The following is a 57,671-nucleotide window of genomic DNA, read 5'->3' on the forward strand; positions in this document are numbered from 1 at the left end:
GAGATAATAAATCAAATTTTGACTTGCTTCTCAATAGAAGTTTAATGCCATCTGTCATATGATGGGCTATTACTCTCTCAAGAGGGGAATCGCACGGGCCGTGCTTTGATTTTTTTGGTCTGTCGGGGATTGGAAATCCTGGACAACGATTATAAGAGATTTGCCGCGCAAAGGCGCGAAGACGCAAAGTTTTTGAACGGCATTCTTAGCGGCTTAGGCGGCTTTGCGGGAACATAAAACAGAGTGGATTTCGTTAACATAACGGCATTACTATAAATATCCATATCTCCTACAGGGCGTTGCAAACGCAAGGCCATGTTAAGCGCTCGTTGCAAACGAGCGCAAGTTGCAAGAATAAAAACTAAATGAAAATATAAAACACCCATAAATACCGATAACAGAAAAATATCGAACACCGAATATCCAATATTGAATGATGAAGTAAAATCGACGTTCAAAGTTCATTATTCGATATTCACTAACACCCATAAATACCCATAACAGTCGCAAGGCGCGTGGAGCGGGGCGCAAAGCGTTGGGAAAGGTTAATGGCTGTAAATGTCAATCAATTATACACAAACTCGCCAAACTCGGAGGTGATGGTTACCTGTTTTTGTTCGGCGGCTTCCACACGGCCGATAACGCGGGCTTCGATGTTGAAGCTTTTGGATATGTTGATGAGCTGCGGGGCTAATTGCTGTGGTACGTATAGTTCCATGCGGTGGCCCATGTTGAATACTTTGTACATTTCGTGCCAGTCGGTACCGCTTTCTTCCTGTATCATTTTAAACAGGGGCGGGATAGGGAACAGGTTGTTTTTGATGACGTGCAGGTTATCGATAAAATGCAATACCTTGGTTTGCGCGCCGCCGCTGCAATGCACCATGCCGTGTATCTGGCTGCGGTACTGGTCGAGTATGGTTTTGATAACGGGGGCGTAAGTGCGTGTTGGTGAAAGTACCAGTTTGCCCGCTGTGATGGTTTTGCCGTTGCCGATGTCGACCAGGTCGGTGAGTTTTTTGGAGCCGGAGAAAACCAAATCGGCAGGTACGGCCGGGTCGAAACTTTCGGGGTATTGCCGGGCGATGGTTTTATTGAAAACGTCGTGGCGGGCGGAGGTGAGCCCGTTTGAGCCCATGCCGCCGTTGTATTCGGTTTCGTAGGTGGCTTGTCCGTATGATGCGAGGCCAACGATAACGTCGCCGGCTTTGATGTTGTGGTTGGAGATGACATGAGCGCGTTTCATGCGGCAGGTAACGGTGCTATCCACAATAATGGTACGCACCAGGTCGCCCACGTCGGCAGTTTCGCCACCGGTAGAGTAGATGCCCATGCCGTGCGCGCGGAGCTCGGCCAGTATCTCTTCGGTACCGTTGATGATGGCGGCTATGACTTCGCCGGGGATAAGGTTTTTGTTACGGCCAATGGTTGATGAAAGCAGGATACCATCTGTGGCGCCTACGCAAAGCAGGTCGTCGATGTTCATAATAATGGCGTCTTGCGCTATGCCGCGCCAAACGGACAGGTCGCCGGTTTGTTTCCAGTAGGTATAAGCCAGCGATGATTTGGTTCCGGCGCCATCGGCATGCATAATATTGCAGTATTCAAAATCATTACCCAAAATATCGGGAACGATTTTGCAGAATGCCTGGGGGTAAATGCCTTTGTCGATGTTTTTTATAGCGTTGTGCACATCGTCCTTTGAGGCCGAAACACCGCGCTGATCGTATCTGTGCGAGGAAACCATGGTGCAAAGGTAATGGAAAATTGTTCATTTGTTTATTGGTTCATTTGTCATTGGTTCATTAGTTCATTGGTCATTGGTCATTGGTTCATTGGTTCATTGGTCATTGGTTCATTGGTCATTGGTTCATTGGTCATTAGTTCATTGGTTCATTAGTCATTGGTTCATTTGTCATTGGTTCATTTGTCATTGGTCATTAGTTTGTTGGTTCGACGGTTTGTTGGTGGGTGTTGGGGTTAAATGAAATTAGGTGGGGCAAAATATGGGGTAATTACTACCTTTGGCGTACCCTCCCCTAATAAAGGCCGTATCATCATGATATTGGTTATAAAATATCAACATACCGAATGAAAATTGCTTACTGGTTTCGCGCGCAACTAAAACGATCATTTGACCGGATCAAAAATGAGGACCTGAAAAAGAATGCCTTGCAGGCTATTCCGTTTTGGATAGCTTCGGTGATAACCGGCGTGGTGGCGGTGGCGTATACCAAGCTTTTTTTATGGGCCGAAAGCCTGACGGCTGTTGTTTTTAATTACCATGCCTGGCTGCTGTTTGTACTTACGCCGGGCTGTTTTTGGTTGGCCTGGTGGCTGGTTAGGCGTTATGCGCCTTATGCTCGCGGCAGCGGTATTCCGCAGGTGGCCGCGGCTATACAGGTATCATCGCCAACAACAAGTTATATCGTAGACAAATTGTTGAGCTTTCGCATCATCGTAGTGAAAATGGCATCGAGTTTGGTGATGGGTATAGGCGGGGCTACAATAGGCCGCGAAGGTCCTACTATTCAAATAGCAGCGTCAATTTATAAATTAGTGTACCAGGTGTTGCCCGCTTGGTGGCCAAAAATTGCCAAGCGCAATATGATTGTAACGGGGGCGGCCGCGGGTTTGGCGGCGGCGTTCAACACGCCCTTGGGCGGTATCGTGTTCGCGATAGAGGAGTTGACCAAAACGCACTTCAGTTATTTTAAAACGGCGATTTTTTCGTCGGTTATTATAGCGGGTTTATCGGCGCAAGCTTTATTAGGGCCTTATTTGTATTTAGGCTATCCTAAAATTGATAACCTGTCGGGCTATATATTTTTATTGGTGGCGATGGTAGCATTAATATGCGGCATTTTAGGCAGCGGCACATCGAAACTCATTCTGTTTATTTTCTCGTTAAAAAAGCGGATGAAGTTTAAATACAACCAGGCCGTATATGTAATAGGCTGCGGTTTGGCAATGGCCTTTATCGCTTATTTTATTAATGTGGGTGTTTTGGGTTCGGGCAAGGAGTTGATGGTGAAGGTTTTGTTTACGCACGATAAATACTCGGCGTGGTACACGCCGTTGCTGCGTATGGGTGGCTCTGTTATTTCGTTTACTACCGGTGCGGCAGGTGGCGTGTTTGCACCGGCACTGAGCTCGGGGGCGAGTATTGGGTCGTTGATATCGGGCTGGTTTAAACTACCCGACAGCGATGCCAATATGCTTATCCTTGCCGGGATGGTAGGCTTTTTAACCGGGGTAACACGGTCGCCGTTTACATCGGTAATACTGGTGCTGGAAATGACGGACAGGAACAATGTGATATTCCATTTGATTTTGGCGGGCATGGTGGCCAGCCTCGCGGCTGTTTTGATGGACAAGCACTCGTTTTACGACAGGCTGAAACACCAATATATTGAAGAGCTGATAGCTGATGAAAAAAACCAGAAAGTTGTAGAAGCGCTGGAGGAAAGAACGGATGAGAGACTCGAAGCCGCCGAAGAGGAGGAATAAAAAAGCCTCCCCGAAAAACAGGGAGGCTTAGCAATTATCTCCAGTAACCTTTTATCCAAATCTCGCCTTCGCCGCGACGGTCCCAATGGCCGGGAACGTAAACAGCGTGCCTGCGGGGTGGCAGGGCCCAGTAACCGCCGTGCCAAACGTAGTGGTCGCCGTGGGGGACCCATTCCTCTTCGACCCAAACGTGGCGGGGTGATGGCGCAACAGGGCGCTCGAACACAACAGCCGGGCGGGCCGGGCGTACACGCACAATAATTTGTGCATTTGCCGAGGCTAAGGCGCCTAATGTAAGTAGTGTTAAGAGCATCAAAAGCTTTGTTGTCTTTTTCATGGTATAAAATTTTTGGTATTTGTGTTTAAGACAAGCAACTAAAAAAAATGTTTAGGGGAAGTTGAAAAAATTATTGTGCCGTTTACAAGCTGTGAGGTTAGAATGGTGTGATGAAAGTTGGGGTAGGCCCCAACAAAAAAACACCGGTTATTGCCGGTGCTTTATGTTGTTGGTTTTTGTGGTTATCTCCAGGTAGCAGCAATCCAAACAGAGCCGCGACGGCTTTTATTCCAATGGCCGGCAACGAAGGTTGCGCCTTCGCGTGGCGGGGCTTCCCAGCGTCCGCCGTTCCAGGCGTAGCCATGATGGCCGTTGTTTTTCCAATCCTCATCAACCCAAACATGGCGGGGCGATGGTGCGGGCGGGCGGCTGCGTTCTTCAACCCTTGCGTGGGATGGATGGATGCGTACTACAATTTGAGCGTGCGATAATGCAGTAGCTCCTAATGTGAGCGCCGCAACCAAAACAAAAACCTTTGCTGTCTTTTTCATTGTTTACAATTTATAATGTATGAGTAAGACAGGCCGGGGTGGTAATTGTTTTGATTATAAATTTAACCGGCAGAGTAAGTGCTAATTGGATAGCTTGAAAACCTGAATGGCTGGCGCGCCATGCGGAACATAGCCATTTGAGGTGAGCATGAGGGTGTCGTCTTTTATGGTGATGGTATTTAAGGTGCACCAGCTATCCCTGTTAAAACTATTTGATGTAGTAAAGCTTACTGCAGGTTTTTTTGTTCCATCGATGGCGCTGACTATGGTTTGCACATGGAAGACACCCGATGCGGAGACGGCGTTTGCCGAAAGTTGTTTATAGGTACTATCTGAATTGAACTGGAGGTATATGTTTGCGTTTGATTGTGGCGAGATTACGCCATAGCCACCTTCGGCCAACACGTACTGCCACTTACCGATGATGGTAGAGGGAGGCTCGGGGATTATGTCGTCGCTTTTTTTGCAGGCGTAAAGTGCCACGCAAGCAAGCAACAGGGCCGATAAATAGTTTAACCGTTTTATCATCATATGTTATAGGGTACCAATGAGATATGTGGCTAAAATACAAAAAACAACTTTTTAAAAAAAATGCAAAACGGAAATAAGTGTCTAACAAATGTTGATTGGTGCTAATAACAAATAAAGGCACAAAAAAGGCAGACGAAATTGAATTTGCCTGCCCTTGAAAGCGTTCTTTGAAATACAGGTTATTTTATAAACAATAACTCCCTGAATTTTGGTAGCGGCCACATGGAGTCGTCAATGAGTTGCTCCAATTTATCAACATGATAACGTATAGGGTCGAAATAGCTTTTTACCTTTTCATCGTAAGCAATGGAACGGTCGCGTATATCGTCGATGGCGTTGGCTTTTTTGCGTTCGTCAATCATTTCTTCCACATTGGTTTTGATAAAGTTGATGTGGTGGGCTATACGCTCAATGATATCCATTTGAGCCGCATAGGTTTCTTTGCCCAAACCAATATCCTTTAAACCTTTTACGTTTTCAATCAGCTTGGTTTGATAGTTAATGGATGTTGGGATGATGACATTGGTTACCAGGTCGCCAATCAAACGGGCCTCTATCTGTAGTTTTTTATAGAAGCTATCCAGCAAGATCTCGTGGCGGGCGTGGCTTTCGCGTTTGGTATATACGCCGGTATCTTCGAATAGTTTCTCCACCTTTTCGGTGATGAGTACGTCGAGCGCTTTGGGCGTGGTTTTTATGTTCGATAAGCCCCGTGCCTTTGCTTCTTTTTCCCATTCGTCGCTATACCCATTGCCTTCAAAACGGATAGATTTTGACTCCTTTATATACCTTTTAATAACAGTTAATAAAGCGATGTCTTTTTTCTCGCCTTTTTTAATCAGCTTGTCCACCTCTACCTTGAACTTTTTGAGCTGATCGGCAACGATAAGGTTGAGTATTGTCATCGGGCTTGATGAGTTGGCCGAAGAGCCTACGGCACGCAACTCAAATTTATTGCCCGTAAAGGCAAAGGGAGAGGTACGGTTGCGGTCGGTATTGTCGCGCTGTATCGCGGGTATCTTTGGTATGCCCTGCCATAGCAATGATTCTTCCTTAATTCGTTTGCTGATACGGGATGTTTCTATCTCATCCAACAAATCGCTCAATTGACTGCCGAGGAATATCGAGATAATCGCAGGCGGGGCTTCGTTGGCGCCCAGACGGTGATCGTTGCTTACCGAGGCGATGGAGGCGCGCAGCAAGTCGGCATACTCATGTACCGCTTTAATGGTGTTCACAAAAAAGGTAAGGAACATCAAGTTGTTCTTGGGCGTTTTACCAGGCGATAACAGGTTTTTGCCTGTATTGGTAATCATGCTCCAGTTATTGTGCTTACCCGAGCCATTGATGCCGGCGTAAGGTTTTTCATGCAGCAATACCTTAAAGTTATGGCGTTTGGCAACTTTGTCCATTACGTCCATCAATAACTGGTTATGGTCGATAGCTAAATTGATCTCTTCATATATAGGTGCGCATTCGAACTGTGATGGCGCAACTTCGTTATGACGTGTTTTTAACGGGATGCCTAATTTAAGTGCCTCTGTTTCCATGTCGAGCATAAAGGCGTATACGCGTTCGGGTATCGAACCAAAATAATGGTCCTCAAGTTGTTGCCCCTTTGCCGACATGTGGCCAAACAAGGTGCGGCCGGTAAGGTACAAGTCGGGCCGGGCATTAAACAAGGCGATATCAACCAGAAAATACTCTTGCTCGATACCCAGCGAGGCATTTACTTTTTCAACGCTCTTGTCAAAATAATTGCACACGTCAACAGCGGCTTTGTCCAACGCGCTCAAGGCCTTTAATAAAGGAGCTTTATAATCGAGGGCTTCGCCGGTGTATGATACGAATACGGTGGGTATGCATAAGGTTTTGCCGCTATTGCTTTCTATAATAAAGGCAGGGGATGATGGATCCCAGGCGGTATAGCCACGCGCTTCGAAGGTATTACGGATACCACCGCTTGGAAAGCTTGACGCATCGGGCTCTTGTTGTGCCAAGGCATCGCCGCTAAAACGTTCGATGGCCGTACCATCGGCGGCAGGTTCGAAGAAGGCATCATGTTTTTCGGCAGTTGTGCCGGTTAAGGGCTGAAACCAGTGGGTATAATGTGTGGCGCCTTTGCCCATTGCCCATGCTTTCATGGCCGATGCTACCTGTTCGGCCATATCGCGGGGGATGGGTTCGCCGATTTCGATGGCACTGACAATGCTTTGGAAGGCGTCTTTCGATAAATAGTCCATCATTTTCTTTTTATCGAAAACATTTGAACCAAAAAAGTCGGAGATTTTTGTTCCCGGCACTTTTACTTCGGGTATTGAACGTGTTAACACAGCTTGCAAAGCCTGAAATCGGATATTCGACATGGTACGTTTTTAAAGATTAATATAATTGACACATCAAAAATATAAAACTACCGTTAACACGCACCTTTTTTAGTTAAAAATCACATATTTTAATTAATGCGGTGCAATGAGAGTGATTTTGATAAAAAATTAAATTTTTTTTATGATTTCGTTTGTTTTTTTAAAATATTACTCGTAATTTCATCAAATAATTCAAATAATCATCTGTAATTGATAAAAAGACATAAAAAAATGATAAAAAGCGGTAAAAATCTCTATCAATTCTATCAATTTTGTTATTTTACTTAAAAAAGTCATTGAAAAAAAGAATAAAAATCTACAAACAACCCGTAACTCACTTATCAAACAAACTAAATAAACAAACACTATGAACGTAACGAGTATCAAAAGTAAATTGCTCACGCAATTTTCGCCGAAAGGCGACGAAGGCCGAATGCCTTCTTCTACCTGGTTAGGTATTTCCCCGGAGAAATGGCGATTAGGTATCACTATTTTTTCAGGTAAAATACTTGGATTAATGCTGGTTCTTGCAGCCATGATCACCTTGCCCGGATTGTTGGGCAGCGCACATGCCGCAGCACCAACACCAACCGCTATCGAAACATCGATGATGAACTCTATCAACACTACATGGACGTTGGTAGCCGCTTTCCTTGTATTTGGTATGCAGGCCGGTTTCGTAATGCTGGAAGCTGGTTTTGCCCGTACCCGCGAAACCGTTAACGTATTAATGGAATGCGTTTTTGATACCTGCCTTTGCGGTATCTTGTTTTGGGCTATAGGTTATGCCTTTATGTTCGGTCATGGTAACGGCTTTATCGGCTGGGGCGGATTGGCGAAAGATGGCAAGACCGTTATCGATTGGTTTTTTTTGAAAAACACTCCCGAAACTTACGAAGCTACAGGTATCCCTGTATTGGCACACTGGGTATTCCAGTTCGCTTTTGCCGATACTACTTCAACAGTAACATCGGGCGCTATGATCGGTCGTACCGGTTTCCGCGGCGATATTTTATACAGTATTGGTGTAACAGGCTTTATCTATCCTATTATTGGCCACTGGGCCTGGGGTCCTGATGGTTGGTTAGCAACCATGGGTGCAACAGGTGGTGTATTGCCAACTTTAGGTCAACCTTTCCACGATTTTGCAGGCTCAACTGTAGTACATACCATTGGAGGTGTGGTTTCATTGGCCGGTGCAATTGTATTAGGCCCACGGATAGGGCGTGTATTTATGCGCGACAGCAAAGACGGTGGCATGCCTGCACCTCACAACTTACCGGTAGCTACAGTAGGTGCATTCTTACTATGGTTTGGCTGGTATGGTTTTAACCCTGGCAGCTCGCTTTCGGCAATGGATGCTGATGGTATCGGCCGTATTGCTTTCAACACTACCATTGCTGCCTGTACAGGTGGTTTAGGTGCCATGTTGATGGGATTATGGTTTGGTCCAACCAAAGGTAAATTTGATTTAGGCTTTACGCTGAATGGTTTACTGGGCGGTTTGGTTGCTATTACCTGTCCTTGCTATTGGGTATCGCCGCTTGGCGCAGTATTGTTAGGCTTTGTTGCCGGTATCGTAGTGTACCTGGGTACATTGTTGTTAGAGTACCTGCGTATTGATGATCCAATCGGTGCGGTACCTGTACACGGTTTTGCCGGTATCTGGGGTACTATATCTTTAGGTTTCTTTGCTTGCCCCGGTATCAAATTAGGTGCTTATCCTTGCGGTTCTGCCTTATCGGGTTTATTTTACGGTGGTGGTACCGCTGTACTGAAAGCTCAATTGATAGGTAGTGGCGCTATCACTTTGTCAACTTTCGTTGTAGCCCTGATTATGATGTGGGTAATCAACAAATTACCACATCCATGGAAACTGCGTGTTGAAGAACATGGCGAAACAGGTCCGGGCGGTATCGACGTATTTGAACACGGTACTGAAGCTTACCCAGACAAAATCGTTGTTGACGCTATGTCATAAATCAATTGAATAGCTCAATAAACTAAATAATGAATTTATTTAGGGGCAATATGAAAATATTGCCCCTTTATCAGGCCTCAACATTTAAGTCTTTAAATACTATCGGTTAGCTATAACATTCAAAAATTTAGAACATATGGAGCTTTAAAAAAGATAAAAACTCACTCACTCACTCAACTCAATTTAATAATAAACTCAATCAATCTTAACTAAACAACATGAAAAAAAAGTTATTACTTATTTTAGCAATTGCAGCATCGGGCTTAGCCGTAAAGGCCCAGGACTCGATAAAAGTTACTTCCGATGCGCCATTAGTAGTTACCGGCTCGGTAGACGCTTATTACAAAGCTGATTTTACCGGCAATAAAGTTGGTAATATCCCAACAAGTTTTGGTAGTGATCAAAACTCTATCTCGATAGGGATGATAGACCTTGGTTTGAAAAAGAAAGTAGGCAAGGCCGCGTTCGCCGGTGAGTTGTCTTTCGGTCCACGCTCAGACCAATCTATCCCAACTGCGGGTTACCACATCCAAAATTTGTATGTTAGCTATGACCTGACTTCGGCACTGAATGTTACCGGCGGTTACATGTCGACCTTTATCGGTTATGAAGTAATTTCTCCGACAGGAAACTTTAACTACTCAACTTCGTACCTGTTCACTAACGGTCCGTTTGAAAATGCAGGCGTTAAGTTTACTTACACTTTTTCGGACAAGGCGAGCTTAATGGCAGGTATTTTTAACGATGCATGGAATGTTTACACTTCGTCGAGTGCCGTTTCTACTTTTGGCGCTCAATTGATGTTGGTTCCGGTTAAAAACTGGACTGCCTATTTAAACTTAGCTGCGGGCGAGTACTCGGGTACCGAATTTGATTTGACCACTACTTATCAAATTACGCCTGCCTTTAAATTGGGCTTGAACGCTGCCGATTTTACTGCTCCAACTTACAAGTCACTTGGTGTTAGCGGTGGTTTTGATGGTGTTGCTTTATACCCTCAATTGGCTGTATCTAAAGATGTTACTTTGGGCATACGCGGCGAGTATTTCACTTCGAAAACAGGTACAAAAGGTACTGCTGAAACTTTCTCGGGTGTTATCCCTGGCGAAAGTGTAACAGGTCTTACTTTTACAGCAAACATCAAATCTGGTCCGTTAACATTGATTCCTGAAATCAGGTTTGACAATGGTTCGAAAAGCCAGTTTGTTGACAGCAACTTTAAACCATCAACTTCGGCAGGCCAATTTTTGGTTGCTGCAGTGTACGCATTCTAATTGTTGATTTTTTTTTAAATTCGAAGCCGTCCCGAGATTATCGGGACGGCTTTATTGTCTTTATATGAAGAGGAAATTGTTATTGCTGATTTTATGCGTTTGTTTGGGTAAGACAGCCATAGCCCAAAAGGATTCGCTGGCTTTTGACGACCGGGGTAAATACATTTATTATAAAGTGGTTAATGTGGCCAATAACAACGCCGATGCTTTGTTTGGCAAAGCCTTAGTTTTTTTTAAATCGGCCTTTGATAAGAATACATTGAAGTTGGCATCACAGGACAGTAAAGCCGCATCGCTAACAGGTGAAGGTTATTTTTTGGTTTCAAAAAAACTGTCGATGGCAAAACACGATGATGGTAAGATTACCTGCAAGGTTACCATCGAGATAAAAGATTCGAAATACCGGTATTGGCTTACCGATTTTGTTTTCACACCCTACCAACGCGACCGCTATAACAATATGGTGCCGCAATTGGGACTTGATGTTGATATGGAGAAGGCCAACAAACAGTACGATAAAGCTGACGTTGAACATTATTTGGACGAGTGCGGTGCATTTTCGAAGCGGGTAGGAAAGAAACTTGAACAGTTTATGGTAGAAGCACCGAAAGCTAAAAAGGATACTGTTGCCAAAAAGGTGATATCGATAAATAAATGGTAGCGTAATATTTACAAAACGCCATAACATATTGTAAATATTAAACGTTATATTCGGTATAGATTTTCGCAGGTATGTTTATCCCCAAATCCGACATCTATAAAACCGAATGGCTGGACCTGATATTTCAGGGCCGCAACAAAAGCTATGGGGCTTATGAATTGCGGAAACAATACGCTTCTACTTTGTTAAAATCAATGGGTATTACAGCTATGGCTTTTTTGGCTGTATTTTTGGTGGCCGCGATCACATCGTCTAAACAGGTAGCAATAGCGGCAGCGCCAAACCAGGGGCGATCTGTATTTGTAGATATTTCAAAACAGATAAAAGTTGCCCATACTTCTGTCGGAGGGCACGCGAACCCGGTTTTGCAACGCGGTCGTGTTGCCAACCAAGATAAATATGAGCAAAACGGAAAGCACGTTTATCCTTATACACAATCCATCCCTCTGATACATCATAGCGATAGGGAAGCCCCGAACATTGCAAGCGTAGCACCTGTACAGCCTGTAAAAAATGCGGCGCCAAATATCGTTGATGCGCCTGATGAAATGCCGCAACCTACAGGAGGGAAGGTAGCCTGGGCCGAGTATTTAAAACAAAACCTGAGGTATCCTGACGGGGCAGCGAGTAAAAACTTATCAGGTAAAGTGTGGCTTAGTTTTGTTGTTGAGCCCGATGGTAAATTGTCGGACATACAGGTAATACAAAGCGCCGGTAACGGTTTTGATGAAGAAGCGGTGCGCGTAGTAAACAACTCACCGATATGGCAACCCGGCTTGCAAAACGGTCAACCCGTACGGGTAAGGTATAACTTGCCCATCAATTTCCATATCGTAAAATAATCCCCTGTTTTTTGAGGGATAGCAATATACCAGCTATTTAAAAATACCGGTGTTTAAATGCATGTTAACTTTCCTGTTTCGGCACAAATTCCTAATTTTGGGCATTCGTTAAAATAAAGCACAAACATTGGAGCAGCAGGAACTCACTACCGTACAAACAGCCAAAGATTTAGGTTTACTCCCCGAAGAATTTGAACGTATAAATGAAATACTGGGCCGCGTGCCCAATTTTACCGAGCTCTCTATTTTTTCGGTAATGTGGAGCGAGCACTGCTCTTACAAAAACTCTATCACGTGGCTAAAAACTTTGCCAAAGGATGGCCCGCGTATGTTGGCCAAAGCAGGCGAAGAGAATGCCGGTTTGGTTGATTTAGGCGATGGTATCGGCTGTGCTTTTAAGATCGAATCTCATAACCACCCATCGGCTTTGGAGCCTTACCAAGGCGCTGCAACGGGTGTGGGCGGTATTAACCGCGATATATTTACCATGGGCGCGCGCCCTATAGCACAACTTAATTCGCTACGCTTTGGCGATTTAAAATTGGACCGTACCAAATGGCTGGTAAAAGGTGTGGTAAAAGGTATCGGCGATTATGGTAATGCCTTTGGCATACCAACAGTTGGCGGCGAATTGTTTTTTGACGATTGCTACAATGTGAACCCTCTGGTTAACGCCATGAGCGCAGGCATTGTGAAAGCCGGTGAGACGGTTTCGGCCACATCATATGGTGTAGGCAACCCGGTGTATATCGTGGGTTCGGCAACGGGTAAAGATGGCATACACGGCGCGGCGTTCGCATCAAAAAATATAACTGAAGATTCTGTGAACGATTTGCCAGCAGTACAGGTTGGCGATCCTTTCCAGGAAAAATTATTATTGGAAGCAACACTCGAGGTGATAAAAACCGGAGCTGTCGTAGGCATGCAGGATATGGGTGCAGCAGGTATTATCTGCTCCAACTCCGAAATGTCGGCCAAGGGCGAACACGGTATGCGCATAGACCTGGATAAGGTGCCTACACGCCAACCGAACATGAAGCCTTTTGAGATACTATTATCTGAATCGCAGGAGCGGATGCTTATTGTTGTGCACAAAGGCCGCGAAAAGGAAGTAGAAGCCGTTTTTGATAAATGGGACCTTAATTGTGCCATCATCGGCGAAGTAACCGATACCAAGCGCCTGCATTATTATATGAAAGGCGAACTGGTTGCTAATGTACCTGCCGATGATCTGGTTTTAGGCGGTGGTGCCCCGGTGTACAAACGTGAGTATCGCGAACCTGCTTACTACAAAACTAATCAGCAATTTAAAATAGAGGATGTTGAGCAACCTGCCGATTTAAAAGCTGTTGCTGACCACCTGATTGCTCATCCAAATATTGCCTCAAAACGTTGGGTAACCAACCAGTACGACTCGATGGTGGGTACGGCTACCATGACTACTAATCGCCCGTGCGACGCCGCTGTAGTGGCTGTAAAAGGTACTGACAAAGCTATTGTGTTAACTGTTGACTGTAACTCGCGCTATGTGTATGCTGATCCTCAAAAAGGTTGCGCTATTGCTGTGGCCGAAGCTGCACGTAATATTACCTGCGCCGGTGGCGAGCCGGTTGCTATTACCAATTGCCTAAACTTTGGCAACCCTTATGTGCCCGAAGTTTACTGGCAGTTTGTGGAAGCCATAAAAGGCATGAGCGCGGCTTGCACCAAGTTCGAAACGCCGGTTACAGGTGGTAATGTAAGTTTTTATAACCAGTCGACAGATGACGGGCCCGTTTTCCCAACGCCGACTATCGGTATGCTGGGTGTAATGGACGATCTGTCGACCATGATGACCTCTGATTTCAAAGAAACGGGCGATTTGATTTATTTAATCGGCGAATCAGTTAACGATATCGCTTCATCTCAATACCTGGCATCATACCATAACATTTCCGCATCGCCAGCACCTTATTTCGACCTCGATAAAGAGTATGCCATGCATCAGGTGATCAAACAACTGATCAAACAGCATTTGATACAGTCGGCCCATGATGTTGCCGACGGTGGCTTGTACATCACCCTTTTAGAATCGGCCATGCCAAGCTATATGGGTTTTAAAATCGATAGTGATACCGATATCCGTAAAGACGCGTTCCTGTTTGGCGAAGCGCAGGGTAGGGTAGTGGTCTCGGTTAGTCCTGACCAACAAGAAGCCTTTGTTGAACTGCTGTCAACATCTGAAGTGGAATTTACCCTGCTCGGCACCGTTAGCACCGGCACGTTGGAGATCGATGGCGAATCATTCGGTACGGTAACCGAAGCGCACCAGGTTTACGATAACGTATTGCAGGGGATTTTAGGCGAGTAGGCTATTATTTATCCGGACTTGACCAACTAATATGGCCGGAATTTTCCACTTCAAGCAATTCACTGTCGACCAAAGCGGCTGTGCCATGAAGATCAATACCGATGGCGTTTTGTTGGCTGCTTTAGCTAAAGCAGATGCAGCTAAATCTATTTTAGATATTGGCACCGGCACCGGGGTGATCGCATTAATGCTTGCTCAAAAATTTCCTTATGCCAAAATTGATGCAGTTGAAATTGACAAAACTGCAGCAGAAACAGCCGGGGGCAATTTTAAAAACTCACCTTTTGCAGAACGATTGACCATAGCACATAGCAGTTTTCAGCATTACTTTGAACAATTTCCAGCAAGGAAATATGAGTTGATCATATCCAACCCGCCATTCTATATCAACTCGCTCCAATCGCCCGAACATCAAACCAATATTGCCAAACATACCGATGTGCTTTTTTTTGAAGAATTAGTGGCAGGTGTTTCAAAACATTTATCAATAAACGGAGCTTGTTGGGTAATACTGCCTGTACCTACTGCAGAGTTTGTTAAGACTTCAATGTCTCGGTTCAATTTGCACCTCCAAAAAATCATCACCATACGTTCATTTGCTGAGTCAGAAGTGCACCGCGAAATATTGGTTTTTGGTTCATCGCAAACAAAGTTTAACATCGAAGATTTTGTAATTTATGATATCCCAAAAGAATATTCCGATAGTTATAAAACAGCTTTAAAAGATTTTTTTACTATCTTTTGATTGATTATAAATCCGAAACTGAAAATTCGACATCAAAAATAAAAATGACCCGCATAGGCTTGCTCTCCGATACACATGGTTACCTTGACGATGCAATTTTCAAACATTTTGAAAACTGCGACGAAATATGGCATGCGGGCGATTTTGGTACTATTGAACTTGCCGATAAACTGGCGGCATTTAAGACCCTGCGTGGTGTTTACGGTAACATTGATGGTAAAGAACTCCGTTTGCAATACCCCGAAAACCTGCGTTTTGATTGCGAGAAGGTGGATGTGTGGATGACGCATATCGGCGGTTACCCCGATAAATACAGCCCGCAAGTTAAGCCACTAATTTACACTAAGCCACCACAATTGTTTATTTGCGGCCACTCACATATTTTGAAAGTAGTTTACGACAAAAAGATCAATTGCCTGCATATAAACCCCGGTGCAGCAGGTAAACAAGGATGGCAAAGGGTGCAAACATTAATTCGATTTTGTATTTCCGAAGAAAAAATTCATACCTTAGAGGTCATAGAATTGACAAAAACATAATGTACTTTATACACTAAGCTATATGATCGCACAAACTTTAGGGCAGTTTATTATTGAAAAACAGGCAGATTTTCCGTATGCCAAGGGTGAGTTGTCGCGATTATTGCGCGATGTTGGAATTGCCGCTAAAATTGTGAACCGCGAGGTGAATAAAGCCGGCCTGATGGATATTTTGGGTGATGCAGGCAGTACTAACATTCAGGGCGAATCGCAAAAAAAACTTGATGTTTTTGCTAACGAGCAATTTATATCAGCTTTGCAAAGTGGTGGTGAATGCTGTATCGTCGTATCCGAAGAGAACGACGAGTATATTTATATCGATTCAGAAATTTCAAAGAACGCTAAATATATCGTCGCTATCGACCCGCTTGATGGTTCATCCAACATCGATGTAAACGTGAGCGTAGGAACTATCTTTTCCATTTATCGTCGCAAATCAACCGAAGGCAAAGCAACCTTGGAGGATGTTTTGCAAAAAGGCGTGGATCAGGTTGGAGCGGGCTATGTCATCTATGGCTCGTCGACCATGTTGGTTTACACTACCGGCAAAGGTGTTAATGGCTTCACTTTAGATCCATCTATAGGCGAGTTCTGCCTGTCGCATCCAAACATGACGATCCCTAAAGATGGCTATATTTATTCCATTAACGAAGGTTACTATACCCACTTCCCCGATGGTGTAAAAAAATACATCAAATACTGCCAGGTTGAAGATACTGCTACCAACCGCCCCTATACGTCTCGCTACACCGGCTCCATGGTTGCCGACCTGCACCGTAACATGATAAAAGGCGGTATATTTATTTACCCTATTACCGCACAGGCACCCAATGGTAAATTACGCCTGGTATACGAGTGTAACCCCATGGCTTTTATCATCGAACAAGCAGGTGGTTTTGCCTCTAACGGTTACCAACGCATTTTAACGCTCGATGTTACCGAACTGCACCAGCGCTCTGCTATTTTCATAGGCTCGTGCAATATGGTTAAACGGGCAGAAGAAATGATGGCCTGCTTTTCGCCGCAGGTAACAAAAAAATCCTTCGAAGGCGTTACAAATATTCAGTAAAACTGTATTTTTGAGTATGGAAAAAACTAAAATGCAAAAGCGCTTATTGCCAATAGGTATGCTTTGTCTTTCCGCTGGTTTAATCCTCAAATTTGTTGTGGAGCTGCGCGGTAATAAGCTTGACTTTTTTATTGGACTTTTGATCGGATTGGGTATTACCCTTTTGGTAGGTGGTTTTATTAAAGGAAAGCTTCAAAGTCAAGCTTGATTATTTATAACAGACTTTCCCTATTCGCCTCTACTTCAAAAACCGAATCAATTAATAAGCCTTTTTGCTTGTAAGCATTTACTGCCATCTCATCGCAGCGCTCGTTCTCGGCATGGCCGTTGTGCCCGCGCACCCATACAAATTTAACTTGGTGTTGCTTGTATAACTCCAAAAATCGTAGCCACAGGTCCTTATTTTTCTTATCCTTAAATCCTTTTTGAACCCAACCATATATCCACTTTTTTTCGATGGGGTCAATCACATATTTCGAGTCGGAATAAATAGTGATCTGCTGCCCCGGTTTTTTCACAGCTTCGAGGGCTTTGATTACCGCCAGCAACTCCATACGGTTATTGGTGGTTTTCCGAAAGCCTTCAGATAGTTCCTTATAATGTTCGCCCGAACGTAATATAGCACCGTAGCCTCCCGGCCCCGGGTTGCCGCTCGATGCGCCGTCTGTGAAAATTTCTATCATCGCTTAGTTCATGGATCATAGTTCATGGATCTAGGAAGAAAACCAGCACCACCAACTGTTGGTACGAAGATGCTAATTATCATCTAAAACCGAAAGCGCTATTCACCATCAACCATCAACTCTGAACCATAGGCCAACTCATCCTGCAGTCAACTCATCATAAGCCGAAGTAAGGGTAGTTTTTATACCCGTTCCCTGCCAGTCGGTTACACCGGGGATTGACGTCGCCATGCTAATCTCGTCTTTGGTTTTTCCGGCTTTTATCTGGCTGTCAACAAATGCAACAGCCTGTTCCATATAGTTTTGCATGGCTTTTATATCGTCTATATTGCCGGTCACCTTTTCCGGGTCAAAAGCATGACCGAAAACGAACAGGGTATCTTTATTGAACTGCTTTTGCGCTTTTTCCAAACATTGCGCCCAACTTTTCAATGATGCTCCGTGTGCCATATCAATTACGGGGTATCGGCGGTTAAATACCAGATCACCGATATGCACAATATTAGCATTCTCAAAATGGATCATAGCATCGCCGTTGGTATGGCCTCGGCCAAAGTAATGGGCTTTTATGGTCTCATCGCCAACTTTTATTTTCCAGGTATCTGTAAAGGTAGTATCGGGGTAAAGTTGTTTGTCCTCGGTTTTGCCGGCAACAGCCACTGCTGTTTGGTTGGCCAACGAATTGGCATGCGCCGCAACTTTCTCGGTAATGCCTTTAAATGAGATATTTCCGCTGGTATGATCGCCGTGGTGGTGTGTATTGATCAGCCATTTAAAAGGCAGGTCCGAGCGTTTTTTTAACTCGGTGATCAGGTGTGTGGCCTGTTCAGGGAACTCGGCATCAACCACCACAATGCCCTCCTTATTGATCATCCAGGCAATAGTACCGCCCTTTTCGGTGAAGATACCGACATTGCCCCGCAGGGTCTTGATCTGAAAAGGGTCCTGCTCCAGCGAAGCAAAGCTTTTGTTGCGCAACAATGCCAACGAAGCCAATGATAATCCGGTACTGAATAGAAATTTACGACGTTGCATGTTGATTTTTTTGAGGTTACTAATTGGTTATAAATTTAAAAACAAAGTATCTCATTTCACGACAGCACAGTGTAAGTTTTTTGCTACTTCTTTTTTGATATTGATTTAACATAAACTTTTTAGAAGAATGAGCTATATCACTTTTTAAAACCTTTTGTTTATTGGTACCTTTATACTACAATTAAATCCGACTATCATGAGCTACAGAGAAAAAATTAAAGACGTTTACGACCTGCTTGGCCAGGGCAAGGCGATGGATGCTTTTGAAAAATATTACAGCGACCACGTAGTAATGGAAGAGCTTGGCGCCGAGCCCGTTAAAGGCAAAGAGGTTAACCATGCCCGCGAAATCGCTTTTTTTGAGACCATACAGGAATTTCACGGTGCTGGCGTTGAAGCCATAACAGCCGACGAAGAAAAAGGCATTACCATGGTCGAAAGTTGGTTTGATGCCACCTACAAAAACGGGCAACGTTACAATATGGAGCAGGTTGCCGTTCAACGCTGGGAACATGACCATATCGTGTACGAAAAATTCTACCATAAGTAAAAGTTAAAAGCTTAAGGCTGAAAGCACAAAGCTTTTTGCGAATATTTTCGCTTTCAGCTTTATGCTTTCGGCTCTTTGCTTCTTACCGTCCGCTGCTCTATCCTTTTCTCATAGGCAACACCCTTAAATATGCGGTGGACGTATATGCCGGGCGTATGTATCTGGTCGGGATCAAGTTCTCCGGGTTGTACCAGTTCTTCCACTTCGGCAATGGTTATCTTACCTGCCATGGCCATCACCGGGTTAAAATTGCGCGCGGTTGAACGGTAAATCAAATTGCCCATGGTATCACCCTTCCAGGCCTTCACTATCGCGAAGTCGGCATCAAAGGCCAGCTCCATCAGGTAATCTTTACCGTTAAAATTACGCACTTCTTTGCCAATGGCCACTTCCGTGCCAATTCCGGCAGGGGTAAATATGGCCGGCATGCCATAACCCGCCGCCATACAGCGGGTAGCTAAGGTACCTTGCGGGATAAGTTCCACATCCAGCTCGCCGCTCAGCAATTGCCGCTCAAACTCCGCGTTCTCACCTACATAGCTCGATATCATCTTTTTAACCTGTCGCTTCTTCAGCATCAAGCCAATACCAAAGTCATCAACCCCGGCATTGTTCGATATACAGGTGAGGTTATTAACCCCGCTTTTTACCAACGCGGCAATACAATTCTCAGGCAGACCGCATAAGCCAAACCCGCCCAGCATCAACGTCATCCCGTCCTTAATATCCCGAATGGCCTCCTCGGCATTGGCAACAACTTTATTCATCACATTATAATTGGTACAACGAAATTAACACTAATTGGTCAATTTTGAAGGTACGGACAAGGATACTTCATCATTCGAAATTCATCATTCGATGTTCGATATTCTTCAAATTCACCACTTCACTGTCTTATCAATAAAAGCAATCAACTCATCTGCCATGGCCTGGTGCTCTTTAATATTGGGATGGCCCGGTGTACCCTTATAGGTAAATATAAAGCTATAAATGTTTTTGTCGTTCAGCTGAGCAACTGCCTTTTGGATATAAACCGGCCACACCGACCCCGGTTTACAAGCGCTCATGCTGCCCAAAGCGCAAATGATATTCGCGTTAGGATATTTGCCACGAAGGTCTTTAATGAAGTTTTTATACGCATTGATGATAAAATCTTCGGTCGGGGGGGTATGCCCAAACCTGGCTTCGAACAACGGGCCACTACCCGATTGTATAACGCCCGCATCATTTTGAAACAGGTTCACCACCACTACCTGGGGGGTATATTTGCTAAAATCCCATTTGCTGTTCGCATCCATCGGGTCCAAACGGTCATACACTTCGGGCATATTGAGCGGGTAATACCCCACCACAACACCGATGCCGCTTTTGGCGATGAAACTCCATTGCGCGTTATAATGCCTGGCTGTTAAAGCCGCGTAGGTAATGTAGTTGTTTTTATAGCGACTCAGGTACGAGTCGCGGCCCGAAAAATCCTCAATAGCATAGCCCGCCGTAATAGAGTTACCATAAAACTCTATAGCCCGTGTTTTCATAGCCGGGGGGGGGTAAAATGGTGACATTATCATCAAACTGAAAGTTATAGAAATTGGTATTGCCATCGCTCCATTCTGTACGTTTGTACAATTGCAGGGTATGGTTACCTGCCGACAAGCCCGAGGCCAGGGTGTACAATCGTTTTACCGTATCCGGGTGCAGCACTACTGTTTTACCATCAACAATCACGTTAAAATAATTCTCGCCGCGTTCATCTTTCAAAGTGGCTTTAACCGAGGTTCCGGTAAAGTTCACCTCCAACGATGTGCCCGAATAATAGAGCACCGAGCGGTCGCCCTTGTAAGCGATACGCCCGGTAGCACGTACCCGGGTATCCTGAAAGGATACTACCTTTTGGGCCTCGGCCTGGCTGTAAAACAAAACCGTAAAAAAACCTGCAAATAAACACCGAGCGGCGGTTTTCAATAATAATGACATGGGTAAATATGGGTGTTTTATATTTTTTATTTAGTCTTTATTCCTTGTTCCTTATTCTGTCATCAGTAAAAAGGACATGGGTAAATATGGGTGTTTTTTCAATGTGCGAATTAGTAAATGTGCCTATATGCAAATTAAAAATGACTTAATGACCAATGACCTAATGACAAAAAAGACATGGGTAAATATGGGTATTTATTTTTTTTTTTAACGCTTCGCTCCATGCGCTTTGCGCCTTGCCTGCTCACACAAAAATACAAAAATTCATGCTAAATTCCTACTTCACCACGTACCCCGCAATCGCAGAAACCGGCACGCCCTTATCCGTAACCCCCTGCACAACAACCGTCACTTTACCTTTCGGGTCGGCATTATAAAAGCTTACAGTCGCTTCGCCTTTGGCATCGGTGGTAATAACGGGTTCCCAATGTATGGTGGTCCGGTAATCGGGTTTATCACCCGGCGCTTCGTACCTCGGTGCGTAAAATACCCGGGCTTTGGTATAACCCACAAAATCGGCCATGGTATTATCATAAAAATCTTTTGATTTTAATGAGCCCGGGCGTAACAAAAGCTCCACAGAGTACACCTTCCCATCAACTGTTTGCCTGCCGCGTATGGTTACCTTTAATACCCTGTCCATGGTTTGTTCCCAATACTCGTCAACATCGGGTTTAGGTGCCATGCCCACAACAATTTTTTCATGGTCGGTATACACACCATGCACACTTACCGGGAACATATAAGGTGGGATATAGCCTGTAAAAATACGTGGCGGCGAGGGCGGTCTTTCTCTGTCGCCTTCGTCCATTTGCCAATGCGCGTTAGGTATATGGTTGATTACAAAATCGCCAATAGTGGTAAAATCTTTTTGTTCGGCTAACGTAATCGGATATGTCTGTACGGGAAGTGCATTGCTATAACCTGTTATCTGTACAGTTTTGAGGTTGTTGACCCCACCGAAAGTGAATTTTTGTTTAACCCTTTCCCTTTCATACAACGAATCGGCGTTAACCGGATTTTGCTCAATCAGTATATTATCGACGGGTTCCACCGCTAATTTATCCCGGAACATCGAATCGACAATAATCCAGCCGCCGGTTTTCCCTTTACTTTTCCCGTCCTCGCCAATCCCGTCGCTTTTTCGTGAAGTAAAGTATACATACTGATATCCGTATAAAACGGCACCATCTATCCGGAAATGGCCCGTAGAATCGGATATTGCCGAAAATAGTTTATTCCCGGCAGCCCTTGGCGCAAACATGGTGATGTTCATCTTTGGCAATACTTTATCGGCCCAAACTGCCCGCACATGCCCGTTAATAGGTAAAGCCTGCTCCACATCGTATCTCTGTTTAAATTTGGTGTCATCTATGTCTTTCCATATAAAATCCCGCCAACCTTGCGTCATCAGCAACAAGTCCATTTGCTTAAGGCGGTTTACATTCGTGGTGTCAAAATACCTTTCGGGATGTTCAATGTTACCCTTTACCTCCGATTTTAATTCCAAATATTGCAGGATATCCCCAGGCTGTACAGCCACAACGCCCGCGTCAACAGCCGCTAACGACAAGTGCGTAACTGTACTGTCGCTCAATTTGAGTTTCACTGTTGTTTTTTGTCGCGAATGATAGGCAATCGAATCGGTCGTGATCTTCAACTTGGTGGTGTTGGGATGATGCACGTAAACCAACCTCTCACACAGCGGCTTCGCGTACTCATCGTAAAGCGTAATGCAGGCAATACCTTCCGGAAAGTTCACATCGGGCACCTGCACCAAAATATTCTTCGACTGGATGCGCACCCGTTCCTTATAAATAACCTTATTGCCATGTCGCCCCACAATCACCAAATTATTCCCGCCCCACTCGCCCAGCGAAAAACCATTGCACGCAATCTCCGCAAAAATGGTAGGCGACGTTGCGCTAACGCCCATCGTAAAACCCTTTTGCCGCGCCTTGCGCAACTCAAATTTAAAGAGCTCGCCGTTAATGGTCACTTCCGCATGGTACATTTGCGTTTCGTCGGGTTCCAGGCCAAACTGTCCAAAGCCCAGGCTATCGCAGGTAAATTTTGCCACTGCACGTCCCGAGGTGGCAAATATCTGCCCGCTAACAGGTATGCCCTTGCCGAACTCGTCCTCCGCCTTCACGGCCACTACCGAGCTAACATCGTTTATCAGCGGTCCGCTCTCGGCAAAAAAACTCACATTCGGCCCGCTGGGCAATGTGTCCGTTTTACCAACCGTAGACTGTTTCTTTTTTACCCGTTTTACAGGTTTGGCTAAAGCCGATGCAATGCTTTGGCTGCCCCTGGTGTTCACCACCGTAATATTCTTCTCAAATACAAAAGTATCGCCAAAATTGCGCATCCAGTTGGTATAGGCGCGCAAGCGGTATGTACCTGCTGATAGGGTATCCGGCAGCTTAAAATCCCCGTTGCCCAAGCCGTCCTCCATCCGCAAAACATGCCGCAAAGTGATCTGCAAACCCGGACGAATCAGTTCCACATACAAATTACGACTATAATTGATGGGCTTGTTATTCTGCGCGTTCACCAAATAGGCCTTAAACCACAGGTCTTCGCCTTGCGAGTAAACATCCCTGTCAGTTTGCAAATAAATTTTTTCGTAAAAAAAGGGGATGGTAGTAGCCGTTTGCGCTCTTAAATCAAAGGCACATAGTAATAGCGTCAAGCAAAAAAATAAACGCTTAGCGGTTTGCCTCACAGCCGTTTAGGTTTGGTTAAGCGAATATAACGATTAATAATTCAAATCAGCCCCGTTTTTCGGGCATTCAAAGCGATTGTTGTTCAGTTAAAATAAAAGCGGTTGCCGAACAAATACAATACAAGGTGATACCGATGGTTTCTATCAAACGCCTTGTTTTACTTCGGTTAGCATAGGCGATTTTGTAGGGCATATACCCGTTCTTAAAGACCGTGCTGCGGTATAGAAAAACAGCCATAATTAGAATGGCAAGAATGAAATAATAGCCTGACGATATCTTAAAATAATGCTCCAACAGGTTTCTTAGAGTTGCGATATTAAGAAGGAATAGTATTAACGTATTGAAATAAGCCTTTGATTCGCAGTTGGTTTCGCTGTTTTCAAAAAATTCAAAAACACGGTACCATTTATAAAAAAGTAACTGGTGAAAATTCATTGAAAAGATTGCTATTTCAAATACACATACGTTATCCTACAATTGCTTTCATTATTTCTCCTTCACATAATACCAATCGTCATGCCCATAAATATTTTTAGGGCCGAAATATGCAAGTTTTGCAATTATTAGTGTATCCTTTGTCAATCTCATAATGGAATCCGTTGGGTGTGATTCACCTAAAGCCATTCCGGCCAAAGCTTGTCCATTCATTTCTGTAATTGCCATATCTAATTTTGATGAATCTGTATTAAAAGCCCACTTGCCTTTAAATTTTAGTTGCCCATACATTTCCTTTTCAAATGTGCCATCATTCCTGAAAAAGAGAGCATCAGAAAGTGATTTTTGCACAGGATTTAGCTCTTTACCGAAACTTTTAAGAGCAACCCATCTCCATTTTTTATTGCAGATTAGATTCATTTTTGAAGTATGCTGCATTGGAGTGCAAATTAACAGAAATGTGAATAGAGTGAGTAAATGCTTCATAAATTAAGTTTTGTTACCCCAAGATAATAAACTTCTCACAATTCACCACTCACCAAATCACTTCAAATACACATAAGTTATCCCATCCCCGCCACGGTCGGCATGCTCGTCTTCCATGCGGTCAACCTCGTTGTATTTTTTCAGGTATTCGCGTATCAGCTTACGCAAAATGCCGTCGCCCTTGCCGTGGATAATCTTCAGGTTGCCAAAGCCCATCATAATGGCCTTGTCCAGGTATTTTTCGATTTCGTACAAAGCTTCTTCACCGCGCTTGCCCCGCACGTCTATCTCCGGACTAAAATTCGCCATCGAATCCGTCTGCGCACTGTACGACCGGCGCACGTCTTTTGGCACTTCCTTCTTGCTTATTTTATGTACCCTGTTCTTCTTGGCCACCGTCCGCAAATCACCAATGGCGATGATGAGATTGTCCCGCGCAATTTCCATTACCTGTCCGCTGGTTTCGCTGTCGTTCAGTTTCACCCAATCGCCAATTTTTATTTCATCGGGCGCGGCCTTGGAGGCCACCGGTTTCACCGTGTTTTTAACCAGCTCGCTATTCAGCTTTTCGCGAAGGTTTTTGGTAACGTCTTTATCCGCCTGCGCGCTCTTTATCTCCGATATCGTATTCTCCACCAGCTTGTTCGCGTTCAGGATAATGTTTTTGGCCTCCTGTTTGGCCTCGCTGATGAGCGTGCGTTTATTCTCATCGTAATAAGCCTTCAGTTTCTCATTCTCTTCTAAAAGCGTCTTTACCTGCCTTTGTTGTTTTTCGAGCGCTATTTTCGAGTCGTACAGTTCTTTTTTTTCACGCTCCAGGTCAACCAGCAGCGTATCCACCTTTTTTTGGCTAAAGCCGATTTTGTTCTTGGCCAAATTCAGTACATTTTGCGGCAGACCGATCTTCTGCGCTATCTCAAAGGCATAACTGCTGCCCGGTTTGCCCACTTCCAACACGTACAAAGGCTGCATCTGCACATTATCAAACAGCATCGAAGCGTTTTGCAAGCCTTCGGTACTGCCCGCAAACAGCTTCAGGTTGCTATAGTGGGTGGTAACCATACCCTTCACCTTTTTATGGTTCAACGATTCGAGCACCGCCTCGGCAATAGGACCGCCAAACTGCGGGTCGGTACCCGTCCCAAATTCGTCAATCAAAATTAGGGTCTTGCCGTTGGCGTTCTCCACAAAATTTTTCATTTTGCTTAGGTGGGCGCTGTAGGTACTCAGGTCACTCTCTATCGACTGGTCATCACCAATATCCACAAATATCTGCCTGAAGGTGCCCACCTCGCTCGCTTCCGAAGCCGGTATCAGCAAACCCGCCTGTACCATCATCTGCAACAGACCCACGGTCTTCATACAAACCGATTTACCCCCAGCGTTAGGCCCCGATACCACAATCACACGGTCAACCTCGTCAATTTTCACATTCAGCGGCACTACGGTTTTATGTTCCTTTTTAAAACTCAACATTAACAGCGGGTGCCTGGCATTCACTAATTTCATTTTCGCATCGTTGCTGGTGATGGGCATCTCCGCGTCAATATCAATGGCAAATAAAGCCTTGGCCCTCACAAAATCCAGTTTGGTCAACAAACTATGGTACGATAATAAAAGCGGCACATAAGGCCTCAATTCGTCGGTCAGCGCGGTCAGTATCTTGATGATCTCGCGCCTGCGTTCAAATTCCAGGTCGCGTATCTTGTTGTTCAGGGTAAAAACCTCCTCAGGCTCCATGTACACCGTTTGGCCTGATGATGATTCATCATGTATAAAGCCTTTCAGCTTCCGTTTATTCTCCGCTAAAACAGGTATACACAAGCGCCCGTCGCGAATGGTCAAACTGCCATCCGCCGTCCACCCGTTTGCTGTAGCGTTTTTAAATATCTGGTCAATTTTACGCCTGGCTTCCTGCTCAGCCTTGGCTATGCCGCCGGTAATGTCCATCAACTCGCGGCTTGCGTTTGGCCTGATATGCCCTTTGGCATCTATCACCCGGTCGATGTGTTTCAATATCACTTTCTCAATCGGCAAATGCTCAAACAAGGCTTCCAGGTTTGGGTATTGCCCCTCACGCTCATTGAAATAACCAATCACCGCGAAAACCGTCAGCAGCGATGCCTGCACCTGGAAAAACTCCTCTTCGCTCAAAAAAACGCCCTCAACTTTTGCTTTGTTAGCCAGTGTTTTAATATCGAAGAAATGGTGTATCGGCAGCGGCGCGTCGTTTTTCAGGATGTTTTTAAACTCGTTGGCCTGGTTTAAAAACTTTAATATCAGGTCGTGGTTGTGCATCACCTGTATCCTGTCCACCATTTGCTGGCCCATTATACTCAGGCAATGTTTTTTTATTAGTTCTTTTACCTCGGTAAAGCCAAGCTTATCAACGCTATTAATTGGGTACAGCATTCGGTGGGGTTTGTATGGGTTTTACCTTGGCGTGATGCTTCTTCTTTTTCTTGGCGTGTTTTAACGAGTCCGTTTTCGAGATGATTTCCATACCTTTTTTGGCGGCCAACTTAAATTGCACCGCTTTTATCGAATCAGCCTTCTTTTTCTCCAAAGCCTGCGCCTTGTTTATGGAGTCCGCAATCTGCAGCGTGGTTTTTTGCGAAGCTTTAGGTGCTACCACAGGTTTTACCGCTTTGGTTTTGGCAGCCTGTAATGAGTCGAGCGTTTTGGTAACCGAAAAATAAATACGCGTCATTAAATCGGGGCGCGTGGTATAAAATTTCATGCTCTCTTTAAACTGCGTGGTATCGGTATGGTGCAATTTAAAAACAGCCAAATATAGCCCTAAACCATGCTTGGCCAGGGTATCGGGTACCGGTGGCAGGTTATATAAACTGCCATCAACCAAATGGATATCAGTCAGCAACGAAGCCATCTGTGGTTCGTCGATGATGCCTTTAGGGATGCCTTTATCGTCACTACAACCACATAAAAACACCGATACACAAAAAAACAAGACCAAATAAAAACGCATTCTGTAATTTAGCACCATTTAAAAGGTAAAATTACGCATTAATGAGTATTGCAGATAATATAAAAAATTTAAAAGCCGAAATAGAGCGCTTAAATGTGCGGCTGGTAGCGGTATCGAAAACCAAACCTGTCGAAGATATCGAGGAAGCCTACGCCGCCGGTCAGCGCGTTTTTGGCGAAAACATGGTGCAGGAAATGGCAGAGAAATACGAAAAACTCCCCAAAGACATCCAATGGCACCAGATAGGCCACCTGCAAACCAACAAGGTAAAGTATATCGCCCCGTTTGTCAGCCTGATCGAATCAGTTGATAGCCTGAAACTTTTGCAGGAAATAAACAAACAGGCGCTAAAACACAACCGCGTTATCGACTGCCTGCTCCAGGTGTATATCGCCGACGAGGAAACCAAATTCGGCTTATCCTTCGATGAAGTGATCGGGTTATTGCGTGCCGAAGGGTTTACCGAAATGAAAAACGTCCGCATCGTCGGCCTCATGGGCATCGCCACCAATACCGAAAGCGAAAAGCAGATAAAAAATGAGTTTTACGAACTGAAAACATTTTTCAGCGGTATCAAACAAAGTTTTTTCCGTAAAGAAGCCAGCTTCAGGGAATTGTCCATGGGCATGTCGTCCGATTATAAAATAGCCATCGAAGAAGGGAGTACTATGGTACGCCTGGGCAGTAACATCTTCGGGCAGCGCGTCATCAAACATTACAAAAATCAGGAATAATATGCAGGTGGAATTAAGGGTAGCCCGGGTTGAAGATTGCCCGCGCCTGTTGGAATTGATAAACGAATTAGCACTGTTCGAAAAAGCGCCCGAAGAAGTGGACGTAACCCTCGCCGAGTTTGAGGATGCCGGTTTTGGCGCCAAACCCGTCTGGAAAGCCTTTGTTGCCGAAGTGGACGGCTTAATAGCCGGTTTCGCGCTGTATTATGTACGCTACTCCACCTGGAAAGGCCGCCGCATTTACCTCGAAGACCTGATCGTAACCGAAAGCATGCGCGGCAAAGGCCTGGGCAAACTCTTGTTCGATAGGGTAGTGCAGGAAGCGCAGGAACTCAACTTTAACGGCATGACCTGGCAGGTGCTCGACTGGAACCAACCCGCCATCGACTTTTATAAAAAATACGGAGCAGGCATCGAGGCTGGCTGGCTAAACGGTTCGCTGTCGCGCGAGCAGATATTTACTAAATAAACATTAATGCAGGTATTCAAATTTGGGGGCGCATCGGTAAAGGATGCGGCCGGTATCATCAACTTATCCGAAATCGTCCGTAAACATCAGCATGAGCAATTGCTCGTCGTGATTTCGGCCATGGGCAAAACCACCAACGCGCTCGAAAAGCTCACCCGCGCCTACGTGGAGCAAAGCGATGACATGCAAGCAGCATTCGAAGAGATAAAAACCTATCATTACGATATACTCAGCAAACTTTTCGCCGAAAACGATAAGGTTTTTGAAGAAGTGAACAACACTTTCGTGGAGATAGAATGGATGATAGAGGACGAACCACATGATGATTTTGATTTTATATACGACCAGATCGTTTCCATCGGCGAGCTGGTTTCCACCAAAATCGTGAACGCCTACCTCAACAAAAGCGGCATTAAAAGCACCTGGATCGATGTGCGCGGCTATATCCATACCGATAACACCTACCGCGAAGGCATAGTAGATTGGGATAAAACCTGCGCCAGCATCCAACAGGATGTACCCAAACTATTGGAAAAAGGCGTGGCGGTTACCCCCGGTTTCCTTGGCGGGACATCCGAGAACTTTACCACTACCCTTGGCCGCGAAGGGTCCGATTATACCGCCTCCATTTTCGCGTCATGTTTACAGGCCGAAGCCGTAACCATCTGGAAAGATGTACCCGGCGTGCTCAATGCCGACCCGAAGCTATTCCCCGATACCGTAAAATACGACGAACTATCTTACGCCGAAGCCATCGAAATGACGTATTACGGCGCCAGCGTGATACATCCCAAAACTATCAAACCCCTGCAAAACGCGCATATTCCTTTGCTGGTAAAACCCTTTTTACAACCCGAGGAACCCGGCACCGTCATCCGCGAAACAGGCTTTATCGAGTTCAATACGCCGGTCATTATCGTAAAACCTAACCAGGTTTTGTTGTCGGTTTCCACTAAAGATTATTCCTTTATTACCGAAAACCATTTAGCCGATATTTTCAAACTCTTCGCGCAAAGCCATATCAAGGTGAACCTGATGCAAAACTCGGCCATGAGCTTTACCCTTTGCTTCGATTATGATGAGCAACGCTTTGAAAAACTCTTTGCTGCTTTGAAAATAGATTTTAAAGTAAAATACAATACCGGCCTCATGCTGTTAACGGTAAGGCACTACAAACCCGAAACGGTAAAGCAGCTCACCGCCGGCAAAACCATCCTGCTCGAACAACAAAGCCGCAATACGGTGCAGGTGGTGGTAAAGTAGCAAGTGGCAAATGTTGAATCGACAGGCTTAGTGTCTTTGTGCCTTCGTGGCAAAATTAATTTACTTTATTCGGGGCGCTAAAAGCCACATACAAAAAACAGAACGCATAAAGACCATAAATAGCGAATGCTACCCAAAGCAAAGGCATTCCCGTGGTATGGCTCGCAGCCTTTATCAACGCCATGGCACCAATAAAAAAGTGCATTCCGTTCCCCATCGAAATGGGTTTGGCAAAAATGCCGCCTATCAATGCTCCTTTGGCCATCCAGTTCAGCATCGCAAAGCCCAGGTACAAGGCACCCATCAATTGCAGTGCTACTTTGCTCATTACATCAGGTGCAAGGCTCAAGGCCCTCAATATATCCTCGGGCGCAAAGGATAGTGCCAGCCCAACCAATCCCATCGCAATGGCGCTCGATGCCATCAATAGTTTTGTATTCATCATTTTAAAATTTGATTCTAATCACACTGCGGCGTTTTATCCAAAATGTGGTTTTGTTTGGTTTATATTTGATATATGAAAGCCAAATATATCATTAAAGATGTTGTACTCATCGCTTTTGGTATCCTTTCTGCCGGCATGGGTATCAAGGGCTTTTTGCTCTCTACACACTTTATCGATGGTGGTGTTACCGGCATATCCATGTTGCTGGCCAATATCACCAATATATCAACGTCGGTGTTCATATTCGTCATCAACATACCTTTTGTTATTTTGGGTTACAATAAACTGGGTACACGCTTCGCCATAAAAAGCGCCTTGGCTATCACCGGCTTGTCGTTATGTATTGCCTTTATCCATTATCCCGATGTTACGCACGATAAACTCCTCACTGCCGTTTTCGGTGGTTTTTTTATTGGCGTGGGCATTGGTCTGGCCATGCGGGGTGGCGCCGTGCTGGATGGTACCGAAATAGCCGCTTTGCTCGTCAGCAAAAAAACACATATCCTAAAAGTAAGCGATTTCATCTTATTACTCAACGTTTTTATATTTGGCGCAGCCTTGTTCTTTTTAGGGGTCGAACCGGCATTGTATTCCATTTTAACTTACCTGGCGGCTTCGCAAATGGTCGATTTTATTTTGAATGGTATTGAGCAGTATACCGGTATCACCATAGTATCGGTAAAAAGCGAAGAAATTCGCGTAGCCATCATCGAGACCTTGGGCCGTGGCGTTACGATATACGAGGGCAAAAGCGGTTATGGTAAGGATGGACTTATCAACGAACCCCGCGATATCATTTTTACCGTTGCTACCCGTTTGGAGATACCTGCCCTAAAAAATATCATCCTCCGCACCGACCCCAAAGCGTTTATCGTGCAGCAAAGTATTGAGGATACCACCGGAGGGCTGCTAAAACGCAAAGCATTACATTAATTTGCTGCCTTTATCAATTGGGCAACGCTCGCCATTTGCGCGTCGGTCAATAAAACATCGGGATGTAGCACATTGTCATTGTTTTTTCCGGCTGGTCTTATCCATTCCTTCACACCAAAACGCAGGCTTATTTTGGTATTGGGCAAGGTGGTGTTATAAAGCTCGCCGAAACCATTTGGGTGCCCGTTTTCGGGGGTTTGGCCGATAATCTTTGCAATATGATTATCTTTAATCGTTGTGGCGAAAAGGATGGCGCTTGAAAAAGTTGCCGCTCCAACTACTATTACTGTTTTACCTTTGAAGCGGTTCAAATGTGATAGTTGTGGCATCACTGTGTCCGACTTGAAGTGTAATACTTCGCCGTCAGCTGCTTTACTATAAGCTGCGCTACTAAAACCCCAAGAAGTTAAGAGTTTTAGATATTCTTCGCTTTTTTTCCAAGTAGATTGGTAGCCCAAATATGGTTTACCATATATATGGCCTATAATATGATCCCCTATTGCCGAACTTCCACCTAAATTTTTGCTTACGTCTATGACTAATGTTTTTATACCATCAACTTGTATTTGTTTAAAAATATGATCTATTTTCAAGTGTAGCGAATCTAAGGAAAATCGCCCTTTAGCTTTCGCATCGAATGAGCAGGCATTGATATAACCAATATCACCATACCGCTGGTATATCAGCCTTTCGGGGCAGTCGCCACCGGTTTGCTGTCCGTTCAAAAAGTCGTTCCAAACCATTAGTGTTGTTCCCTTTACCGGGATGGTTTTCCCTTTGCCGGTTTTTATATTAAAAACATCGCCAACTTCCGGATTGGCCCATGCAAACAGATAGCCAAACCGTTTAAGCGCGTTGGCATCACGCTGGTTGGCAAAACCAGTGCTGCATAAAGCGCAATTGCGTAGCCAGGTTTCAATAGGCACATTGTTAATGGATACCACTTGTTCGCCCGGTGCTAAACTACTGCCAGCCAAAACCTTGTCGACACTATATCCGTTCTTCGTTTTCACCAGACTGAACGGGGGGTAGATGGTGCCATTCAAATAGGCATCGGGCAATAACTCTTTTTTTAGGCTGATATCCGAGTGTTCGTCAGCCAGATGGGCTATAACAGGTTTTACCAATTTCAAAAAGCCGGCAGAGGTGACCGGCCCGGTAAGTTGATGCTCAATGCTGTCAAAAAGCTGGTCGTATTGTGCTTTTGAGAGCTCGGTATAAGGATAAGCGTGCACGCTATACACGTGCTGCTTTAAAAAAGCAAGGTCCTGTTTCAATTGTTCCGGCGAATATTTCATCGCCGCCTGCCCGTAACAAATGGCCATGCTAAACAGGCCAAACACAAAAAGTAATGTTCTTTTCATTTAAAACAATATCAGTTAATTATGTCATCATAAGATGCGAAAAATAACCAAATGTTGCATTTATTCGTGTCCCGCCAAAGCTTTGATATCCTTTACTTCCAATACATGTTTGTCGTATCCATACAAAGCTGCGTTTATCATGGCTGTAGCCAGCGCCCGCAGTGTGCTCATATGGGTAGGAAAGATGCCTTTTAACAAAGGGTACAACCACGTTACATATTTATAAAACTTTACCAGGTTATGCTGCCCCGGTGTTGGGTGCATATATCCCGGGCGGAAATTATAAACAGCCTTAAATGGCATCCTGCCCAGGTCGTTTTCGGTTTTGCCTTTAACCCGTGCCCACATGCTCTTGCCCTTTTCGGTGCTGTCGGTATACGCTCCCGATACATACTCAAATACCATATCCGGGTTCAGCTTCAACAGCGTTTTAGCCACGTTGGTGGTGAGGGTATAGGTTGTTTTAAAATACTCGGGCTCTTTCATCCCGACTGACGATATACCCGCGCAAAAAAAGCAGGCATTGTATCCAATCAGTTCATTTTCGATGGGCGACAGGTCGAATAAATCGGCACGGACAATTTCTTTCAGTTTGGGATCGGTCCTGCCATTGGGCTTGCGGCCAATCACCAAAACCGATTTTACCTGCGGATGTTCCAAACATTCCATCAAAACCCCTTCGCCTACCATACCTGTAGCGCCGGTAATAACCACGTTTAAAAATTTATCTGTACCCATACATCAAATTTAGTTTTAATTTGCACAATAAATGGAAACACCAAATAGCCTTCAACTATTTTGGCATGGATTTTTCATAATGGAAAAACAAGGCTGTGAATATTCAGTTTTTCTTTATTAATTTATATAAGCGCTAAACACATGCAATCCACGGTTCTGATTATCGACGATGAAAAAAAATTATGCAGCCTTTTGGCACGTATTATCGAGCTGGAAGGATACAGGGTTTTTCAGGCCAATACCGGTAAAGAAGGCTTAAAGATATTGGCTCAGGAAGATGTGCATGTGGTGATAAGCGATGTAAAACTGCCCGACATAAACGGCGTTGAACTGGTAAAGCAGATAAAAGACAAAAAGCCCTACGTCGAAGTAATAAATCTCACTGCATTTGGTACCATACAGGATGGCGTGTTATCCATCAAAAACGGCGCGTTCGACTATATCACCAAAGGCGACGATAACGACAAGATATTGCCTATGTTGAGCAAGGCGATGGACAAAGCCTACCTGCAATTGCGTGTTTTTAGGTTGCAAAACAAAATAACAAGGCAACACGGTTTCGATTCCATCATAGGGCATTCAAAAGCCATACTGGCAGCTGTCGAACTATCCAAAAAGGTTTCGGTAACCGATACCACCGTACTACTTTTAGGCGAAACCGGCACCGGTAAAGAGGTTTTTGCCCAAGCTATACATTATAACAGCCATCGTAAAGAACAAAATTTTGTAGCGGTAAACTGCAGCGCATTTGGCAAAGAAATATTGGAGAGCGAACTTTTTGGCCATAAAGCCGGGGCATTTACAGGCGCCATAAAAGACAAGCGCGGCCTGTTTGAAGAAGCCGACGGTGGTACCTTGTTTTTGGACGAGATAGGGGAGATGAACATCGACCTCCAGGCCAAAATCCTGCGTGTATTGGAGTATGGCGAGTTTATAAAAGTTGGCGATACCAAAACCAATAAGGTAAATGTGCGCATCATAGCGGCCACTAACCGCAATTTGGAAGACGAGATAGAAAAAGGCCACTTCCGCGAAGATTTGTTTTACCGTTTGTCGGTGTTCCAAATTACACTACCATCGTTAAACGACCGCAAAGACGACATAGGCTTGTTGGCTAAACATTACCTAAAGGAATTTGCCGATAAAACCAACCAATCCATCACCGAAATTGAGCCTGACTTTATAAAACACCTTGAACACCATAAATGGAAAGGTAACGTGCGCGAACTGAAGAACATCATCGAACGCTCGGTTATTATGTGCGAAGGGCCAAAACTCACTTCCGACCTTTTGCCGCTCGACTTTTTGTTCGAGCAAAAGTCGGCTACCACTACTTTCGAGCTGTCCGCAGTCGAGAAAAACCACATCCACAAAATTCTGCACTATACCCACGGCAACAAAACCGAAGCCGCACGGTTGTTGAACATCGGGCTGACAACTTTATATCGAAAAATCGACGAGTACCACCTTAATTAAGCTCCTAAAAAATCGTAATAAACCCTACCATTTTGAAAAACACCCTGCCATTTTGGTAGGACTTGTCTTTTATTGTAAAAAAACACCCTATCATTTTGATAATTATTCTGATTTTTACAAAATAATCCTACTTTTGTTAGTGAAATGTCATAAAAAAAGCGGCATGTTTAATAAAAATTCTCTTTTTTTGATCCATTACCGAAATAATTTTACTCAACAGGCCTGTTTTTCCTCACCAATCGCAACCCCTTCATTTAATTTATGAACGCACATATCAGAAAACTCTCAATCGCAGGGATGTTGGTTACCCTCGGTATCATATTTGGCGATATCGGTACCTCACCCTTGTATGTTTTTCAAACCCTGTTAGTAGAGGGTGGTAAAGTTGACACCCAATTGGTTTTAGGGTCAATTTCCTGTATTTTTTGGACACTCACCCTGCAAACCACCTTCAAGTATATCGTTATCACCCTTCAAGCCGATAACAACGGCGAAGGTGGGATATTTTCGTTATACGCCTTGGTACGCCGTTATGGTAAATGGCTGGCTATTCCTGCTATCATCGGGGCCGGTACTTTATTGGCCGATGGCATCATTACCCCACCCATTTCGGTTACATCGGCTATCGAAGGGTTGAATCTGGTGCCCGCGTTTGCAAAAACTATTGTGCCCGGCAACGCGCTCGTGTTGTTTATCGTAATCGCTATCATGTTACTGTTGTTTTTCTTTCAACAGTTTGGTACCAATGTGGTGGGTTCCGCTTTTGGCCCGGTGATGTTGATATGGTTTGTGATGTTGGGCGTATTGGGCTTTTCACAAATAATTCATTATCCCGAAATTTTCAAGGCGCTTAATCCTTATTACGGCATGCGTTTGCTGATTGATCATCCGAGAGGGTTTTGGCTACTTGGCGCGGTCTTCTTGTGTACCACGGGTGCCGAGGCACTGTATTCCGACTTAGGCCATTGCGGCCGTAAAAATATCCAGGTAAGCTGGATATTTGTAAAAATAACTTTGCTGTTAAACTACCTTGGCCAGGGCGCTTGGGTATTGACACAGGCACCGGGTAAGAATTTCGGCGGTGTAAACCCGTTTTTCGAAATCGTACCCCATGCGTTCCTGATACCAAGTATCGCCATCGCAACCATGGCCACTATTATAGCCAGTCAGGCACTCATCAGCGGGTCGTTCACGCTCATCAGCGAAGCCGTGAGCATGAACTTCTGGCCGCGTATTACTATCAAATTCCCCTCAAATATCCGCGGGCAAATATATATTCCCAGCATTAACTGGATATTGTGTTTCGGCTGTATCATGGTGTCGTTGTATTTCCGCACATCCGAGGCAATGACCGCCGCCTATGGTTTTTCCATCACCATCGCCATGCTAATGACTACCATCCTGATGTCGTACTTTATGCGGTATGTTAAACATTGGCCGTTATGGGTAGTCGTATTGATTTTATGCGTGTTCCTGACAGTTGAATCTGCTTTCTTTGTAGCCAACGCGGTTAAAATCCTTAAAAGGTTGTTCTTCCTGGTGTTTGAGTTTGGTTTGATATTTACCATGTACATTTGGTACAGGGCGCGCAAAATCAACAACCGCTTCCTGCATTTTGTCGACTTGAAGGACCAGATACCAATCTTAAATGCCCTGAGCAACGATACATCGATACCCAAATATTCAACCCACCTCATCTATCTCACCAAGGCAAATAACGCTAAGCAGATAGAACAAAAGATCATGTACTCCATCATGAGCCGGAGCCCCAAACGCGCCGATACCTATTGGTTTGTCCACATTGAGCGCACCGATGAGCCCTATACCATGGAGTACAGTATCGACCAGGTTGAGCCGGGCAAGGTAATCAGGATTGAGTTCCGTTTAGGTTTCAGGATACAACCAAAAGTAAATGTGTTGTTCCGTAAAGTGGTCGAAGAAATGGTTGCCCGCAACGAGGTCGATATCACCAGCAAATATCCGTCGTTAAACCAATACAAAGTGGCCGCCGACTTTAGCTTTGTCATCATGGAGAAATTCCTATCCTACAATAACCTGTTCAGCGTTTCCGAAGGGTTTATTTTACGGAGTTATTTTGCCATTAAAAAAATGGCGCAGTCCGAAGCTAAAGCATTTGGCCTCGATACCAGCGATACCAAGATTGAAAAAATACCACTGGTTGTTAAACCGGTTAATAATATCTCGCTCACAAGGGTCGAAACAAATCCTCACGAGTTCACTCATCAGTAGTTTTAACAAAAAACTTAACCCACCTATAATGACAAGACCCTACCGTTTCGGTAGGGTTTTTTTGTTTGCTCTGTTTTCTATTATTCATTCTGTTTTTTATAAATAATTGATTTTTAATTATTTATAAGATGGAAAAGCTTTGTGGCATTGCGTTGGCAAGGTGCGGGATAAATAATGATTAACATGAATATCAATACACTATTACAGGTTCGGTCGAACCAAACTAAGGTGACTAACAACATTTCTTTTAATATCTACTGTCATATAAGCAACTAACTTTTAACCTCAACTTTAATAAGCAATTCATCTTCAAGTTCTTACAAAATCAAAAAACATGGACACAATACTCACAATCTCGTACGTGCTATGCTTCATAGTCGTATTCTGGGTCTTTTTCAAAACAGTTAACTACTTCGAAAACATTTAAACATCATGATCGCATTATTCATTGTTGCCATCGCCGTGTTTGTATACATGGTTTATGTGCTTTTAAAACCCGAAAAATTCTAACCCTTAAAAATCAAACACTATGAACACAGAATACGCAGGTATTATTTTTATGTACCTGGCAACAGTTGCCCTCGCTATTCCATTGGGTAAATACATTGCCAAAGTATTTAACGGCGAGAAAACCTGGCTCGACTTTATGGCGCCCTTAGAACGTCTCATCTTCCGCTTTAGCGGCATCGACACCAAAAAGGAAATGAATTGGAAACAACACTTGTTCGCGTTGCTTTCGGTTAATGTGCTTTGGTTGTTTTATGCTTTCTTCTGTCTATTGTTTCAGGCGCATTTGCCGCTCAACCCTGATGGCAACCCTAACCAAACACCCGATTTGGCCTTTAACACCGCGCTCAGCTTTGTAACCAACACTAACCTGCAGGATTACTCGGGCGAGAGTGGCGCTACATACTACACACAATTATTTGTGTTTATGTTTTTGCACTTTGTGAGTGCTGCTACCGGTGTTGCTGCCATGATGGTGGTATTTAAAGCCATGAAAGACAAGGTTACCGACAAGCTCGGCAACTTTTGGGATTATTTGGTAAAAGCCATCACCCGATTGTTTTTGCCTTTAAGCTTTGTTGTGGCCGTAATATTAGCTTTTAACGGTACACCAACCAGCTATAAAGGTAAAGATACCGTAATAGGCCTGCAAGGCGATACTATCCATGTTTCGCGTGGCCCTGCCGCCGGTATGATAGCTATTAAGCAAACCGGTACCAATGGTGGTGGTTGGTTTGGTGCAAACTCAGCACACCCGCTCGAAAACCCCAACTATGTAACCAACATGGCCGAAAATATGAGTATCATGATTATCTCTATTTCATTGGTATTCGCATTGGGCTACTACCTCAATAAAAAGAAACTGTCTTGGGTTATTTTTGGTGTGATGACGGTAGGCTTCCTCATTATGGTCTTTCCATCCGTTACGGCCGAGGTAAATGGCAGCCCGTACCTGCATCAGTTGGGCATTAGCCAAACCACCGGTGCCATGGAAGGCAAGGAGGTTCGGTTTGGGCCTGCAGCATCCGCCTATTGGGGTATCAACACAACAGTCACCTCAAACGGTTCGGTAAATGCTATGCACGATAGCATGATGCCGGTATCGGGTATGGCCCAAATGTTCGATATGATGGTGAACTGTTTTTACGGTGGCGTTGGGGTAGGTTTCCTCAACTTCTACATCTTCATCATCATTGCCGTCTTTATTTCAGGCTTGATGGTTGGTCGTACGCCCGAGTTTATGGGTCGTAAAATAGAGGCCCGCGAAATGAAGATCGCGTCGCTCATTGCTTTGCTACACCCCTTCATCATTTTGGTAGGCACCGCTTTGGCAGCCTATATGTTGGTTCATTTCCCTAATGCCAATTGGGCAACAAAACCATCGGCATGGCTAAATAACCCCGGTTTCCACGGCTTTACCGAAATGTTGTATCAGTTTACATCATCGGCAGCCAATAATGGTTCGGGTTATGCAGGCTTAACAGCCAACAATATCTTCTGGAACGTAAGTACAGGTATGGTAATTTTTGTTGGTCGGTTCTTCCCAATCATTGGCCCCTTGGCCATTGCAGGCTTATTGGCCAACAAAAAATTCATTCCCGAATCTGCAGGTACTTTAAAAAGCGATAGCACAACATTTGGTATCATGATATTTTCTGTCATCATCATCGTTGCAGCTTTATCGTTCTTCCCTGCATTGGCTTTAGGCCCAATTGCCGAACATGTTTCAATTAAATAATCAGCACTAAGAAAATGAAATCAACTCAAAATACATTATTTCAGGGCGATCAGGTAAAAGAGGCTTTAAAGCAGTCTTTTATTAAGCTCGACCCACGCATACTGGTACGTAACCCCGTAATGTTTACGGTGGAAATTGTTACTGTGGTCATGCTCTTTGTAACCATCTATTCTTTCTCGCACACCGGGCAAGGTAACTTTGGTTACAATGTAACTGTTTTCATCATTCTGTTTTTAACCGTATTGTTCGCCAACTTTGCCGAAGGTATAGCCGAGGCACGTGGTAAGGCCCAGGCCGAAAGCTTGCGCAAGGCACGTGAAGAAACACCTGCCCGTTTGCTGGTAGGTGGCAAGGAACAAATAGTGATGTCGTCGCAACTCAAAAAAGGTGACGTGTTCATTTGCGAAACAGGCGATAACATCCCTACCGATGGCGAAATTATCGAAGGTATCGCTACCATCGACGAATCTGCCATCACAGGCGAGTCGGCTCCGGTTATCCGCGAGTCGGGTGGCGATAAGTCGTCTGTTACAGGTGGTACCAAAGTATTGTCCGACAGGATAAAAGTGATTGTAACTACCCAGCCGGGCGAAAGCTTCCTGGATAAAATGATTGCTTTGGTGGAAGGTGCATCGCGCCAAAAAACACCAAACGAAATTGCATTGACTATTTTGTTGGCCGGCTTTACGCTCATATTCGTCATCGTTTGCGTTACCCTGCAACCTTTTGCCGAATATGCCAACACTCCGATAACTATAGCGGCGTTCATATCGCTATTTGTTTGTTTGATCCCCACAACTATCGGTGGCCTTTTATCGGCCATCGGTATTGCGGGTATGGACCGCGCGCTGCGTGCCAACGTGATTACCAAATCGGGTAAGGCGGTTGAAACCGCAGGCGACTTGGATACGTTGTTGCTGGATAAAACCGGTACCATTACAATTGGTAACCGTAAGGCCACCAATTTTTATCCTGCCGATGGTGTGGAAGAGGCTGCCTTTATCAAAGCTTGTATTTTAAGCTCATTGGCCGATGAAACACCCGAAGGTAAATCGATAGTGGAACTGGCCGAGCAGGCAAAAGGTATGGCTTCGGTTAAGGCTCCTGCCGATTCTGTGTTCATTAAGTTTACTGCCGAAACACGCTCAAGCGGCCTGGATACCCCTAATGGTTTGCGTATCCGCAAAGGCGCGTTCGACTCTATCCGTAACATCGCAACAAAAGCGGGCAATGTTTTCCCTGCCGAAACTGAAGAGCAGGTGCGCATCATCTCGTCAAAAGGCGGTACACCGCTGGTAGTTTCTGAAAATGAACAGATTTTGGGTGTGATAGAACTGCAAGACATCATTAAACCCGGTATATCCGAACGTTTTGAACGCCTGCGCAAAATGGGTGTTAAAACCGTAATGGTAACCGGCGATAACCCGCTGACTGCTAAATTTATTGCAGAAAAAGCCGGTGTGGATGATTTTATTGCCGAGGCTAAGCCCGAAGATAAAATGAACTACATCAAAAAAGAACAACAAGGCGGTAAACTGGTAGCCATGATGGGCGACGGTACAAACGATGCCCCTGCCTTAGCGCAAGCTGATGTTGGCGTGGCCATGAACAGTGGTACACAAGCCGCCAAAGAAGCCGGTAACATGGTGGATCTGGATAACGACCCAACCAAGCTGATTGAGATTGTGGAAATAGGCAAGCAATTGCTGATGACCCGCGGTACATTGACCACCTTCTCCATAGCCAACGATGTGGCGAAGTACTTCGCTATCGTTCCGGCATTGTTCATGGTATCCATACCTGCCCTAAAAGCATTGAACATTATGGACCTGCACAGCCCGCAATCGGCTATCCTCTCGGCGGTAATATTTAACGCCATCATTATCCCGTTGCTGATACCGTTGGCATTAAGGGGTGTAGAGTATAAACCAATTGGTGCCAGCGCGCTGTTGCGCCGCAACTTGTTTATTTATGGTTTGGGCGGTGTTATTATCCCTTTCATTGGTATCAAACTGATTGACTTGCTGGTTGGGACTTTAATATAATTTAAAATCTAATCCCGATAGCTATCGGGACTAAAAACTGAATAGAAATGAAAACTTACTTATTGCCTTCAATTAAGATCACCATTATCCTGTTAGTCATACTATCAGGCCTGTATCCCCTCGCAATAGCTGCTATAGGCAAATTAACGCCTGGCGGCGGCGATGGTGTAACTGTTACCCTTAACGGCAAAGTGGTGGGCTATGCCAATATTGGCCAAAAGTTTACCAAAGACAAGTATTTTTGGGGCCGCCCTTCGGCTGCCGATTATAAGGCCGATGCGGGCGCGGGTTCGAACAAAGGTCCGTCAAATGCTGATTATTTAAAAGATGTTAAAGCAAAGATCGACACCTTTTTAAAACACAATCCTGGCGTTACAACTGCCCAAATACCTTCCGAATTGGTTACCTATTCGGGTAGCGGTTTGGATCCTGATATTTCGCCCGATGGCGCCAGGATACAGGTAGCCCGGGTGGCAAAAGTACGCAACCTGCCTGCCGGCAAAGTTTTGGCTTTGGTAAACCAACATGTTGAGCAACCGTTGTGGGGTTTATTTGGCCCTGCCAAAGTGAATGTATTACAATTAAACGTAGCTTTAGATCAGCTTAAATAAAAGGGTCTTTTACGGCCTGTTAATAGGATGGAAAGTGATAAAGAGCGGTCTGTCGAACATTTTCTCGAACTGATCAAACGGTCAAGGCGCGGAAAGTTCAAAATATACATTGGCATGAGCGCCGGTGTGGGCAAAAGCTACAGAATGTTGCTGGAGGCTCAGGCGCTCCTGCGCAATGGAATCGATGTAAAGATAGGCTATATTGAAACACATAAACGCAAAGAGACCGAAGCTTTATTAGAGGGGTTACCCATCATACCGCGCCGGAAACTGTTTTACAAAGGGAAAGAACTGGAGGAGATGGATCTCAAAGCCATTATCAACAGCCACCCCGAAGTGGTCATTGTCGACGAGTTGGCCCACACCAATATTGAAGGGAGCCCTAACGAAAAACGCTGGCAGGACGTAGTACAAATATTAAATGCCGGTATCAATGTAATAAGCGCCGTAAATATCCAACATCTCGAAAGTTTAAATGAGGAAGTGGAGAAAATTACCGGGGTTGTAATAAAAGAACGTATACCCGATAGCATACTGCAGCTTGCCGACGAGGTGGTAAACATCGACCTGACTGCCGATGAGCTGATAGACCGCCTAAAGGCCGGGAAAATATACGACGAAAAAAAGATACCCCTGGCGTTGGATAACTTTTTTCAAGCCGAGCGGATATTGCAGTTACGCGAATTGGCACTGAAGGAAGTAGCCCATCAGGTTGAGCGTAAAATAGATATCGAAGTACCCAAAAGCGTAAAACTAAGGCCGGAGTTGTTTATGGCATGCATCAGCACCAACGACGAATCGGCTAAGGTGATTATCCGAAAAACTGCGCGACTGGCATCATATTATCGGTCTAAATGGTACGTGTTGTATGTGCAAACCGATAATGAAAGCAGCGATAAAATCAATCTGGCATCGCAAAGGCATTTGATCAATAACTTTAAATTGGCCACGCAGTTGGGCGGCGAACTGCTGAAAGTGAAAAGTAACAACGTTGCCAAAACCATTTGGGAAACCGCCGAAGCAAACAATATTACTACCATTTGCATGGGCAAGCCGCAGTTTAAATTTTACCAGTTGGTTTTAAAAACCGCTGTATTTACACAATTGTTAAAAAAGATGTCGCAAACACATATCGACCTTGTCATACTATCATAACATGAGCATTAAAAATAAACTCCGTGCCGGCATAGGCTTTTTGTTCATACTGGCATTACTGTGTTCGGGCTTTGCTGCGTACTACCTCAACCAATTGTCGAGGGATTCGAAGGCCATATTAAAGGATAATTACGAATCCATCGTCTATATGAAAAATATAGGCCGCGCCATGGATGTTCCCGCTAAAAACTTCGCTGATGAGTTGCGGTTAAAAACTATCGAAGCCAATATCGTAGCCGAAGAACATGACATTACCGAACCCGGCGAAGGGCCGCTCGCTCATTCATTGCACCAATTGTTTGATGAGTACAAACAGGAAGCCAATCCTGAAATCAGTGCTCAGCTAAGCTTGAAAATGAAAGACGCCGTGTATGGCATCATGCAGCTCAACATGAACGCCATACAGGTTAAAGACAAAGTAGCCAATGATACGGCCAATCGTGCCCTCATCATCATCGCGCTTATCGGTTCTTTTTGTTTTTTGATAGGATTTAGCTTTATGGTCAACTTCCCCGGATACATTGCCACTCCGATAAAGGAATTAACGGAAAGCATTATCCAGATTGCCAATAAAAACTATACCAACCGCCTCGTTTTCGATTCGGATGATGAATTTGGCGAATTGGCCGAAGCATTTAACCAAATGGCCGGTAAATTGAGCGATTTTGAACGTAGCAGCCTGGCCGATGTATTGTTTGAAAAGAAACGAATCGAAACCATTATCAACTCCATGCACGATGCGTTGATTGGTTTGGACGACAAACAGACCATCATTTTTGTGAACGAAGTTGCCTGTAACCTGATGGGCCTGGCCCAGGATAAACTGATTGGTCAAAACGCCACTAAAGTGTCCGAGGAAAACGACCTGTTGCGCAATATGTTAGTGAACGACAACAAAAAGATGAAAATATACGCCGATAACCAGGAAAGCTACTTTACCAAAGAAGTGCTCGACGTAACCAACGAAGACAAATTCATCGGTAAGGTGATCATTCTAAAAAATATAACAGAGTTTCAGCAATTGGATGAGGCTAAGACCAATTTTATCGCTACCATTTCGCACGAATTGAAAACACCTATCTCGTCCATCAAAATGAGTTTGAAACTGTTGGAAGACGAAAGAATAGGGAAAGTAAACACCGAGCAGAAATCGTTATTGGAAAACATTAACGACGATACCCGTCGTTTGCTGCAAATTACAGGCGAGTTGTTGGATATGGCACAGGTAGAAACCGGTAAAATACAGCTCAATTTTGGCAGCACCCACCCCAAAAACATTGTGGATTATGCTGTTAAAGCCGTTAAGTTTATTGCCGACCAACGCCATGTAAACATCAAAGTTAAATGTGACGAAAGCCTGCCCAACGTTCGTGCCGATTTGGATAAAACAACCTGGGTATTGATCAACCTGTTATCAAATGCCATTAAATACAGCCGCGAAAATGCAGAGGTTGAATTGTTGGTAAAAAAGAGCAAGGCCGATACCATCGAGTTCTCGGTAAAAGACCACGGCAAAGGCATTGAGCAACAATACCTGTCGCGCATATTCGACCGGTATTTTAAAGTGCCCGGTGCAAGTACCGAGCAAACCGGCACCGGCTTGGGCTTGGCCATTGCCAAAGATTTTATCGAGGCGCAATCAGGCAAAATCAGTGTGGATAGCGAAATGGGCGAGGGGAGCAGGTTTTTCTTCCTGCTGCCGATAAGCTTGAATTAGTCATAAAAAAGCGTCCCGAACTTCTTCGGGACGCATAATTTTTTTTGCTAGTTTACCCTTTTGGGTTTTCGGGGGCTTTGCCTATCAAATCCATAAACTGGTCCAGCTTAGGTGTGATGATGATCTGCGTACGCCTGTTTTGAGCTTTGCCCGCGTCTGTGCTATTATCTGCAACGGGGTTATATTCGCCCCTGCCGCCTGCAGTTAAACGTTTGGGGTCTACGGCAAAATTGTTTTGTAAAGCCTGTGCTACCGACGATGCCCTCAAAGCGCTTAAATCCCAGTTGTTCCTGATGTTGGGCTGCGAAATAGGCACATTGTCGGTATTGCCTTCTATCAGCACATCGTAAGTCGAGTAATCGGTAATGATCTTGGCTATTTTGCTCAATGTTGTACAGGCTTTGTCCGATATTTCATAACTGCCCGATTTGTACAACATATTATCGCTTAGCGAGATATAAACAACGCCTTTCAACACTTTAACATCTACATCCCTCATTTCATCCGCGCTTAACGAGCGGGTAAGGTTTGTAGTCAGTACCATATTTAGCGAGTCGCTTTTGTTTTTTACGTTTACAAGGTGCTGGATGTATTTGTCCGAAGCACTGATCTGGTCGGCCAGTTTCGATATGTTTACATTGCCCTGGCTGTTCCCCGCCAAACATTTGTTCAAAGCGTCCTGCAAAGCATCACGGTTCGATTTTTCCGATGCGATTTGGTCTTCCAAACTTTTAACCCGCTCCCTCGAGCCCGCAAGCTCCTGCTGCGTAACCTGGTAGCTGGTCATCAACTCGGTGTGTTTGGTCTGTAACTGGTCGTAGTTGGTTTGCAGCGCGGCATAATCCTTTTTGCTCACGCAGCTGGTGGCTAAGGCCGCAATGAGGAGTAACGGCAGCAGCTTCATATACTTTTTCATAGTTCGTATGGTTTAGTAATGGGTCATAATTCATTTATAACCTGTCAAACCAACAAACCAAGGTCTTTAAAGTTTAAATTTTTTAAAAAAAATCAAGGCGATGATTTAAAAGAAAACGCCCCCTGAAAAATTCAGGAGGCGAAAAAGCTGGGTAAATGATGGGGCTCGAACCCACGACCCTCGGTACCACAAACCGATGCTCTAACCGACTGAGCTACATCTACCGTTTTTGTCCAAAGGACTCCTTTGGATGAGTTTGCAAATGTAAGGATACTCAGTTTAATGTCAAAACCTTTTTTATATTACATTGTGTTTACTAATTTATTGAGGGCGCACCTGCTTATTGGGTAACTTTGGATCATGGCAGATCATCTAATTGAATTGAACGTAACCGGGATGCACTGTAACAACTGTGCCATATCGGTACACAGGCTTTTGGAGAAGAAAGGCCTGCACGATATTCACGTCGATTTTGCCGGCGAAGAAGTAAAATTCACCACCTCCGACGAATCGGTTTTACCCGAAGTAATAAAAGGCATCGAAGGCTTGGGATACCATGTGGTAGAAGACATGGCCAATAACCACGAACCTTTTTACCAAAAAATTGAGAACAAATTCATCTTTTCGTTGATATTTACCATCCCGCTTTTACTACACATGGTTTTTCCATGGCATATTTTACACAACGCTTATCTGCAATTAGCCCTTTGCCTGCCCGTGTTTTTGTTGGGATGCTGGCATTTTGGCAAGAGTGCTTTCAACTCCTTAAAAAGCGGCGTGCCCAATATGGATGTACTCATTTTTGTGGGTTCATCATCGGCATTTATTTATAGTTTGATTGGTACTATCCAGCATTTAGGCGAAAATTATCTTTTTTACGAAACCGGGGCCACCATCATTACCCTGGTTTTATTGGGGAATGTATTCGAAAAGCGTTCGGTAAATCAAACTACCTCAGCTGTTAAAGACTTGGTTAAAATACAGCAAGTAGATGCACGCAGGTTAGTGAACGGAACGGTCGAGGTCATTAATGCACAGGAAATACGCCCCGGCGATACGCTGCTTGTAAACGAGGGCGACAAAATACCTGTCGACGGCGAAGTGCTATCCGGGGATGCTTCGGTCGACGAATCGATGCTGACAGGCGAAAGCACCCCTGTCGAAAAAGCAAAATACGATAAAGTAATAGGAGGTACCATCGTACAACATGGCAACATCCACATGCTGGCCACCAAAGTAGGCTCTAATACCGTCCTTTCGCAAATCATCGAGCTGATGAAAAAAGCCCAGGGTGCAAAACCGCCTGTACAAAAATTAGGCGATAGGGTAGCGGCTATATTTGTGCCGGTGGTTATTGGTATAGCCCTGCTCACCTTCGCGTTAAGCTACTGGGCTTTTGGCATCAGCTTTCAAAACGCTTTGATGCATGCCATCGCGGTATTGGTTATATCATGCCCGTGTGCTATGGGCCTCGCCACGCCTACGGCCGTTATGGTGGGCTTGGGGCGCGCCGCAAAAAATGGCATACTCATTAAAGGTGGCGATACGATAGAGGCCGTAGCGAACGCTAAATACGTTGTATTCGATAAAACCGGTACGCTTACCACCGGCAAATTTAAAATACAGGAAATAAAGGCCGAAGCCGCCGAAATGGAAAAAGTACGGGGCATCATCCTTTCTATCGAGGAACGTTCAAGCCACCCCATCGCGCAATCGCTGGTAAACGAATTGAAAACATTGCCACTGCAAAAGGTCATACTCAAATCGGTGTCCGAAGAAAAAGGCCTGGGCATGCGTGCCGAAGATGTGGAGGGCAATCATTACTTTTTGGGCTCCGGTTTAAAAAAAGATGAGGCGGCAAAAGGTTCCGATTTTAATTTGTTCCTGTATCAAAACCAAAAACTGCTGGCGCAGATATCTGTTGAAGATGAGATAAAGCCCGAAGCTAAAGGCCTTATAGCGCAACTCAAAAAGATGGGCATTATCCCGGTACTGCTTAGTGGCGACAGGAAAAGCAAATGCTTGCAGGTTGCCGAAGCGCTCGGTATCGAAAAAGTGCATTACGAACAATTGCCCGAGCAAAAGCTTTCGGTTATCGACCTGTACAAACAAAAAGGCACTACCATTATGATTGGCGATGGCATAAATGATGCCCCTGCATTAACGCAGGCTGATGTTGGTGTATCCATGAACGACGCCAGCCAGGTAGCCATACAATCAGCAAGGGTAGTGCTATTAAATACCGACCTGCACTCCGTAGTCAAGTTTTTGCAGGTGAGCAAACATACGCTCATCACCATTAAACAAAACCTGTTTTGGGCATTTGCCTATAATGTCATCGCTATCCCCATAGCGGCTGTCGGGTTGCTGAATCCCATGGTTGGCGCTTTCGCCATGGCATTTTCGGATGTGGTTGTGATAGGCAACTCCCTCCGGTTAAAGAAGAAAAAGATATTCTAAAACAAAAAAGTCATTCCTACGCGAAGTAAAAATGACTTAATGATTAATGACCCAATGACTTTCTTAATTCGCCATCATCTTCAAAAACGAAGCTAATTTGGCTTTCATTTGCCTGCGGTCCACAATAAAATCCAAAAAGCCATGCTCCTGTACAAACTCGGCGGTTTGGAACCCTTGTGGCAAATCCTTCTTGATGGTTTCTTTGATTACCCTTGGGCCGGCAAAGCCAATCAATGCGCCCGGTTCCGCAATGTTCACATCGCCAAGCATCGCGAAGGATGCAGTAACACCGCCGGTAGTAGGGTCTGTCAACAACGATATATAAGGTATTTTTGCTTGCGATAACAATGCCAGTTTAGCCGAAGTTTTGGCCATTTGCATCAGCGAGAAAGCGGCCTCCATCATACGTGCTCCGCCCGATTTCGAAATCATTAGGAATGGTATTTTTTTAGCGATACAATAATCTATCGATCGTGCTATCTTTTCGCCTACAACCGAACCCATCGAACCGCCTATAAAATTAAAATCCATACAGGCTATCACCAACTCCTGACCCTCAATTTTACCATGGGCTGCGCGTATGGCATCTTTAAGGCCCGTTTTTTTCATGCTTTCGGCAATGCGGTCGGTGTATTTTTTGGTGTCGACAAAACCCAGAGGGTCGCCCGACGTAAGGTCCGGGAACAACTCTTTAAACTTGTCATCGTCGAACAAAACAGAAAAGTATTCTTTTGACCCAATACGTAAATGATAGCCGCAATAGTGGCAAACGTATTGGTTTTCCACCATTTCCGAATTATGAAGCGGTTTTTTGCACGACGGACATTTGTTCCAAATACCGTCAGGCGCTTCTTTTTTTTCTTCGGTGGTGGTAATGATCCCTTTGGATTCCCTCTTAAACCAAGCCATTACAGTGTCTTTCTCTTTCAAATCCCTGCAAATATAGTAGTTAATACGTAATAGAAAAGTAGTTGTTCGAAATGCTTATTCATAAGCCATCTCAATTAAGCGGAACATTCTTTTTAATAACTTTATAACCTAAAAAGTGACAACAATTTTTCCGCCAACTATTTCCCATTTAATTAATTTCCGATTAACTTCGGAGCGAAAACCAAAAACACTCAAAAACATGGACATCAAAAATTATAAAGGCGTTTTACATGGCGACCAGGTGCAGGAGCTTTTCGAAGCTGCAAAAAAGCATCAATTCGCTTTGCCCGCCGTTAACGTTATAGGTACCAATTCCATCAACGCCGTTATGGAAACCGCCAAAGCGGTCAATTCGCCGGTTATCATTCAACTTTCTCATGGCGGAGCGCAGTTTTATGCAGGCAAGTCCTTGGATAATTCAAAACTGCAGGCCTGTATTTTGGGCGGTGTTTCAGCAGCTCGCCACGTGCATCTGCTGGCCGAGCATTATGGTGTTGGTGTAGTATTGCATACCGACCATGCCGCCAAAAAATTATTACCATGGATAGATGGGTTGTTGGATTACGGTGAGAAGTTCTTCGCAGAAACCGGTAAGCCTTTGTTCTCATCACATATGCTCGACCTGTCGGAAGAGCCTATCGAAGAAAATATCGAAATATCGGCCAAATATTTGGCCCGCATGGCCAAAATGGGTATGACACTCGAAATCGAACTCGGCGTAACCGGTGGCGAAGAAGACGGTGTTGATAACAGCGATGTGGATAGCTCACGTTTATATACCCAGCCGGAAGATGTAGCTTATTCATACGAGCATTTGTTAAAAGTTAGTCCGCGTTTTACTGTAGCAGCGGCTTTTGGCAACGTACACGGTGTTTACAAACCGGGCAATGTTAAATTGCAGCCTATAATTTTGCATAACTCGCAGGAGTATGTGAAAAAGAAATACAACCTTGCTGCCGAAAAACCCATCAATTTTGTATTCCACGGTGGTTCAGGCTCAAGCCAGGAAGAGATACGCGAAGCCATTTCTTACGGTGCTATCAAAATGAACATCGACACCGATATGCAATGGGCATTTTGGGAAGGAATCAAAGATTACTACAAATCGAAAGAAGGTTATCTGCAAAGCCAAATCGGTAGCCCTGATGGAGCTGATTCGCCAAACAAAAAATATTACGATCCGCGTGTATGGTTGCGTAAGGGCGAAGATAGTTTTGTTAAGCGCTTAACCACAGCGTTTGATGATTTGAATTGCTTAGACGTTTACAGCAAACTGTAAGCTAAAACATAGCTATTAAAAACGCCGCGCTTGTCGCGGCGTTTTTTTGTTTACCTGATAAAACGAATGCAATGCCAATCGAAGTAAAAAAAGTTACCGACCCGGCCGAACTTGAAACCGTTTTCGCCATACGCCGCGAAGTTTTTGTTGGCGAACAAAATTGTCCCCCGGAGCTGGAATGGGAGTACGAAGACGAGTCGACCCACTTTTTGGCCAAAGTAGATGGTGTGCCTGCCGGTGCATCGCGTTGGCGCAAAACTGCCAAAGGTTATAAACTGGAACGCTTTGCGGTATTGAAGACATTTCGTAACCAGGGGGTAGGGCAGGCCTTGGTGCAAACTGTTTTGAACGACTTGCCTGCCGATGCAAGCTATGTGTATATGCATGCCCAAATACAGGCAATAACACTATACCAGCGTTTCGGCTTTGTAAAAGTAGGCGAGCAGTTTGAAGAAGCGGGAATACAGCATTTTACAATGGAACGTAAAAGGTAATTACCCAAATATCTTCCCCGAAAAAGCCATAGCCTCGTTCCATTTGTCCATATTCAAACCAAGCTCAACGCCTTGGCTTTCCAAATAACCTATCAACGTTTCCGTCGCGATGTTGCCTGTCAACTTATCCGCAGCCATGGGGCAGCCGCCATATCCCTTCAGAGCACTGTCGAAATTAGTACAGCCGCTTACGTAAGACGCCTTGATTTTTTGGATACTGGTTTGGGGCGTGGAGTGCAGGTGTACGCCAAATTCCGTTTCGGGGAAGCGTGTGGATAGATGCCTGTACAAATAACCGATATTCTCGGGCGTGGAAACCCCGGTGGTGTCCGACAGCATCATTGTTCCGATACCTTCGCCTGCCATCTTTTCGGCCCAATGTTCTACGATGTCGGCATTCCATTCGTCCCCGTAAGGGTTGCCAAATGCCATCGACAGGTATATGCGCAGTTGCTTGTTGTGCTTTATACAAAGTTCATGAATCTGCTTCACCGTATCGAATGAGGCGATGATGCCGGAGTTTGTATTGCGCTGCTGAAAGGTTTCGGATATCGAAAACGGGAACCCCAAATAGGTGATTTCTTCAAACAGCACCGCATCTTGCGCACCGCGTAAATTGGCCACAATGGCAAGTAGCTTGGAGCGCGACTGGCTCATATCTAACTCCGACAAGACCTTTGCCGAGTCCTGCATTTGCGGCATCGCCTTGGCTGATACAAAGCTCCCAAAATCGATGGTATCAAAACCTACCTGCAGCAGTAGGTTGATATATTCGGCCTTGATATAGGTCGGCACAAAATCATGCAGGCCCTGCATGGCGTCGCGCGGGCACTCGGTCAGTTTGATACTTGGGGGCATTCTCGTAGGTTAACTTTAATAAATGTAGGGTTTAATGCAGCTAATTGTCAAGTCCATATCGTAAAAAAAGGCCGTCAGGTTAAAATCCTGACGGCCTCGTATGGATTTAAGCCTCAAGCTTACCTCAAATCTTTTTTACCAAAGTCGATGATAACCGGTGTGGCCACGCAAATTGATGAGTAAGTGCCGAAGCACACCCCAATCAATAACGCGAACGAGAAGCCCCTGATCACATCGCCACCGAAGATGAACAATACGATCAACACGAACAATACCGTCAATGCGGTAATAATGGTACGGCTTAGTGTGGCATTGATAGCCTGGTTGATCACCTCTTTTGGATTGTCGGTTTTAGCATGGTGCAGTTCAAGGAACTCACGTATCCTATCGAACACCACCACCGTATCGTTAATAGAGTAACCAATAACCGTTAATATCGCCGCTATAAATGCTTGGTCAATATCCAGCGAGAAAGGCAACAAGTCCTTAAATATCGAGAAGAACGACAATACCATCAAAGCATCATGTGCGGTAGCCACCATAGCACCCAAACTGAACTGCCATTTGCGGAAACGGATAAGGATATAGGCCGAGATGATAATGATTGCGAAGATTACCGCGTAAAAGGCTTTCGATTTCAAGTCGCTGGCAATGGTGGGACCAACCTTTTGCGAACTCATGATTTGATAATCAGGACCGATTACCGAAAGACCTTGTTTTAATTTGGCCTGTACGTCATTATCGGCAGTTGTCGAATTATCATCTATATGGTACGTTGTAGTAATGCGCACCTGATTGTTGTCAGCACCATAAGTTTTTACTTCGGTTTCCTTGTTTAGGGTTTGGTCTACAGCCTGACGTACTTTTTCAGCCGAGATTTGTTTGTCATACCTTACCAAAAAAGTACGGCCACCCTTAAAGTCTACACCGTAGTTAAAGCCTTGGGTAAACATGGATATCAAACCCGCCAAAATAAACACACCTGAGAAGATATAGAATTTAAAACGGTTTTTAACAAACTGGTAATTGGCGTTTTTAAAGGTGTGCGAGCTCCATGGGTTCGAAAACTTGATCACCTTATCTTTGTCTTTCGACAGCATCCACTCAAATATCAACCTTGATATCAGGATAGAGCAGAACAATGAAGTTACGATACCGATCATCAACGTAGTAGCGAAACCGCGGATAGGGCCGGAGCCAAACACATATAATATTGCACCTGTTAAGAAGGTACTGATGTTCGAATCAAGAATAGAAGATAAGGCGTTTTTGAAACCGTCAGCCAATGCGATGCGCATCGATTTACCGTGGTTCAACTCCTCGCGGATACGCTCATAAATCAATACGTTGGCATCCACCGCCATCCCGAGCGTCAGTACGATACCGGCAATACCTGGCAAAGTTAATACCGCGTTTAAGCTGGTGAGCACACCCATCAAAAAGAACACATTCACCAATACAGCGATGTTGGCCACGGTACCGGCACGGTTGTAATAGGCTATCATAAACAATAGCACTACAATGAAGCCGATAACACAGCTCATTAAGCCGTCGTGTATAGCTTGCTGGCCTAACGATGCACCAACTACCTCTTCTTCAACAATGCGTGCAGGCGCTTTTAAACGGCCCGATTTTAATATGTTGGCCAAATCCTTTACGTCGTCAACACTGAAGCTGCTTCCGCTGATGGATGATATACCACCGATGATAGGGTCTTTAACGCCAGGTGCAGAGTAAACATTATCGTCCAAAACAATAGCTACATAGCCTTTGGTTTGCCTTGATGAAACCTCGGTAGTTATTTTGCCCCATTTTTCGGCACCGGTCGAGTTCATTACCATCACCACCTCGTTTCCACCTGTTGCTTGATCAACACTCGGACGAGCGTCCTGAATCACATCTCCCGAAAGGGCAGGGGTGTTATCAGGGCCGGTCAGCTTCATGGCATATAGTTTGAAAACTTTTTTGTCGCCCTCAGGCTTAACGTCCCACAATAATTTGCAGGTACGTGGCAACGAAGCCAACGCTTCGGGGCTATGTAAATAGGCGTTTACCTTTGCAGTATCTTTTTGCAACGCGTAACCTACCACAGGTCCGGGTTCGCCACCCATTTGTCCGGTGTTCGGGTCGCGACCAATCAAAAGCTTTAATATCGACCTTAGCGGTGCTTGTATATTCAAAGCATTGGTTTTGCCCAGTGCCGAAGTATCCGTAGCCTTAGTCAATTTGCTTAACAAAGAGGTTTTTGACGTGTCTTTTTTGTCGGCAGTTATTTTGGCGGCAACAGGTTTAGCCGCAGTTTTAGCGGTATCCTTTGCCGAAGCTTTCAATTTCGCTGCCAACAGTTTGTCCAGATTGTCCAATGCCGGTGCAATTTCGGAATTGTCATAAGTTTCGTAAAACTCCAGATTGGCCGAACCTTGTAACAGGTTGCGCACGCGCTCCTGATCGGTAACGCCGGGTAACTCAATCAATATACGGTTACCTTGTTGCAGCTGTATGTTAGGCTGAATTACCCCAAATTGGTCGATACGGGTATTCAGTACCGTTTTGGCTTGCCCAACAGCTACAGTAGCCTGATCTTGCAAATAAGTTTTTACGTCGCTGTTGCTGGCGTTAAACTTGATATGGTCCTGGTTTTCTTTGGTGCTGAAGATAGCAGCAAGTTTACCATTCGGCGCAACTTTTTCATATTCCTGTACAAACAGTGTAATATAATCAGTCGTGCTGGTTTTGGCTATCACATTGGCATTGGCAATTGCCTGGTTAAATGCCGGATCGGGGTTGTTGTCCGATAAACTCTTTACCAATTCGGCTAACGATACCTGCATGGTAACATCCATGCCGCCCTTTAAGTCCAAACCTAAAGCCAATTGCTTGGTTTTAACATATTGGTAGTTGAACTTCAAAAGTGGGTACACAGGTTGTGTATCCATCGAATCGAGGTATGCTTTCTCTTTTAATTGCCTGTCCGCAGGTTTGAAACGTTTCGCGTATTCTGCGGCATCGCCTTCCACTTTCCGGGCAACCCACGTAAACGAGAGTTGGTACAAACACACTATGGCCAACAGAATGGCGAAAAATTTAATAACTCCTTTACCTTGCATTGTAAGTTAAAATGTATAATTAATTAGTCTATAAGCTTTTTTAAACAAGACGGCAAATCTAATAAAATTTCGGAAAACGAATTTTTAATTCACACAAAATAAAAATTGATGTGTTTATGTGCGCTCTAACGTGATAAATGAAAAGCTAAATTGGTGATTTTCATCTGTTTGATGGTCTTCTCGCGCTGTCTCGTGCCAAAGCTTATAATCAATTTCCGGGAAAAACGTATCGGCGTCGAAGCTGTGGTGCACAATCGTTAGGTAAATACGGTCGGTAAGGTGCATGGCCTGTCGGTAAATTTCGGCCCCGCCAACAATAAACACCTCAGCCTCGGTTTTGCATATCGCGATAGCCTCCTCCAACGACTTCACCACCTCGCAACCCGCTATCTCTATATCCTGCCTGGTGATCACAATATTCCTTCGCTTAGGCAAAGGCCTGCCCACCGAATCAAAGGTTTTGCGACCCATAATAACGGTACCGCCGGCGGTGGTATCCTTAAAATGCTTCAGGTCCTTCGGCAGGTGCCACAAAAGCTGATTATTCTTGCCTATGGCGTAATTACTGCTTATCGCGACGACTATGGTGATGGTTAGTTTCATTCAGCTTTTTTATCTACGCGTCATTGCGAGGTACGAAGCAATCGCTACGCGACAGGTCGCCGACGGACATGGGTAATTATGGATATATCGCAAATCTTTTTCCCCAACCCTCTTTCCTGCGCAGCAGAAGAGAGGGTCGACCAGCGCAGCGTAGTCGGGGTGAGTCGACTGCGCCACATGGGTAAATATGTGTGTCTTAAAATAAATTCTCAAACCTTCACCGTCGCCGCAGGGTCTCTCGCAGAGGACCGTGCGTTTGCAGGATATGGGTAAATATGGGTATAATTAACTATTTACATGGGTTATATATCCACAACTACTTGTCACAAAGATACGAAATTTCGACCATTCGAGTGTTCGAATTTAGTATACAGTCATGCTTCTTGTTGTAGGTACATTTCCAACTACTATACCAAATAGAAAGTTTTTTAGTTTTTTTCTGTCCCTCCAAGCATATGAATTAGCACCTTCCCATTCATCAAACTCAAAAACCACTGAAAATGTATAAATGTCTGGTTTTAATCCTAAGTAACCTTTGAAGTTTTTCAGGGTCCTTACTACTTCATCATCGCAGCTATCTGGTAACGTTTTTAATCTGGCAATATCTGTTATCGTTCCGTCTTGATTAATCTTGAATGATATCGAAACCTTTCCTTGCACGCCGCTTTTCTTTGCGACATCGGGATACTTAATATTTTGTTCCAAAAACTTTTTCAAAGTAGGTGCGAGAACGCTGTCGGCTGCTTGACTATACACTTTTCCGACCAAAAGCGAAAACATCAAAACAAAAACCGAAATAATGCGCTTCATAACTTTTTGACTAATTGCGTAATATTTACTTTTCAGTTCCCCCTTTAGTGAGTTAGGGGTCTATACCGCCACTGCCCCCTTAATATGCGGCCAGGGGTCGTAATCCTCCAAAGTAAAATCATCAATGGTAAACCCAAAAATGTCTTTCACGTCCGGGTTTATCTTCATGGTGGGCAGCGGGCGTGGCTCGCGGCTCAATTGCAAATGCGTTTGCTCAATATGGTTATTGTACAAATGCGCGTCGCCAAAGGTGTGTACAAAGTCGCCATAGTCCAGGTCGCATACCTGTGCCATCATCATGGTAAGCAGCGCGTACGATGCGATATTGAACGGCACCCCCAGAAATATATCAGCGCTGCGCTGATACAATTGACATGAAAGTTTCCCTTTCGTTTCCCCCTTCAGTGGGTCAGGGGGCTGCACATAAAATTGAAATAAACTATGGCAGGGCGGCAAAGCCATCTGGTCAACATCGGCCACGTTCCATGCCGAAACCATAATGCGGCGCGAGTCGGGGTTTGTTTTCAAGGTTTTTACCACCTGGCTTATCTGGTCAATATGCCCGCCATCGGGTTTTGGCCAGCTGCGCCATTGGTAGCCGTACACCGGGCCCAAATTACCATCCGCATCTGCCCACTCGTCCCAAATGTGCACGCCGTTCTCTTTCAGGTAGCCTATATTGGTGTCGCCGCTCAAAAACCAGATGAGTTCATGTATGATGGATTTGAGGTGTAGTTTCTTCGTGGTAACCAACGGGAAACCGTCCTGCAGGTTAAAGCGCATCTGGTAGCCAAACACGCTGATGGTGCCGGTCCCCGTACGGTCGTGCTTTTGTGCGCCGTTCTCCAGCACATGGCGCATAAGGTCTTGGTATTGTTTCATTTTTTGTCGGTCATTAAGTCATTGGGTCATTATTCATTGGCCTATCGCTAAAAAAAACAATGACTTAATGACAAATGACACAATGACTCTTAAAACACAAAGGAAATTAATCTATTTTTGGTTTCCTACGGATGTGCAAAAATAGCGTCCGTGTTAATCATTCTGCATGATCAATTTTCCAAACGCAAAGATCAATATCGGTTTAAATATAACCAGTCGCCGCAGCGACGGCTATCATAACCTCGAAACGGTTTTTTACCCCATCAAACTCAACGACGTACTCGAAGTGATTCCCGGCGATGAACTGGCT

At 44.7% G+C, this 57,671-nt stretch carries 53 protein-coding genes and 1 tRNA gene (1 of these 54 running past the window's edge); 28 read left to right on the plus strand and 26 right to left on the minus strand.

Annotated features, from left to right (window positions below; genetic code table 11):
- Window positions 1–565: 565 nt before the first annotated feature.
- The gene (locus QZX97_RS15745) at window positions 566–1,747 is read right to left on the minus strand and encodes an AIR synthase related protein (protein WP_295655622.1); all 1,182 of its coding nucleotides are present in this window, start codon (window positions 1,745–1,747) and stop codon (window positions 566–568) included.
- A gap of 344 nt (window positions 1,748–2,091) precedes the next feature.
- Here QZX97_RS15745 and QZX97_RS15750 point away from each other — a divergent pair, with 344 nt between their 5' ends.
- The gene (locus QZX97_RS15750) at window positions 2,092–3,510 is read left to right on the plus strand and encodes a chloride channel protein (RefSeq protein ID WP_295654485.1); all 1,419 of its coding nucleotides are present in this window, start codon (window positions 2,092–2,094) and stop codon (window positions 3,508–3,510) included.
- Window positions 3,511–3,544: 34 nt separating this feature from the next.
- Here the strand turns inward: QZX97_RS15750 and QZX97_RS15755 are convergent, their stop codons facing one another.
- The 4 genes from QZX97_RS15755 to QZX97_RS15770 all read right to left on the minus strand — a co-directional run bounded on the left by QZX97_RS15755 (window position 3,545) and on the right by QZX97_RS15770 (window position 7,235).
- Entirely contained in the window at window positions 3,545–3,847 is a 303-nt protein-coding gene (locus tag QZX97_RS15755) for a hypothetical protein (RefSeq protein ID WP_295654483.1), read from the minus strand.
- 182 nt (window positions 3,848–4,029) lie between these two features.
- The gene (locus QZX97_RS15760; RefSeq protein WP_295654482.1) at window positions 4,030–4,338 is read right to left on the minus strand and encodes a hypothetical protein; all 309 of its coding nucleotides are present in this window, start codon (window positions 4,336–4,338) and stop codon (window positions 4,030–4,032) included.
- An 81-nt stretch (window positions 4,339–4,419) separates the two neighbouring features.
- Complete coding sequence (locus QZX97_RS15765) at window positions 4,420–4,869, minus strand: hypothetical protein (protein WP_295654480.1); 450 nt, start codon at window positions 4,867–4,869, stop codon at window positions 4,420–4,422.
- Window positions 4,870–5,048: 179 nt separating this feature from the next.
- Window positions 5,049–7,235 carry a glutamine synthetase III gene (locus QZX97_RS15770; protein WP_295654479.1) on the minus strand — a complete coding sequence of 729 codons (2,187 nt, stop codon included), beginning with the start codon at window positions 7,233–7,235 and terminating at the stop codon, window positions 5,049–5,051.
- Between the two features lie 210 nt (window positions 7,236–7,445).
- Between QZX97_RS15770 and QZX97_RS19130 the strand changes: the two genes are divergently transcribed.
- The 10 genes from QZX97_RS19130 to QZX97_RS15815 all read left to right on the plus strand — a co-directional run bounded on the left by QZX97_RS19130 (window position 7,446) and on the right by QZX97_RS15815 (window position 16,904).
- Window positions 7,446–7,523 carry a KxYKxGKxW signal peptide domain-containing protein gene (locus QZX97_RS19130; protein ID WP_363152715.1) on the plus strand — a complete coding sequence of 26 codons (78 nt, stop codon included), beginning with the start codon at window positions 7,446–7,448 and terminating at the stop codon, window positions 7,521–7,523.
- Window positions 7,524–7,602: 79 nt separating this feature from the next.
- Complete coding sequence (locus tag QZX97_RS15775) at window positions 7,603–9,216, plus strand: ammonium transporter (protein WP_295654478.1); 1,614 nt, start codon at window positions 7,603–7,605, stop codon at window positions 9,214–9,216.
- 218 nt (window positions 9,217–9,434) lie between these two features.
- Window positions 9,435–10,490 carry a porin gene (locus QZX97_RS15780; RefSeq protein WP_295654477.1) on the plus strand — a complete coding sequence of 352 codons (1,056 nt, stop codon included), beginning with the start codon at window positions 9,435–9,437 and terminating at the stop codon, window positions 10,488–10,490.
- Between the two features lie 64 nt (window positions 10,491–10,554).
- Complete coding sequence (locus QZX97_RS15785) at window positions 10,555–11,151, plus strand: DUF4468 domain-containing protein (RefSeq protein WP_295654475.1); 597 nt, start codon at window positions 10,555–10,557, stop codon at window positions 11,149–11,151.
- Window positions 11,152–11,222: 71 nt separating this feature from the next.
- Window positions 11,223–11,993: an energy transducer TonB gene (locus QZX97_RS15790; protein ID WP_295654473.1), complete on the plus strand. Its 771-nt coding sequence runs from the start codon at window positions 11,223–11,225 to the stop codon at window positions 11,991–11,993.
- Between the two features lie 127 nt (window positions 11,994–12,120).
- Window positions 12,121–14,343, plus strand: a complete 2,223-nt coding sequence (gene purL / locus QZX97_RS15795) for a phosphoribosylformylglycinamidine synthase subunit PurL (RefSeq protein WP_295654471.1) — start codon at window positions 12,121–12,123, stop codon at window positions 14,341–14,343.
- A gap of 31 nt (window positions 14,344–14,374) precedes the next feature.
- Window positions 14,375–15,088: a methyltransferase gene (locus QZX97_RS15800; protein WP_295654469.1), complete on the plus strand. Its 714-nt coding sequence runs from the start codon at window positions 14,375–14,377 to the stop codon at window positions 15,086–15,088.
- Window positions 15,089–15,132: 44 nt separating this feature from the next.
- A complete protein-coding gene (locus QZX97_RS15805; RefSeq protein WP_295654467.1) occupies window positions 15,133–15,627 on the plus strand; it encodes a metallophosphoesterase family protein in 495 nt (164 codons plus the stop codon).
- Window positions 15,628–15,649: 22 nt separating this feature from the next.
- Window positions 15,650–16,696 (plus strand): class 1 fructose-bisphosphatase, encoded by a 1,047-nt coding sequence (fbp, locus tag QZX97_RS15810; RefSeq protein WP_295654466.1) that lies wholly within the window; start codon window positions 15,650–15,652, stop codon window positions 16,694–16,696.
- Window positions 16,697–16,712: 16 nt separating this feature from the next.
- Window positions 16,713–16,904 (plus strand): hypothetical protein, encoded by a 192-nt coding sequence (locus QZX97_RS15815; protein WP_295654464.1) that lies wholly within the window; start codon window positions 16,713–16,715, stop codon window positions 16,902–16,904.
- A gap of 4 nt (window positions 16,905–16,908) precedes the next feature.
- Here QZX97_RS15815 and rnhA read toward each other — a convergent pair whose 3' ends face one another.
- Window positions 16,909–17,379 carry a ribonuclease HI gene (gene rnhA, locus QZX97_RS15820; protein WP_295654462.1) on the minus strand — a complete coding sequence of 157 codons (471 nt, stop codon included), beginning with the start codon at window positions 17,377–17,379 and terminating at the stop codon, window positions 16,909–16,911.
- Window positions 17,380–17,517: 138 nt separating this feature from the next.
- Entirely contained in the window at window positions 17,518–18,414 is an 897-nt protein-coding gene (locus QZX97_RS15825; protein ID WP_295654461.1) for an MBL fold metallo-hydrolase, read from the minus strand.
- Between the two features lie 196 nt (window positions 18,415–18,610).
- Here QZX97_RS15825 and QZX97_RS15830 point away from each other — a divergent pair, with 196 nt between their 5' ends.
- Entirely contained in the window at window positions 18,611–18,964 is a 354-nt protein-coding gene (locus tag QZX97_RS15830; protein ID WP_295654460.1) for a hypothetical protein, read from the plus strand.
- Between the two features lie 59 nt (window positions 18,965–19,023).
- Here QZX97_RS15830 and QZX97_RS15835 read toward each other — a convergent pair whose 3' ends face one another.
- The 8 genes from QZX97_RS15835 to QZX97_RS15870 form a co-directional block, all read right to left on the minus strand.
- The gene (locus QZX97_RS15835; RefSeq protein WP_295654458.1) at window positions 19,024–19,734 is read right to left on the minus strand and encodes a CoA transferase subunit A; all 711 of its coding nucleotides are present in this window, start codon (window positions 19,732–19,734) and stop codon (window positions 19,024–19,026) included.
- 108 nt (window positions 19,735–19,842) lie between these two features.
- Window positions 19,843–20,499, minus strand: a complete 657-nt coding sequence (locus QZX97_RS15840; RefSeq protein ID WP_295654456.1) for a GDSL-type esterase/lipase family protein — start codon at window positions 20,497–20,499, stop codon at window positions 19,843–19,845.
- On the minus strand, window positions 20,468–20,938 hold the full coding sequence (locus QZX97_RS15845; RefSeq protein ID WP_295654454.1) for a hypothetical protein: 471 nt from the start codon (window positions 20,936–20,938) through the stop codon (window positions 20,468–20,470). The genes QZX97_RS15840 and QZX97_RS15845 overlap by 32 nt, the downstream gene beginning before the upstream one ends.
- Before the next feature lie 277 nt (window positions 20,939–21,215).
- A complete protein-coding gene (locus tag QZX97_RS15850) occupies window positions 21,216–23,555 on the minus strand; it encodes an MG2 domain-containing protein (protein WP_295664781.1) in 2,340 nt (779 codons plus the stop codon).
- A 178-nt stretch (window positions 23,556–23,733) separates the two neighbouring features.
- Window positions 23,734–23,859 (minus strand): hypothetical protein, encoded by a 126-nt coding sequence (locus QZX97_RS15855; RefSeq protein WP_295664783.1) that lies wholly within the window; start codon window positions 23,857–23,859, stop codon window positions 23,734–23,736.
- A gap of 294 nt (window positions 23,860–24,153) precedes the next feature.
- Entirely contained in the window at window positions 24,154–24,540 is a 387-nt protein-coding gene (locus tag QZX97_RS15860; RefSeq protein WP_295654448.1) for a hypothetical protein, read from the minus strand.
- A gap of 105 nt (window positions 24,541–24,645) precedes the next feature.
- A complete protein-coding gene (locus QZX97_RS15865) occupies window positions 24,646–27,000 on the minus strand; it encodes an endonuclease MutS2 (RefSeq protein ID WP_295654446.1) in 2,355 nt (784 codons plus the stop codon).
- Window positions 26,984–27,577 (minus strand): DUF4296 domain-containing protein, encoded by a 594-nt coding sequence (locus QZX97_RS15870; protein WP_295654444.1) that lies wholly within the window; start codon window positions 27,575–27,577, stop codon window positions 26,984–26,986. The genes QZX97_RS15865 and QZX97_RS15870 overlap by 17 nt, the downstream gene beginning before the upstream one ends.
- A 41-nt stretch (window positions 27,578–27,618) precedes the next feature.
- Between QZX97_RS15870 and QZX97_RS15875 the strand changes: the two genes are divergently transcribed.
- Genes QZX97_RS15875 through QZX97_RS15885 form a run of 3 tightly spaced genes read left to right on the plus strand, consistent with a single transcriptional unit; the run spans window position 27,619 to window position 30,043 of the window.
- Entirely contained in the window at window positions 27,619–28,311 is a 693-nt protein-coding gene (locus tag QZX97_RS15875) for a YggS family pyridoxal phosphate-dependent enzyme (RefSeq protein ID WP_295654442.1), read from the plus strand.
- Window position 28,312: 1 nt separating this feature from the next.
- On the plus strand, window positions 28,313–28,780 hold the full coding sequence (locus QZX97_RS15880) for a GNAT family N-acetyltransferase (RefSeq protein ID WP_295654440.1): 468 nt from the start codon (window positions 28,313–28,315) through the stop codon (window positions 28,778–28,780).
- Window positions 28,781–28,786: 6 nt separating this feature from the next.
- Window positions 28,787–30,043, plus strand: coding sequence for an aspartate kinase (locus tag QZX97_RS15885; protein ID WP_295654438.1), 1,257 nt, complete (start codon window positions 28,787–28,789; stop codon window positions 30,041–30,043).
- A 55-nt stretch (window positions 30,044–30,098) separates the two neighbouring features.
- Here QZX97_RS15885 and QZX97_RS15890 read toward each other — a convergent pair whose 3' ends face one another.
- The gene (locus QZX97_RS15890) at window positions 30,099–30,488 is read right to left on the minus strand and encodes a hypothetical protein (protein ID WP_295664785.1); all 390 of its coding nucleotides are present in this window, start codon (window positions 30,486–30,488) and stop codon (window positions 30,099–30,101) included.
- 72 nt (window positions 30,489–30,560) lie between these two features.
- Here QZX97_RS15890 and QZX97_RS15895 point away from each other — a divergent pair, with 72 nt between their 5' ends.
- Window positions 30,561–31,421, plus strand: a complete 861-nt coding sequence (locus tag QZX97_RS15895; RefSeq protein WP_295654435.1) for a YitT family protein — start codon at window positions 30,561–30,563, stop codon at window positions 31,419–31,421.
- Here the strand turns inward: QZX97_RS15895 and QZX97_RS15900 are convergent.
- The gene (locus tag QZX97_RS15900) at window positions 31,418–32,785 is read right to left on the minus strand and encodes a S41 family peptidase (RefSeq protein WP_295654433.1); all 1,368 of its coding nucleotides are present in this window, start codon (window positions 32,783–32,785) and stop codon (window positions 31,418–31,420) included. The genes QZX97_RS15895 and QZX97_RS15900 overlap by 4 nt on opposite strands.
- 60 nt (window positions 32,786–32,845) lie before the next feature.
- The gene (locus tag QZX97_RS15905) at window positions 32,846–33,523 is read right to left on the minus strand and encodes an NAD-dependent epimerase/dehydratase family protein (RefSeq protein WP_295654431.1); all 678 of its coding nucleotides are present in this window, start codon (window positions 33,521–33,523) and stop codon (window positions 32,846–32,848) included.
- A gap of 141 nt (window positions 33,524–33,664) precedes the next feature.
- Here QZX97_RS15905 and QZX97_RS15910 point away from each other — a divergent pair, with 141 nt between their 5' ends.
- The 8 genes from QZX97_RS15910 (at window position 33,665) to QZX97_RS15940 (ending at window position 45,022) form a co-directional block, all read left to right on the plus strand.
- Window positions 33,665–34,999, plus strand: a complete 1,335-nt coding sequence (locus QZX97_RS15910) for a sigma-54 dependent transcriptional regulator (protein ID WP_295654430.1) — start codon at window positions 33,665–33,667, stop codon at window positions 34,997–34,999.
- Window positions 35,000–35,260: 261 nt separating this feature from the next.
- The gene (locus QZX97_RS15915) at window positions 35,261–37,249 is read left to right on the plus strand and encodes a KUP/HAK/KT family potassium transporter (protein ID WP_295654429.1); all 1,989 of its coding nucleotides are present in this window, start codon (window positions 35,261–35,263) and stop codon (window positions 37,247–37,249) included.
- 432 nt (window positions 37,250–37,681) lie between these two features.
- Window positions 37,682–37,759, plus strand: a complete 78-nt coding sequence (gene kdpF, locus QZX97_RS19135; protein WP_076377293.1) for a K(+)-transporting ATPase subunit F — start codon at window positions 37,682–37,684, stop codon at window positions 37,757–37,759.
- Window positions 37,760–37,778: 19 nt separating this feature from the next.
- A complete protein-coding gene (kdpA, locus tag QZX97_RS15920; RefSeq protein ID WP_295654428.1) occupies window positions 37,779–39,494 on the plus strand; it encodes a potassium-transporting ATPase subunit KdpA in 1,716 nt (571 codons plus the stop codon).
- A 14-nt stretch (window positions 39,495–39,508) separates the two neighbouring features.
- Window positions 39,509–41,539, plus strand: coding sequence for a potassium-transporting ATPase subunit KdpB (gene kdpB / locus QZX97_RS15925; protein ID WP_295654427.1), 2,031 nt, complete (start codon window positions 39,509–39,511; stop codon window positions 41,537–41,539).
- A gap of 47 nt (window positions 41,540–41,586) precedes the next feature.
- On the plus strand, window positions 41,587–42,150 hold the full coding sequence (locus tag QZX97_RS15930) for a K(+)-transporting ATPase subunit C (RefSeq protein WP_295654426.1): 564 nt from the start codon (window positions 41,587–41,589) through the stop codon (window positions 42,148–42,150).
- A gap of 27 nt (window positions 42,151–42,177) precedes the next feature.
- Window positions 42,178–43,305, plus strand: coding sequence for a sensor protein KdpD (locus tag QZX97_RS15935; protein ID WP_295654424.1), 1,128 nt, complete (start codon window positions 42,178–42,180; stop codon window positions 43,303–43,305).
- A gap of 1 nt (window position 43,306) precedes the next feature.
- A complete protein-coding gene (locus tag QZX97_RS15940) occupies window positions 43,307–45,022 on the plus strand; it encodes an ATP-binding protein (protein WP_295654423.1) in 1,716 nt (571 codons plus the stop codon).
- 52 nt (window positions 45,023–45,074) lie between these two features.
- Here the strand turns inward: QZX97_RS15940 and QZX97_RS15945 are convergent, their stop codons facing one another.
- The gene (locus QZX97_RS15945; protein WP_295654421.1) at window positions 45,075–45,938 is read right to left on the minus strand and encodes an OmpA family protein; all 864 of its coding nucleotides are present in this window, start codon (window positions 45,936–45,938) and stop codon (window positions 45,075–45,077) included.
- A 150-nt stretch (window positions 45,939–46,088) separates the two neighbouring features.
- Window positions 46,089–46,162: transfer RNA gene (locus QZX97_RS15950), tRNA-His, on the minus strand.
- Between the two features lie 136 nt (window positions 46,163–46,298).
- On the opposite strand from QZX97_RS15950, the gene QZX97_RS15955 reads away from it, so the two are divergent.
- Window positions 46,299–48,398 carry a cation-translocating P-type ATPase gene (locus QZX97_RS15955; protein WP_295654420.1) on the plus strand — a complete coding sequence of 700 codons (2,100 nt, stop codon included), beginning with the start codon at window positions 46,299–46,301 and terminating at the stop codon, window positions 48,396–48,398.
- A gap of 63 nt (window positions 48,399–48,461) precedes the next feature.
- Here the strand turns inward: QZX97_RS15955 and accD are convergent, their stop codons facing one another.
- Window positions 48,462–49,307 (minus strand): acetyl-CoA carboxylase, carboxyltransferase subunit beta, encoded by an 846-nt coding sequence (gene accD / locus QZX97_RS15960; RefSeq protein WP_295654487.1) that lies wholly within the window; start codon window positions 49,305–49,307, stop codon window positions 48,462–48,464.
- 220 nt (window positions 49,308–49,527) lie between these two features.
- Here accD and fbaA point away from each other — a divergent pair, with 220 nt between their 5' ends.
- Together fbaA and QZX97_RS15970 are read left to right on the plus strand one after the other, a co-directional pair.
- A complete protein-coding gene (gene fbaA / locus QZX97_RS15965) occupies window positions 49,528–50,607 on the plus strand; it encodes a class II fructose-bisphosphate aldolase (protein ID WP_295654419.1) in 1,080 nt (359 codons plus the stop codon).
- A gap of 71 nt (window positions 50,608–50,678) precedes the next feature.
- Entirely contained in the window at window positions 50,679–51,101 is a 423-nt protein-coding gene (locus QZX97_RS15970) for a GNAT family N-acetyltransferase (RefSeq protein ID WP_295654417.1), read from the plus strand.
- Here QZX97_RS15970 and QZX97_RS15975 read toward each other — a convergent pair whose 3' ends face one another.
- The 5 genes from QZX97_RS15975 to QZX97_RS15995 all read right to left on the minus strand — a co-directional run bounded on the left by QZX97_RS15975 (window position 51,102) and on the right by QZX97_RS15995 (window position 57,361).
- A complete protein-coding gene (locus tag QZX97_RS15975; RefSeq protein ID WP_295654415.1) occupies window positions 51,102–51,959 on the minus strand; it encodes a hydroxymethylglutaryl-CoA lyase in 858 nt (285 codons plus the stop codon). It lies immediately after the preceding gene.
- 119 nt (window positions 51,960–52,078) lie between these two features.
- On the minus strand, window positions 52,079–55,066 hold the full coding sequence (secDF, locus tag QZX97_RS15980) for a protein translocase subunit SecDF (RefSeq protein WP_295654413.1): 2,988 nt from the start codon (window positions 55,064–55,066) through the stop codon (window positions 52,079–52,081).
- Between the two features lie 114 nt (window positions 55,067–55,180).
- The gene (locus tag QZX97_RS15985) at window positions 55,181–55,669 is read right to left on the minus strand and encodes a dihydrofolate reductase (RefSeq protein ID WP_295654412.1); all 489 of its coding nucleotides are present in this window, start codon (window positions 55,667–55,669) and stop codon (window positions 55,181–55,183) included.
- Window positions 55,670–56,032: 363 nt separating this feature from the next.
- Window positions 56,033–56,479: a TonB family protein gene (locus QZX97_RS15990; protein ID WP_295654411.1), complete on the minus strand. Its 447-nt coding sequence runs from the start codon at window positions 56,477–56,479 to the stop codon at window positions 56,033–56,035.
- Window positions 56,480–56,539: 60 nt separating this feature from the next.
- Window positions 56,540–57,361 carry a thymidylate synthase gene (locus QZX97_RS15995; RefSeq protein ID WP_295654410.1) on the minus strand — a complete coding sequence of 274 codons (822 nt, stop codon included), beginning with the start codon at window positions 57,359–57,361 and terminating at the stop codon, window positions 56,540–56,542.
- Between the two features lie 166 nt (window positions 57,362–57,527).
- Between QZX97_RS15995 and ispE the strand changes: the two genes are divergently transcribed.
- A protein-coding gene (gene ispE, locus QZX97_RS16000; protein WP_295654408.1) for a 4-(cytidine 5'-diphospho)-2-C-methyl-D-erythritol kinase crosses the window boundary here: on the plus strand, window positions 57,528–57,671 show its start. 660 nt of this gene lie beyond the right edge of the window; only the first 144 of its 804 coding nucleotides appear in the window; it begins with the start codon at window positions 57,528–57,530; the stop codon falls past the right edge of the window.

This window comes from uncultured Mucilaginibacter sp., from assembly GCF_903893715.1.
Classification (GTDB): domain Bacteria; phylum Bacteroidota; class Bacteroidia; order Sphingobacteriales; family Sphingobacteriaceae; genus Mucilaginibacter.

Bases quoted from the DNA above. Each gene is read 5' to 3' on its own strand.
- QZX97_RS15765 (WP_295654480.1), bottom strand. From the start codon at position 4,869: ATGATGATAAAACGGTTAAACTATTTATCGGCCCTGTTGCTTGCTTGC.
- fbaA (WP_295654419.1), top strand. From the start codon at position 49,528: ATGGACATCAAAAATTATAAAGGCGTTTTACATGGCGACCAGGTGCAG.
- QZX97_RS15910 (WP_295654430.1), top strand. From the start codon at position 33,665: ATGCAATCCACGGTTCTGATTATCGACGATGAAAAAAAATTATGCAGC.
- QZX97_RS15865 (WP_295654446.1), bottom strand. From the start codon at position 27,000: ATGCTGTACCCAATTAATAGCGTTGATAAGCTTGGCTTTACCGAGGTA.
- kdpB (WP_295654427.1), top strand. From the start codon at position 39,509: ATGAAATCAACTCAAAATACATTATTTCAGGGCGATCAGGTAAAAGAG.
- QZX97_RS15770 (WP_295654479.1), bottom strand. From the start codon at position 7,235: ATGTCGAATATCCGATTTCAGGCTTTGCAAGCTGTGTTAACACGTTCA.
- QZX97_RS15970 (WP_295654417.1), top strand. From the start codon at position 50,679: ATGCCAATCGAAGTAAAAAAAGTTACCGACCCGGCCGAACTTGAAACC.
- kdpF (WP_076377293.1), top strand. From the start codon at position 37,682: ATGATCGCATTATTCATTGTTGCCATCGCCGTGTTTGTATACATGGTT.
- QZX97_RS15870 (WP_295654444.1), bottom strand. From the start codon at position 27,577: ATGCGTTTTTATTTGGTCTTGTTTTTTTGTGTATCGGTGTTTTTATGT.
- QZX97_RS15975 (WP_295654415.1), bottom strand. From the start codon at position 51,959: ATGCCCCCAAGTATCAAACTGACCGAGTGCCCGCGCGACGCCATGCAG.
- QZX97_RS15800 (WP_295654469.1), top strand. From the start codon at position 14,375: ATGGCCGGAATTTTCCACTTCAAGCAATTCACTGTCGACCAAAGCGGC.
- QZX97_RS15880 (WP_295654440.1), top strand. From the start codon at position 28,313: ATGCAGGTGGAATTAAGGGTAGCCCGGGTTGAAGATTGCCCGCGCCTG.
- secDF (WP_295654413.1), bottom strand. From the start codon at position 55,066: ATGCAAGGTAAAGGAGTTATTAAATTTTTCGCCATTCTGTTGGCCATA.
- QZX97_RS15825 (WP_295654461.1), bottom strand. From the start codon at position 18,414: ATGCAACGTCGTAAATTTCTATTCAGTACCGGATTATCATTGGCTTCG.
- QZX97_RS15995 (WP_295654410.1), bottom strand. From the start codon at position 57,361: ATGAAACAATACCAAGACCTTATGCGCCATGTGCTGGAGAACGGCGCA.
- QZX97_RS15915 (WP_295654429.1), top strand. From the start codon at position 35,261: ATGAACGCACATATCAGAAAACTCTCAATCGCAGGGATGTTGGTTACC.
- QZX97_RS15790 (WP_295654473.1), top strand. From the start codon at position 11,223: ATGTTTATCCCCAAATCCGACATCTATAAAACCGAATGGCTGGACCTG.
- kdpA (WP_295654428.1), top strand. From the start codon at position 37,779: ATGAACACAGAATACGCAGGTATTATTTTTATGTACCTGGCAACAGTT.
- QZX97_RS15855 (WP_295664783.1), bottom strand. From the start codon at position 23,859: ATGCCCTACAAAATCGCCTATGCTAACCGAAGTAAAACAAGGCGTTTG.
- QZX97_RS15860 (WP_295654448.1), bottom strand. From the start codon at position 24,540: ATGCAGCATACTTCAAAAATGAATCTAATCTGCAATAAAAAATGGAGA.
- accD (WP_295654487.1), bottom strand. From the start codon at position 49,307: ATGGCTTGGTTTAAGAGGGAATCCAAAGGGATCATTACCACCACCGAA.
- QZX97_RS15805 (WP_295654467.1), top strand. From the start codon at position 15,133: ATGACCCGCATAGGCTTGCTCTCCGATACACATGGTTACCTTGACGAT.
- QZX97_RS15755 (WP_295654483.1), bottom strand. From the start codon at position 3,847: ATGAAAAAGACAACAAAGCTTTTGATGCTCTTAACACTACTTACATTA.
- QZX97_RS15845 (WP_295654454.1), bottom strand. From the start codon at position 20,938: ATGTCATTATTATTGAAAACCGCCGCTCGGTGTTTATTTGCAGGTTTT.
- QZX97_RS15955 (WP_295654420.1), top strand. From the start codon at position 46,299: ATGGCAGATCATCTAATTGAATTGAACGTAACCGGGATGCACTGTAAC.
- rnhA (WP_295654462.1), bottom strand. From the start codon at position 17,379: ATGATAGAAATTTTCACAGACGGCGCATCGAGCGGCAACCCGGGGCCG.
- QZX97_RS15815 (WP_295654464.1), top strand. From the start codon at position 16,713: ATGGAAAAAACTAAAATGCAAAAGCGCTTATTGCCAATAGGTATGCTT.
- QZX97_RS15890 (WP_295664785.1), bottom strand. From the start codon at position 30,488: ATGATGAATACAAAACTATTGATGGCATCGAGCGCCATTGCGATGGGA.
- QZX97_RS15945 (WP_295654421.1), bottom strand. From the start codon at position 45,938: ATGAAAAAGTATATGAAGCTGCTGCCGTTACTCCTCATTGCGGCCTTA.
- QZX97_RS15895 (WP_295654435.1), top strand. From the start codon at position 30,561: ATGAAAGCCAAATATATCATTAAAGATGTTGTACTCATCGCTTTTGGT.
- QZX97_RS15935 (WP_295654424.1), top strand. From the start codon at position 42,178: ATGGAAAGTGATAAAGAGCGGTCTGTCGAACATTTTCTCGAACTGATC.
- fbp (WP_295654466.1), top strand. From the start codon at position 15,650: ATGATCGCACAAACTTTAGGGCAGTTTATTATTGAAAAACAGGCAGAT.
- QZX97_RS15990 (WP_295654411.1), bottom strand. From the start codon at position 56,479: ATGAAGCGCATTATTTCGGTTTTTGTTTTGATGTTTTCGCTTTTGGTC.
- QZX97_RS15760 (WP_295654482.1), bottom strand. From the start codon at position 4,338: ATGAAAAAGACAGCAAAGGTTTTTGTTTTGGTTGCGGCGCTCACATTA.
- QZX97_RS15985 (WP_295654412.1), bottom strand. From the start codon at position 55,669: ATGAAACTAACCATCACCATAGTCGTCGCGATAAGCAGTAATTACGCC.
- QZX97_RS15745 (WP_295655622.1), bottom strand. From the start codon at position 1,747: ATGGTTTCCTCGCACAGATACGATCAGCGCGGTGTTTCGGCCTCAAAG.
- QZX97_RS15780 (WP_295654477.1), top strand. From the start codon at position 9,435: ATGAAAAAAAAGTTATTACTTATTTTAGCAATTGCAGCATCGGGCTTA.
- QZX97_RS15840 (WP_295654456.1), bottom strand. From the start codon at position 20,499: ATGAAAACACGGGCTATAGAGTTTTATGGTAACTCTATTACGGCGGGC.
- QZX97_RS15830 (WP_295654460.1), top strand. From the start codon at position 18,611: ATGAGCTACAGAGAAAAAATTAAAGACGTTTACGACCTGCTTGGCCAG.
- QZX97_RS15750 (WP_295654485.1), top strand. From the start codon at position 2,092: ATGAAAATTGCTTACTGGTTTCGCGCGCAACTAAAACGATCATTTGAC.
- QZX97_RS15785 (WP_295654475.1), top strand. From the start codon at position 10,555: ATGAAGAGGAAATTGTTATTGCTGATTTTATGCGTTTGTTTGGGTAAG.
- QZX97_RS15930 (WP_295654426.1), top strand. From the start codon at position 41,587: ATGAAAACTTACTTATTGCCTTCAATTAAGATCACCATTATCCTGTTA.
- QZX97_RS15875 (WP_295654442.1), top strand. From the start codon at position 27,619: ATGAGTATTGCAGATAATATAAAAAATTTAAAAGCCGAAATAGAGCGC.
- QZX97_RS15900 (WP_295654433.1), bottom strand. From the start codon at position 32,785: ATGAAAAGAACATTACTTTTTGTGTTTGGCCTGTTTAGCATGGCCATT.
- QZX97_RS15885 (WP_295654438.1), top strand. From the start codon at position 28,787: ATGCAGGTATTCAAATTTGGGGGCGCATCGGTAAAGGATGCGGCCGGT.
- QZX97_RS15775 (WP_295654478.1), top strand. From the start codon at position 7,603: ATGAACGTAACGAGTATCAAAAGTAAATTGCTCACGCAATTTTCGCCG.
- QZX97_RS15905 (WP_295654431.1), bottom strand. From the start codon at position 33,523: ATGGGTACAGATAAATTTTTAAACGTGGTTATTACCGGCGCTACAGGT.
- QZX97_RS15940 (WP_295654423.1), top strand. From the start codon at position 43,307: ATGAGCATTAAAAATAAACTCCGTGCCGGCATAGGCTTTTTGTTCATA.